Consider the following 56,878-nt stretch of genomic DNA (forward strand, 5'->3'; position numbering starts at 1 on the left):
CGAACGCGGTGTGCAGGCTCGCGATGATCCATGTCATCGCCGAGGGGATCGTCACGTGTACAGCGACCTGGAGCGGCGAGGCACCCAGCACGCGCACGTTCCCGACCAGGTTCTGATCCACCTCACGGACGCCCTGGAACGCGTTGAAGAAGACGACGAAGAAGACCAGGACCGCCGCGAGCAGCACCTTCGGGAAGGTTCCAAGGCCGAACGCGACGATGAAGATGGAGCCGAGCACGATTCGGGGGATTGAATTCACTATCCGGATGTACGGGCCGACGACGGCTGAGAGGTACTTGTTCGAGCCCAGCAGGATCCCGAGGACGACGCCGACCAGCGTGCCGAGCAGGAAGCCCATGAACGCCTCCTGGACCGTGATCCCGAGGTTCTCCCAGATGGTGCCGAAGGCCGTGCCCTGAGTGAAGAGATTGACCAGGCTGTTCCAGATTCCGGAGGGCTGGCCGAAGAAGAACTTGTCGACCCATCCCTCTTCCGTGAACCACTGCCAGCCGCCGATCACGACCACCGCGAGGGCGATACGGCCGATCCAGATCCATGTGGTGCGGCGGTTCATGGTACGCCGGGCGGAGCCGTGATTCTCGATCGCTTGTTTGTCTGAGACAGCACCGCGATGGGTTGCCGTTGTCGTCGTCATGCCGCTGCACCTGCCGATTGCTTGTAGGCCCGGGTGACCTCGTCTTTCAGGGATTCCCAGATCCGGCCCTGCAGCTCCAGAAAGCGCTCCTCGTGGCGGATCTGTTGGACATCACCGCGCGGCCTGGGCAGATCGATGTCGAAAACATCCTTGATTGTGCCGGGGCTGCTGGTCATGATGACTACCTTGTCGGCGAGGACCACTGCCTCGTCGAGGTCGTGCGTGATGAACAGGACAGAGGGGCGCAGTTCCTCCCAGAGCGTCAGCAGTTCGTTTTGCATGATGGCCTTGGTTTGCACGTCGAGTGCGCCGAACGGCTCGTCCATCAACAGGATCCGGGGGTTGTTGATCAGCGCCGCCGCCATGGCGACGCGCTTTCGCATGCCCCCGGACAACTGGTGCGGATAGCGGTCCTCGAAGCCGGCCAGACCCACGCGGCGCAGCCAGTCCCTGGCGAGCACGGTGGCTTCGCGTTTGGGCGTGCCGAGCAGGACCGGGCCGATCAACACGTTGCCGAGGACCGTCTTCCAAGGGAAGAGCGCGTCCGCCTGGAACATGTAGCTGACACCCTTGGTGATGCCGTCGACGATCTGATCGTGGACGCTCACCGAGCCGGCGCTTGGCCGTTCCAGGCCGGAGACCTGGGCCAGCGTCGTGGACTTGCCGCAGCCCGTCGGTCCGACGATCGCGCAGAACTGGCCGGGTTCGACCCTAAGCGTCACGTCAGTGATGGCAGTGAATGTCTCGCCCTTGGGCGTGAGGTAACGCTTGGTCAACCCGACGATGTCGATGCCTGCCGCGTCCTCTGCTCCCTCGGGGGCCGCGGGCGGCCGGTTGGGATGTTTAGCATCCATAACGCTAAGACCTCTCTGTCTTTCGATTCTTGTGACCGCTCGTTACGGGACACGCCGCCGTGGTGTGTCAGGTACGTCGGCTTCCAGTAGCCTGTGGGGGCCGTAATGCCAGTTCCGGTGGCGTGCGACTGCTTCTTTGGAGTTCTGACACCCTTGTCACCGTCGCCCTTTCTCGGGAATCCCTCACGTCCGTGATGTGGATCACGGGAACTATGGCAAGCTTAGGAAGTGCTTGTTCGTGCCAGAAGTCTTCAGTAAGTTGTGCGCTTTAGCCGCAAAAGTGCACGTTTTGTGCGTTTTCTGTAAGAGCGTAGATCCCCGGCCAGGGTGCGGATTCCCATGAGCCGCGCGTCAGTGGCACAGCGACTCCGGGCCGACGGCCATTCCTCGACCTTGACCGCCCAGATCCTCCGGTCATCCCTCCTGTTGCTGCTGCTCACCGTCGTCCTGGGCGGGGTTCTGTTCACGCTGATCAGCAATCAGACCCTGGACCGGCAGTACCAACTGCGTGCCCTGGGGATTGCGAGCACCACCGCGCAGATGCCCGAGATCCGCTCCGCCATGGCAGCCGGGGATCCCACGCACATCATCGACGGGCTCGCCCATGAGATCACCTCCGCCGCGCAGTCCGCCTACGTTGTAGTTACAGACCGCAACGGCACCCGGTTCTCACACCCGAACCCCGCACTGATCGGCCACAAACTGGAGGAACCCGTCGCCGTGCTGGACGGCAAAACACACTTGGGGTTCGACCCAGGCAGCCTGGGCATGTCGGCCAACGCCAAGGCCCCGATCTTCGGGGCGGACGGCTCGGTCATCGGCCAGGTGTCGGTAGGCATTGAGGAAGCCAAGGTCCTGGACAACCAGATCCAGAACATCTGGCTGATCACCGGGTTCTCGGCCCTGGTCCTGGCCCTGGGAATCGGCGGTTCGCTGTTGCTCTCCCGCAGGATCAAGCGTGTCACCTTCAACCTCGAACCAGCCGAGATCGCCTCCCTGTTGCAAGAGCGAGAGGCGCTGCTGCACGGGATCCGGGAGGCCGTAGTCGGGCTTGACGACGACGGGAGGGTGACGGTGATCAACGGGGAAGCCCGCCGGCTGCTCCAGATAGATGAGCCCGCGCTGGGAAAACCGGTTGCTGAGCTGATTCCGGACGGGCGGCTCCAGGACCTGCTCACCGGCAAGCTGTCCGGCGACGACCAGGTGGCGCTGACAAAGGACGCGCTGCTGGTGGTCAACCGCATGCCCGTCTCGACCTCTGGGCGGAGCATCGGTTCCGTCGTCACCCTGCGGGATCGCACCGAGATCGAGGCCCTGGTCCGGGACCTGCACTCCACCCAGGGTCTGATGGAGGCAATGCGCGCACTGGAGCACGAATACGCCAACCGGCTGCACGTCGTCGACGGCCTTCTGGAGATGGGGGAAGTGGAGCAGGCCAAAAGCTACGTCTCGCAACTATCCACCATGTCCAGGTCGCTCGGCGAAAGGCTGCGCGCACGAATTGCGCCGCCGGAACTGGCAGCACTGCTGCTGGCCAAGATCACCGTTGCCGCCGAACAGGACGTGCACATCGAGGTGACCGCCGAGTCCCGGCTGGAGCATCCCCAAGTTGACCAGTCGGAACTGCTGACCATCGTCGGCAACCTCCTGGACAACGCCGTGGACGCGCTGGCCAACACGCCCCGGCCGCGCACGGTGACGGTGGAGTTTGATGACGCCGACGGAGTTTTCATCGCCGTGCGTGACAACGGCCCCGGCGTCCCGGCAGATAAGATCGACAACGTGCTGGTGGACGGCTATTCCACCAAGGACCCGCGGCCCGGCATGCGGCGTGGAATCGGGCTGGCCCTGGTCAGGAGGATTGTGCACCGGGCCGGAGGAACCCTCGACGTGTTCCCGGGGCCAGGCGGCCATTTTGAGGTGTGGCTGCCGGCAGACCCGCTCATTGCGGAAAAGGACAGGAGGGCAGATGCTGATCAAGACATTAGTGGTTGACGACGATTTCAGGGTCGCCGGAATCCACGCTGCCGGCGTGGCCAAGGTTGACGGTTTCGAATGCGTGGGCCAGGTGTATAGTGCCGCAGCCGCGCGGGAAGCAATCGCCCGCCTGCACCCGGACCTGCTCCTGCTGGACGTGCACCTTCCGGATGAGGATGGGCTCTCTCTGCTGCGGTCCCTGCAGGTGGCCGGAACCCAGGTTGATTGCATCGTCATCACCGCCGCCCAGGACCTGGCCACCGTCAAGTCAGCCATGAGCAGCGGCGCAGTCTATTACCTCGTCAAGCCCTTCAGCTTTGACCGCCTCCGCACGCAGCTGGAGGCGTACCAGAAGTGGCGGCAAGAGCTGGAATCCGCATCAACCGCGAACCAGGCAACCATTGACAGCCTCTACAAGGCCCGCTCGGCCGGGGTCCGGCCCGCCGCCCCCGCCCCCCGCCTGCAGCCCACCATGCAAAAAGCGCTCGACGCCGTCCGCGCCGCCGGCGGTCCCATCAGCGCTGCCGAGATTTCCACCCAGCTCGGGATCAGCCGCCCGACGGCCCAGCGGTACCTCAGCGCACTGGAACGCAAGGGCCTCCTCACCCTGGACCTCACGTACGGGGGCACCGGCCGGCCGCTGAACACCTACACTGTGCCGTAGCCGAACGGTGCACCACCTCCACTGTTCTAGCCGACGTCAACCTGCGCTGCGGCACCACGGGGAGGCCCGAACACCGCTACAGCCTCCGGGCACCATAGCGCCTTGAGCGGGCAGGCTTCAGCGCCCCGGCGGCAGAGACAGCGGCGGAATCGACTCCTGCAGCGGGATCCGGATCCAGCGCTGGCCCGACTCCCGGAACTCCGCCCGGGTGGAGAAGCGGTACAGGTAGCTGCGGACCCGCACCCAGCGGGGCCGTTCGCCGTCGAACGGATCCATCCGCAGCAGGCGCAGCGTGGGGCGGTCGGCCTCCAGCAGCTTGGCCAGGAACGCGTAGAACCACCTCTCGTGCACGGTACGCAGCGGCAGGAACCACATCAGCCAGTCGAGGCGGAGGTGATAGGGCGCCCACTGGCGCGGGATCCGCCGGACATCCCCGGGCTTGCCGCGGAAGCCATACTCCCGCCACTCCGCAGTGTCGTCAGGCTCCGCGGCGAGGGTGCCTTCCACCGCGATTTCAATCCGCTGCTTCGTGACTGTGCCGAAGGCGCCGTAGGCGTTCACGAGCTGCCAGCGGTTGAAGGCGGCGTTCATCAGCTGGTAATGGGAGAGCAGGTTCTGGATCGGGCGGTAGCTGAGCACGAGCAGCAGGACGGTGCCAAAGAGCACCACCACCAGCCACGCGACCGGCGCCTGGCTGCCGGCGCCGGCGGGAGCGCCGGCTCCCCAGGCCTCCGAGTGCCAGTCGAGCGGAATCGCCGGGATCACGGCATGCGCCACCGGATCGCTGACCGCGGCGAAGGCGAGCAGGATCGCCATCCAGTTGAGCCAGGCGAAGTTCCCGCTCGCCACCAGCCAGAGCTGGGTGAAGACAATGATGCCCGCGGCCACGCTGGCCAGCGGCTGAGGGGCAAAGAGGAAGAACGGCACCACCAGCTGGGCGAAATGGTTGCCCAGGACCTCCAGCCGGTGCCACGCCTTGGGCAGCAGGTGCGCCTGCCGGCTGAGCGGGCCGGGCATCGGCTGGGTCTCGTGGTGGTAGTACAGGGCAGTCAGATCCCGCCACTCCCGCCCGCCCCGGATCTTGATCATGCCGGCACCGAACTCAAGACGGAACACCAGCCAGGCCAGCAGGATCAGGATGGTCCTGGGCGGGGGAGTCTGGTCGGAGCCGAGGAACGCCACGGTAAACCCGGCCTCGAGCAGCAGCATCTCCCAGCCGAAGCCATAGAACGTTTGCCCCACGTTGACTATCGACATGTACAACAGCCACAGCGCCAGGAACGCCAGCAGGGGAACCCAGGGCGGGCCAAGCTGCGGCAACCCGAAGACAAGCGTGGCGGCAATCGCCATCCCGCTCCAGCACACCGTGCGCAGCAACCGGTCCGAGTAACGCCAGCTAAACAGGGTGGGCCTGCGCAGCCGGCTGGAACCTGCCAGGAAATCGGGGACCGGCAACAGCCCGCGCTCGCCGAGGAGTGCCGGGAACTGGTTGAGTGAGGAAAGGAACGCCACGAAGTACAGGATGGCGACGCCGCGCTGCAATACCTGCCGGGCGAACTCGTACTCCGGCGCGTCCAGCCAGGCCGTCCACTCCACGATCCCCACGTTACGCCTGCGGTTCCCGGCGTCAACGTGCTGTCGCAGACAGAACCATGCGGCCGCAGGCAGAGCCAGGCGGGCGCCGGGTGCGCACTTCGCGGCAGCGCTGCGCGCCGGGACTGCCGTGACATGCCAACTAGATGCTGGCCGCGGCGCAACTCGAGCACGAGCGCGGTACGGGATACTTGAATCATGCAGCCGCGCAAGATCGTCATCCTCGGGTCCACCGGTTCCATCGGCACACAGGCGATTGACGTCGTCGACGGCGCCCCGCACCTTTTCGAGGTCGTCGCCCTCAGCGCCGGCGGCGGCAACCTCGAACTCTTGGCCCGGCAGGCCGTCCACACCCGCGCCCAGGCCATCGGCGTCGCCGCCGGAGACGCTTCCGCGCTCCGGGACATGATCCACGACGCCGCCCGCGCGGCAGGGCTCCTCGGGTACAGCCCCGAACTCATCACCGGACCCGATGCCTCCACCCGGATCGCGGAAATCACCGCCGACGTCGTCCTGAACGGCATCACCGGCTCCATTGGGCTCGCCCCCACCCTGGCCGCCCTCAGATCCGGTGCCACGCTGGCCCTGGCCAACAAGGAGTCCCTGATTGTCGGCGGCTCATTGGTCAAGGCAGCTGCCCGCGAGGGCCAGATCGTCCCGGTGGATTCGGAGCATTCGGCGATTGCCCAGTGCCTGCGCTCCGGCTCCGCAGCGGAAGTGGACCGGCTCATCCTGACGGCCTCGGGCGGGCCGTTCCGCGGCAGGACCCGGGAGCAGCTCCACGATGTCTCGCCGCAGGATGCCCTGGCCCACCCCACGTGGGACATGGGCCTCATGGTCACGACCAACTCGGCAAGCCTCGTGAACAAGGGCCTCGAAGTGATCGAGGCGCACCTGCTCTTCGACATCCCGCTGGAGCGGATCGACGTCGTGGTCCATCCGCAGTCCGTGGTGCACTCCATGGTCCAGTTCGTCGACGGCTCCACGATCGCCCAGGCCTCGCCGCCGGACATGCGCCTGCCCATTGCCCTCGGTCTCGGCTGGCCGGACCGCGTCCCCGGCTCTGCCCGGCCCTGCGACTGGACCCAGGCCACCAGCTGGACCTTTGAGCCGCTGGACGCCGCGGCGTTCCCTGCCGTCGGCCTCGCCAAAGACGCCGCGCGGCAGGGCAACACCTTCCCCGCCGTGTTCAATGCCTCCAACGAGGAAGCCGTGATGGCCTTCCATGCCGGGCAGATCCGGTTCACCGACATCGTCGATACCATCGAAGCCGTCCTCAGGGAACACACAGGATCCTCCGGGCTGACGGTGGAGTCGGTACTGGATGCTGAAAGATGGGCACGCGCCCGCACCCACGAACGTTTAGCCGTCAGAAGCGTCTAGGAAGCAGCAGATCACGCACATGAGCCCCGTCCTCCTCTTTATCCTCGGTGTCGTCTTCGTGGCGATCGGCATCGCCGTGTCCATCGCCCTGCACGAAGTCGGGCACCTGCTGCCGGCCAAGCTGTTCAAGGTCCGCGTGACCAAGTACATGATCGGGTTCGGACCCACCGTCTGGTCCAGGAAGCGCGGCGAAACCGAGTACGGCCTCAAGGCCATCCCGCTGGGCGGCTACGTGTCCATGATCGGGATGTACCCGCCGAACAAGGAAGACGGCACGGTCCGCACGTCAAGCACCGGCATGTTCCAGTCCCTGGCCTCCGATGCCCGCTCCCTCGCCCATGAGGAAATCGGCCCGGGCGACGAGAAGCGGGTCTTCTACCGTCTGCCGGTCTGGAAAAAGATCATCATCATGCTCGGCGGCCCTGCAATGAACCTGCTGATCGGCGTCGTGCTGACCGGGGTGCTGCTGATGGGATTCGGCGTCGCCAGCCAGACCACCACCATCGCTGACGTCTCCAAATGCCAGGTCAAGGCGGGCGAGACCGTGGACCCGAATTCCGCCGCCTGCAAGCTCACCCCCGCGGCGGCAGCCGGGCTCAAGCCGAACGACACCATTACCTCCTTCGACGGCAAGGCAGTCACCAGCTGGGATGAACTCACCGGCTGGATCCGCGCCTCGGCGGGCAAACAGGTCAGCATCACCGTGCAGCGCGGCGGCGCCACGGTCACCGCCACAGTCACGCCAGTGCTCTCCTCCCGTCCGGTGATCGGCGCCGACGGCCGGCAGGCCAAGGACGCTGGCGGAAAGCTCCAGTACCAGGACGTCGGGTTCCTCGGCATCGGCGCCCAGACGGCACTCGTCCAGCAGCCGGCGTCTGCCGTGCTGCCGATGGCGGGGGAGAACATCAAGCAGGTTGCCGGGGTGATCGTGAACCTGCCGGACCGCGTGGCCGGCGTGGCCAAGGCGGCCTTCAGCGAGGAACCCCGGGACCCCAACGGACCCATCAGTGTGGTGGGCGTGGGCCGCGTGGCCGGCGAGGTCGCCGCCATGGAAGATGTTCCGCTGCAGTCCCGCTTCGCCGCCCTGGTAGGTCTGCTGGCCGGACTCAACTTCGCCCTGGCCGTCTTCAACCTCATTCCCCTGTTGCCGCTGGACGGCGGCCACGTGGCCGGCGCGCTGTACGAGGGAGGCCGCCGCCAGGTCGCCAAGCTGTTCGGCCGTCCGGACCCCGGCGCCTTCGATATCGCCAAGATGCTCCCGGTGACCTACGTGGTGGCCGTCCTGTTGATGGGCATGGGAGCGCTGCTGATTTACGCGGACATCGTCAAACCGGTCAACCTCTTCGGGTGACGCGGCGGCCCTCGTGGCTGCGGAGATGTCCCGCGAGGTTCAACGGCTTTGTCCGCGTGCTCAGCCCTGCGGCGCGGGGGCACTTTGCCGCGGTCCGGCGGCGACATGGACGAGGGCGCCCGGCGTTTCGTGTCGAAGTGCCCCCGGATGGCGCGCGGTCAGTCCAGGCCTGTCAGCCCGGCCTCTCCTTCCCATCCCAATTCCGCTGATTTTCCTTCATTAGCTTATTTCGGCTGATTTTTAGTAATCAGTTGAAAGTGATTGATTATTGAGAATCACCTCTCTAGGCTGGGGCCATGTACGTCATGACAATCGACCAGCGCGGCAGTACGGGCGACGTCGACCGGGTCCCCGACCTCCTGAAGGAACTGGGTGCGCTCTCCACCGCGGGGCGCTTTGAGCGCTCGGTGGGCGATGAGGTCCAGGGCGTCGTGGAACAGCCCGACGAGGTAGTGGAGATTGCCCTGCACGCACTGCGCAGCGGTCGCTGGTACGTCGGGATCGGGGTGGGGGAGGTGGACCAGCCGCTGCCCGCCAGTCCGCGGGAAGGCTCCGGCCCTGCCTTCGTGGCAGCCCGGGCCGCAGTTGACCGGGCCAAGGCCGCGGCAGCCCACGTGCCGCTCGCCGTGGTCGCCGGCAGCGGCCGGCGGCCTGGCGCCTGCGCCAATGCGGAGGCGGTGCTGCGGCTGATCGGACGCCTGGTCCAGGACCGGACCGTGGCGCAGTGGAAGGTGGTGGATGCGCTGCGTTCGGTGCGGGACGGACAGTCCGGCAGCCACGGCACGCACGGCACCCAAAAAATCGCTGCGCAGAAACTCGGAATCACGGAGCAATCGGTGAGCCGCGCCGTCCTGCGCTCCGGCTGGCAGGAAGAATGGGCGGCGAGGCCGGCGGCCGCGATGCTGCTGTCCTTTGCCGACGACAGCACAGAAGGAGACCGGTGAACGCCCTCTGGATCACCCTGGCCCTGCTCACGGCCGGTTTCGTCGGCTGGCCGGTCACCGCCCTGGTCTTCCGGCTCGCGCGGACCATTGACGACCGGGCTGACGCCGCGGGGGTCGCCGGCACGGGTGCCGGCGACGCTGCAGTCGTGGATCCCGCCGCCGACTCAACCGCCGACGTCGAGAGCCCCCAGCCCGCAGCGGACGCCGCTGCGCAGGCTGCGCCGGCCGCGCAGGCCGTCCCGGAGCCTGCCGGGGACGCTGACACGGTCAGCAACGCGCGCATCCTGCGGGGCGGCGCCATTATCGGAGTACTGGAACGGTTCGCAGTGTGCCTGGCCATTCTCGCCGGCCAGCCCGTCGCCATTGCCTATGTCGTGGCCATCAAGGGCCTTGGCCGTTTCGCGGAGTTGAAGGCCACCCCGGTGGCCGCCGAGCGGTTCATCATCGGAACGCTGACGTCCCTGCTCTGGGCATCCGGTGTCGCCGCTCTGACCAAGGTCCTCTTCCTCGGCTGACCGGGCGCAGGGCGGCCCCGGATGGGAACCGGGCAAACTGGGCGATAGTGTATCCATATGACTGTTTTTGCTGTGGAGTACGTGTACGACGCCGAATCTTCCGAGGTCCGCGATGCCAGCCGCCCGGCGCACCGCGCATGGACTGCGGAACTTGCCCGCGAGGGCGACCTGCTCGCGAGCGGCCCCTACGGCGATGGTGCGGGTGCGCTGCTCATCTTCAAGGCTGCCGACGAAGCGGCCCTGAACGACCTCCTGCGGCAGGACCCGTTCGCCGCCGCCGGTGCCATCTCGGGCACCCGCACCACTGTGTGGGCGCCGCTGACCGGTCTCCTGGCCGAGCACGCCGCCTAGCCCGTTCCGCCTCCGCCTTCGATACCTCGATACCAAAAAGGGAGTCCACGTGACCTCGGTCAGCCTGGGAATGCCGTCAGCACCGCCCCCCGTCCTTGCCCCCCGCCGGAAGACGCGCCAGATCAAGGTCGGATCTGTGGGTGTCGGTTCCGACTCGCCCATCAGCGTCCAGTCCATGACCACGACGCCGACGACGGACATCAACGCCACCCTGCAGCAGATCGCTGAGCTCACCGCGTCCGGCTGCGACATCGTGCGCGTCGCCTGCCCGTCTGCCGACGACGCCGAGGCGCTGCCGATCATCGCCAAGAAGTCCCAGATTCCGGTGATCGCGGACATCCACTTCCAGCCGAAGTACGTCTTCGCCGCGATCGAGGCCGGTTGTGCCGCCGTGCGCGTGAACCCGGGCAACATCCGCAAGTTCGATGACCAGGTCAAGGAAATCGCCCGCGCCGCGAAGGACCACGGCACCTCCATCCGGATCGGAGTCAACGCCGGATCCCTGGAACCCGGCATCCTGAAGAAGTACGGCAAGGCCACTCCGGAAGCCCTCGTCGAATCCGCCGTCTGGGAAGCCTCGCTCTTTGAAGAGCACGGTTTCCACGACTTCAAGATCTCCGTCAAGCACAACGACCCCGTCATCATGGTGGCCGCCTACGAGATGCTGGCTGAAAAAGGCGACTGGCCGCTGCACCTCGGCGTCACCGAGGCCGGACCGGCATTCCAGGGCACCATCAAGTCGGCCACCGCGTTTGGCGCCTTGCTCTCCCGCGGGATTGGCGACACCATCCGCGTCTCCCTATCGGCCCCGCCGGTCGAGGAAATCAAGGTGGGCAACCAGATCCTGCAGTCGCTCAACCTGCGCCCCCGCAAACTGGAAATCGTCTCCTGCCCGTCCTGCGGCCGCGCCCAGGTGGACGTCTACACGCTCGCCGAACAGGTCACCGCAGGCCTGGAAGGCATGGAGATCCCGCTGCGCGTGGCTGTCATGGGTTGCGTCGTGAACGGTCCGGGCGAGGCCCGCGAGGCCGACCTCGGTGTCGCCTCGGGCAACGGCAAGGGCCAGATCTTCGTGAAGGGCGAGGTCATCAAGACTGTCCCCGAGGACCAGATTGTTGAGACACTGATCGAAGAAGCCATGCGTATCGCTGAAGAGATGGGGGACGCCGATGGCGAAGATGCTGTCAAGGGTAGCCCCGTGGTTAGCGTCTCGTAGGGACGGCGCCGCTCCCGGCGTCGTAGTCCGCGTCCTCGGTGGCGCGGACACCGGACAACTGCTGGCGCTGGCTCATCGGGACGCCGTCGCCAATGTCTTTATCCTGTCGCACCTGGAATCCGCGGGTACGGCATCCCCCACGGCAGGGGGCGCCAGTATCTTTGGCGTGTTCGACGGCGGCACGCTTCTTGGCGCCTGCTGGGCCGGCGCCAACCTGGTGCCGGTGCAGCTGGACCCGGACCTCGCCGGTGTCGTGGCCATGGCCGCGCACCGTTCCGGGCGCAGCTACGCTTCGATTTTTGGCCCCGCCGAGACCGTCCTGGCCCTCTATGCGGCCTTGGAGCAGCTCGGCCAGTCAGCCCACGAAGTACGCGATGACCAGCCCCTGCTGACCATCCAGGGCCCGCCCGCCGTCCGGCCCGAGCCCGCGCTGGGCTTTGGCCAGTTGGCCGACTTCGACAGGATCCTGCCCGCCTGCGCCGCGATGTTCGAGGAAGAAGTGGGCTACTCGCCCTACCTTGGCGGCAGGGAGTATTACAGCCGCCGCGTCAAGAGCCTCATCCGTCAGGGCCATTCGCTCGTGCACCTCAACGCCGACGGCGAGGTGATCTTCAAGGCCGAACTGGGCGCCGTCACACCGGAAGTCACCCAGGTTCAGGGTGTCTGGATGAATCCCGAGTTCCGCGGCCTGGGCCTGAGCGCGGGCTATATGGCCGCCGTCGTCGTCCTCGCGCAGACCCTGGCGCCGGTCACCAGCCTGTACGTCAACGAGTTCAACACCAAGGCGCGCGCCACCTACGACCGTGTGGGCTTCCGCCAGGTGGGCACGTTCGCTACGGTGCTCTTCTAGCGGGCACCTGCCGGCAATCGGCTGATGTTATTGGGGCCCGGAAAGAAATTATCCGGTTGCAGACTCTTGATTCCCGGCCCTCGGTCACATAGGTTCTACCTAGCCGTGTCGCATAGGCGCGCACATTCCCCGGCGCAAAGTCCGGGGAGGGCAACGCCTGGAGGCGACACCAAGTAGCTCACAGCCTGAGATCTGGGGGTGCTGGGGCCACGGAGCCACGCCATGACGGGATGACCAGCTGGAAACGGCCAGGGGCTTCCATCAGTCATGGCGTGGCTCTTCCACGTTCTTGCATCTCATGAGCGCTGCCGCCGCAGGGCGCTGCGGTAAGCGGGGGCCATCCGGACGGTAGATTAGTATCTAGATGCATTTCCGGTTTTCCCGGCTACGCCCGCACTTCCCCAGAAACGGATACCCCACCTGTGGTCCTTCGACTCTCCCAGCTGTTCCTGCGCACCCTGCGCGAAGATCCCGCCGACGCCGAGGTGGCCAGCCACCGGCTCCTGGTCCGGGCCGGATACATCCGGCGGGCCGCGCCGGGCATCTACACCTGGCTGCCGCTGGGGCTGAGCGTACTGCGCAAGGTGGAGCAGATCATCCGCGAGGAAATGTCCGCCATCGGCGCCCAGGAAGTCCACTTCCCGGCCCTGCTGCCCAAGGAGCCCTACGAGGCCACCAACCGCTGGACCGAATACGGCGAGGGCATCTTCCGGCTCAAGGACCGCAAGGGCAACGACTACCTGCTGGCCCCCACCCACGAGGAAATGTTCACCCTGCTGGTCAAGGACTTGTACTCCTCGTACAAGGACCTGCCGCTGAGCATCTACCAGATCCAGAACAAGTACCGCGATGAGGCGCGTCCGCGGGCGGGCCTGCTGCGCGGCCGCGAATTCATCATGAAGGACTCCTACTCCTTCGACGTCGACGACGCCGGCTTGGACGCCAGCTACGCGGCGCACCGCGGCGCGTACCTGAAGATCTTCGAGCGTCTCGGCCTTGAGGTCATCCCCGTCGCTGCCACCGCCGGCGCCATGGGCGGGTCCAAGAGCGAGGAATTCCTGCACCCCACCGAGATCGGCGAGGACACCTTCGTGCGTTCCGCCGGCGGCTACGCAGCCAACGTCGAGGCCGTCACCACCGTGGTCCCCGCGGAGATCGACTTCAGCAACGCCCCAGCCGCGGAAGTCCGGGACACCCCGGATACGCCCACCATCGACACCCTCGTGGATGCCGCCAACGTGCTGGTTCCGCGCAGCGAGGCCGACGGCGGCGCCTGGACGGCCGCGGATACGCTCAAGAACGTCGTGCTCGCCGTGACGCTGCCGACCGGCGAACGCCAGATCGTGGTCATCGGCGTGCCCGGTGACCGCGGCGTCGACCTCAAGCGCGTCGAAGCCAACATCGGTGCGTTCCTGCCCATCGCCGGTGAGATCACCCTTGAGGCCGCCGGCGAGGAAGACCTCAAGAAGCAGCCGCTCATCGTCAAGGGCTACCTTGGCCCCGGCCTGTCCCTCGAGGCCCCGCTGCTCGGCACCGAAGGTGCCGCCAAACTGCTCTACCTCGTGGATCCCCGCGTCGTCAGCGGCACGGCCTGGGTCACGGGCGCCAATGAGGCCGGCAAGCACGTCTTCGGCCTGGTCGCAGGCCGCGACTTCGGCTGGGACGGCGTCATCGAGTGCACCGAGGTGCGTGCCGGCGACGAGGCGCCCGACGGCTCCGGACCGCTCGAAACCGCCCGAGGCATCGAAATGGGCCACATCTTCCAGCTGGGCCGGAAGTACGCCGAGGCCCTGGACCTGAAGGTCCTGGACCAGAACGGCAAGCAGGTCGTGGTGACCATGGGCTCCTACGGCGTCGGCGTGACGCGTGCCGTGGCGGCCCTCGCCGAGTCCAACCACGACGACAAGGGCCTGGTCTGGCCTCGCTCCGTCGCCCCGGCCGATGTCCATGTGGTGGCCGTGGGCCGCGGCGAGGAAATCTTCGCGGCCGCGGAAAAGCTGGCCCTGGAGCTTGAAGCCGCCGGCCTCGACGTCATCTATGACGACCGTCCCAAGGTATCCCCGGGCGTGAAGTTCGGCGACGCCGAACTCGTCGGCGTGCCGACCATCCTCGCCGTCGGGCGGGGACTCGTGGACGGCGTCGTGGAGATCAAGGACCGCCGCAGCGGCAATGCCGAAAACGTGGCCGTTGACAAGGCTGTTGACTACGTGGTCAACGCCGTCCGCAACAGCTGACGCCGCGTAGGTAGTGGTCTCAGGACTTGAGTCGATCCAGCTCGGTACCGTCATCCTGATCGTCGTGGCGGGTCTGGCGGCGGGCTGGGTCGACGCCGTCGTGGGCGGCGGCGGTCTCATCCAGCTTCCGGCGATGCTGCTGGTGCCGGGCATCAGCCCGGTGCAGGCGCTGGCCACAAACAAGATGGGCTCCATCTTCGGCACCACCACGAGCGCGGTCACGTACTACCGCCGCGTCCGGCCCGACTTACGCACCGCCCTGCCCATGGCGTTGATCGCGATGGCGGGCAGCTACGGCGGTGCCGTGCTGGCCGCCAACCTGCCGGCAAGCGTGTTCAAACCCATCATCGTGGCGGCGCTGATCACCGTCGCGCTGTTCACCGCCTTTCGGCCCAACGTCGGTGAGCTGACCAGGCTGCGCCATTCGGGGCACCGGCACTATGTGGTGGCCTGCCTGATCGGCGGCGTGATCGGCTTCTATGACGGGCTGATCGGTCCGGGAACCGGGTCCTTCCTGATCATCGCGCTGGTCTCCGCCATGGGCTACGCCTTCCTGGAAGCCAGCGCCAAGGCCAAGATCGTGAACATGGCCACGAACGCCGGCGCCCTTCTGTTCTTCATACCGCACGGTGCCGTGCTGTGGGGCCTCGGGTTGCTCCTGGGCATGGCGAACATGGCCGGCGGCTACATCGGAGCCCGGACAGCCGTCAAACAGGGGAACAAGTTCATCCGGATCGTGTTCCTTGCCGTGGTCGGAGCGCTGATCGTCAAGCTCGGCTCGGATGTCTGGCAGGACAACTTCGCCTAGCACCCACGACCGCGCGCCCGCCTGCGCGCGGGCCCGCAGACGGGAGCCCCCTCCCGCGGGGGACTCCCGGTCCGGTGGCCCCGGGCGTAGCATGCAGCTATGTCAGCACGCGAGGAACGCTATCGGGATGCCCTCGAAGCCGCGGCCGGGCACGCACGCCAGTGGCTCGAGAGCCAGGGAACACGTCGAATCGGGCCGCAGGCCACCGCGGCCGAGCTCGCGGACGATTTCGGCGGCCCGCTGCCCGAACAGGGCATGCCGGCCGCGGAAGTGGTGGACTATCTCGCGGCCAAGGCCGAACCCGGGCTGATGGCCATGCCGTCCGGGCGGTTCTTCGGATGGGTCATCGGCGGCACTTTGCCGGCCGCGCTGGCGGCGGACTGGCTGGTCAGTGCCTGGGACCAGAACGCGGGGCTTCGCTTCGCCACCCCCGCCACCGCCGCCATTGAAGAAGCCGCCGGCAAATGGATCCTTGAGCTTCTGGGCCTTCCCGAAGAGTCCGACGTCGGCTTTGCCACCGGCGCCACCATGGCCAACTTCACCGGACTCGCCGCCGCCCGGTGGCGGCTCATGGCCGACGCCGGCTGGGACCTCGACGGCGACGGGCTCTCCGGTGCGCCCCGTATCCGCTGCTTCGTGGGGCAGGAACGGCACGACACCATCGACCTCGGCCTGCGCTACCTGGGCCTTGGTCATCCCACAGTGGTGCCGTCCGACCGCCAGGGACGCATCATCCCGGCCGAGCTGGACTGCGCCCTGGACCTTGCGCTCAGCGCGAGGGAGGGCCGTCCGGTCCCGGCCCTCGTGTGCCTGCAGGCCGGGAACCTGCATTCGGGCGCCTTCGACCCCTTCGCCGAGGCGATCGCCGTCGCAAAAGCGCATGGCGCCTGGGTGCACGTGGACGGCGCCTTCGGGCTCTGGGCGGCGGCCGTGCCGGAACTATCCGCCCTGACCGCCGGGCTCCGGCTGGCCGACTCGTGGGGGACGGATGCGCACAAGACCCTCAACGTGCCCTATGACTGCGGGATCGCGATCGTGCGCGACGCCCGGGCGCTGCGTTCGGCGATGGGACTGCACACGAGCTACCTGATCCAGGCCGCGGACGGTGCCGGGGACCCGTTCGAGAGCGTCCCTGAGCTGTCCCGCCGTGCGCGCGGCGTGCCGGTGTGGGCTGCGCTGAAATCGCTGGGCCGCGACGGCGTCGCCGGCCAGGTCCGCACGCTCGTGCTGCGGGCCGCGCAACTAGCGGAACAGCTTGCCGCGCTGGAAGGCGTCGAGGTGCTCAACGACGTCGACTACACCCAGGTTTCCCTGGCCTTCGGGGACGACGCCGTGACACGCGCAGTGACGGAGCGGATCATCAGCGACGGCCGCGTCTGGATGTCCGGTTCGCGCTGGCAGGACCGCGATATCCTGAGGATTTCGGTGAGCAACTGGAGCACGGACGACGCCGACGTCAGAGTCGCCGTCGACGCCGTCCGCGACGCACTGGCGGCCGTACGGGGCTAACCGGCCGCCGTTCCGGCTGCTTCTCCAGGCCCTGCCCCAAGCGCTTCTCCGGGGGCTGGGAGCTCCTGTGGAGCAGGGAGCCCGGGGAGGGGCCGGCCCGCCAGCGTGCTCGCAACCCACAGCGAACGCGCCAGATCGCCTTCATGATGTCGCCTAGAGGCATACCAGAGGGCGTTCTCGACCTCGCGCGCCAGGCTCCACTGCCGGGCGGCTTCGGCGTCGAGACCGGCTGCCTGGCTGAAATCCCGGCAGCGCGCGAGCAGCGCCCGTCCCGGGTCCTTCCGCGGTAACTCCCCGAGCCTGTTCCACAACACCGGGGCCACGGAAAACTCCGCCTCGCCGATCATGGGCTGCGGATCGATCGCGGCGTAACGCTCCACTAGCCCCGCCGGCCCCTCCTGCCCGATGCCGGCCTCCGGGACGCCGGGCCGGGCCAGAATGTTCAGGTAGTGCAGGTCCGCATGGACCAGCACGTCCGTGCCGGACCGCCTGCCCACCGCGCCGCGCGTCTGGCAGACCTCTAACGCTGCTTCGAGCAGCCAGCGGGGGAACGGCTGCGCCAAGTGCTCCCACGTCTCGGGGAATTCATCGCTCCACTGCTCGGCCCGCGCCGCCACGTGGTCGATTTCCTGCCACTCGGGCCGATCATCGGGGACGACGCTCAGTTCGCGGACCACCCCGCCCCACACCGGCGCGGCGGTTTCCAGCGGGACGTCCTGGAGGGAGCGGCCGGCCTCCAGCCGCTCCAAGAGCAAGGCACAGGATCCGGTGTCGGCGGCCAGCAACCGGACGGCGCCGCGGCCTCCCCACAAGGCGAGGGCGTGGCGTTCCCGGGTGGCTTCCTCATGCGGAAAAGCCACCTTGAGGACAGCATCATTGCCGGCATGGCCGGCGTTGCCACTGCCGGTGGACTCGTCCCCGTGCCGGCGCCGCACAGGGATGGCGACGCCGCCGTGACCGCTCCAGGGCAGGGCGCCCGGCGCCAGGTCCGGCACAAGCTCCCACTGGTCCAGACGTTGTGCTATCAGCCCGGGAAGGGATGCCAGCCAGTCGCGTCCGGCAGCCGTGCGGTTGTAACGGCGGGAAAGATCGGGCGGGATGGGGACGTCTGGGATCGGGCTCACGGGACCTATCGTAAATGCCCGGCGCGGGGCGCCCCGGACGTGGGGCCCGGGACTTAGACGATGCCGCTCGCGCCGAGCAGGTTGCCGATCACGAACGTGGCCACCAGCGCCGCGGCGCCACCAATCACCACGCGGACGGCGGCTTTGAGCTTCGAGCCGCCGCCGATCCACGCGCCCACAGCACCGGTGGCCGCCAGCGCAACAAGCACGGCCACGAAGGTCAGCGGGATCCTGATGTTTTCCGGCGGCAGCAGGATGGCCAGCATGGGCAGGATGGCACCGATGAAGAACGCGATGGCGGATGCGAAGGCCGCGTGCCAAGGACTCACGATGTCGGTCTCGTCGATGTGGAGTTCGGCTGAGAGGTGGGCACCGAGGGCATCGTGGGCTGTGAGCTCCTTGGCTACCGTGCGTGCCGTCTCCGGGCTGAGGCCCTTGCCCTGGTAGATCGCGGCAAGCTCCTCGAGCTCCTCCTCCGGCTGTTCTGCCAGTTCCCGCCGTTCCTTCTCGATCAAGGCGTGCTGGCTGTCCTTCTGGCTGCTGACTGACACATATTCACCGAGGGCCATCGAGATGGCACCGCCCACGACCGCTGCGGTGCCCGCAAGCAGGATCGCCCCGGTGTCCGTCGTGGCGCCGGCGACGCCCACGACGATCGCGGCGACGGAGACGATGCCGTCGTTGGCCCCCAGGACGCCCGCACGGAGCCAATTGAGGCGGTGCGCGATGTCATTGTGGTGGGGCTCGTTCTCATGAAGGGTTGCGGCGCCTGTCGTGTCCATGACTACAGCAAATCACCCGTGGGGCGGGCTGGCCAGTATCCCAAGGCTAAGCAAAATAAGCCGAGGCTTGGTTCCGCCGTTCAGCCGGCCGGCAATTTCGGCAGCGACACGGTGTCCAAGCCGGGCAAGGCGCCGGGATCCGCACCCCAGAGCACTGCGCGCTTCGCGGAGCCGAGCAGGGCTGCGACGGCCCACTGACGTGTCTCTCCGTCGCTCAGCGCAATAAGGTCCCCGTAGACCGGCAACGCGGCCGCTTCGACGTTGCCGAGGCCTGCGGCGGGAGAGGCCAGGAAGGACTGGTTCAGCGTGTAGCCCGCCTCGCGCGGCGGAACGGTGGAGCAGTGCAGCCGGACCTGGGTTTCGGCACCGCTGAGGAGCGCGTCGTGGCGCGTCAGTCCTTCGGCCGCAGATTTCGCGGCCTCCCCGTCCAGGCGGGGGAGGGCCACCTGATAGGCGTAGATGGCCCGCGCTTCGGTCCGGGCGACCGCCGCCAGGGCGGCTCCCACGGCGGCATCTGCCCCGGGCGTCCCGGCTGTGCCGCCGTCGGGCGTGGCAGGGGTATTAGGGGTGTCCGCAGCATCAGGAGACGCCTCCGGGGATTGCGCGCCCGAGGATTCGGACGGGCAGGTGCCGGACAGATGCGGGGCGGCGACGTCGGGTGGCGCCGGCGCCGCTGTACCGGTGCCGGCCGCGAGCTTGGACGCCTGCAACAGCTGCGCGGTCCCCACGGCGGCCAGCAGCCGCGCCATACCGCCGTCGGCGACGGCAGCATCCGCGAGGCGCTGGCGCCCGCTGTCCGCAAGAGCGGTCACGAGCTCGGCAGCGGTCGCCGGCTGAGCCCCCGTGGGCGTTCCAGCGGTGGGCGAGCCGGTGGACGAAGGCACCGGTGCGGCGGGGGAAGGCGTCGGACCGGGGGACGTTGTCGGGGCGGACTCTGTGGGCGAGGCGCCAGGCGCACCCGCGGGGCTTTCCCCCGGCAGGAGGAGGGCCTCAGCCTGGGTTGTCAGCAAGGTCACAGTCCGCTCGACGGCGGCATTTCCGGCACCCGCGGGGCGGTCTGCTGAACCGTCCGGGGACCCGGTCCCAAGCCGGTCGCTGGCCGCCAACAGCTGCAGGGTTTCACTCAACGCGGCGGCGCGCGCCTGTTCGGAAAAGGGCGTCTCCCTGGGTTCCGGCGGCCGGGCCGGCGTCAGAACCAACCCCAGGCTCATCACCACCAGGGCGAGGCAGGCCAGGAGCGCATAGCGGGGGAGCATCCGGGGAAAGTGGTCCTGCCATCGCTTTTCCCGGGTGTCGTCGTTCACAACAGACCATGTTGTCATGCCGGCCCGGAACTCCGTGCACCACACCGCCCGGAAAATCGCTAGGCTAGTACTCACAACATCATCTAGCGGGAGGCGGCCGGCATCATGACCAACGCAGAAGCCACGACTTCAACAGACCGGACCGGAACGGGGAAGGCTGAAGCCGCACCCGTTCACAATGTGGAGGCCGAGCGCCTGCATGCACTCCTGGAACCCGCAGTGCTGGCGAACAGATTGTATCTGGAGGACGTCTCCATCCATGTCGCCGGTGCCAACCGGGTGGTCCACGTGGTGGTAGACCTGCCGCAGGAAGAGATCGGCGGCGTCGGACTCGACGTCATCGCCGAGATCTCCAAGACCCTTTCGGACACCCTGGACAACGACCCCAGCATGGACGCGCGTCCCTACGAGCTGGAAGTTTCGTCGCCCGGCGTCGGACGTCCCCTTACCGAAGAACGCCACTGGCACCGCGCCCGCGGACGAATGGTCAACGTCAATGTGATCCAGGGTGACAACGTCACCGGCAGGATCCAGTCCGTGGATGATGAAGGCGTCACCCTCGTCCCCGAGATTGCCGTCAAGAAGGGCATGAAACCCAAGCAGGGCGAGCCCGTCAAGCTTCCTTTCGACAGGGTCCGCAGCGGAAAAGTCGAGATAGAGTTCAGCCACCTCGAAGAGGCCGGTCTGGAAAAAGAACACAATGGACCTTCTGAGGAGGCCTAATGGATATTGACATGAGCGCGCTGAGACTCCTGGAGCGTGAGCGTGAAATCCCGCTGGATCTCCTGATTCCGACGATCGAGCAGGCACTGCTGGTGGCCTACCACAAGACCCCCGGCGCTTTCGAGAAAGCCCGTGCCGAGCTCGACCGCAAGAGCGGCCACGTGACCATCTGGGCCACGGAGATCGACGACGACGGCGCCCCGATCGGCGAATTCGAGGACACCCCGGCGGGCTTCGGACGCATCGCGGCCAGCACGGCACGCCAGATCATCCTGCAGCGCCTCCGCGATGCTGAGGACGACAACGTGCTGGGCCAGTTCAAGGGCCGTGAAGGTGAGCTTGTAGCCGGCACCATCCAGCAGGGCAACAACCCGCACATGATTCAGGTGAACCTGGGCACGGTAGAGGCGCTGCTGCCCCCGCCCGAGCAGGTTCCCGGCGAGAAGTACATCCACGGCAACCGGCTGCGCGCCTTCGTGATCGACGTCCACCGCGGCACCAAGGGCCCGTCCATCACGCTGTCCCGCTCACACCCCGGGCTTGTCCGGAAGCTCTTCGAACTCGAAGTTCCCGAGATCGCGGACCGTTCCGTCGAGATCGTGGCGCTTGCCCGCGAAGCCGGCCACCGCACCAAGATCGCGGTCAAGGCAAACATCCCCGGCGTGAATGCCAAGGGTGCCTGCATCGGCGAAATGGGGTCTCGTGTCCGGGCCGTCATGACCGAGCTCAACGACGAAAAGATCGACATCGTCGACTACAGCGACGACCCAGCGACCTTTATCGCCAGCGCCCTCTCGCCGTCGCGCGTGAATTCGGTCACCATCACCGATGAGGCGACCCGTTCCGCGCGGGTGGTTGTTCCCGACTACCAGCTCTCCCTGGCCATCGGCAAAGAGGGCCAGAACGCCCGCCTTGCCGCCAAGCTCACGGGCTGGCGGATCGACATCGTCTCCGACGCCGCCGTCAATAGCAGCAAATAGCGTTCAGGCGCGCGCGCCCACGCACACGAAATATAGACAGCGGGCCGCCGTCGCGGCCCGCTGTTCGTGTGCTGCCTCACGGACTTACCCCTGGTTTCGTCACTGGCGGCACGCCAGGGTTCCGGACCCGGGCGCCGGAGGGGCTAGAATAGACATGACCGCGCCTAACGGCCGGTATCCGTGTGTCTTTGGCGCGTCCGGGTTTTTCCGGATTCCCGGGGGCGCAGATTTTCACCAAACAGATGTACTGGCAGGAAGATACTCGAACGTGGCACATGTGCAACACCTCGGGAATCAGCCGCAGCGCACCTGCATCGGATGCCGACAAAAGGGATCGCGGTCGGAGTTACTCCGGCTCGTCGCCGGCGCCGGCGGTTCGTCCGCCGTCGTGGTGGATGAACGACGCCGGATGGCTGGCCGGGGAGCATGGCTGCACCCCAGCGAGAAGTGCCTGGCACTGGCGGTGAAACGTCGAGCATTCGGCCGCGCCCTCCATGGCGCAGCCGGTACCGCCGACGTCGAACGCCGGATCACTGCCGGCACGCAAGCCGTGGGCACTACGGTGACCGCAGCAACAACCGTCCAACCTGAAAGCGGGTCAGAAAACTGATGGAAACCCGATGAGTTCCCAGCGATGAGTGCGCAACGATGACAACTTTGTTGCGCTCTGCAATGGGCCTTTCAGCTGCATTCGCGGCGGAGGCCCGCAGTAAGAAGTAGACGGTTCGTGCCTGGCTCGGTGCGGACCGAGACAGGAGAAATGTGGCCAAGGTCCGCGTACATGAGCTTGCTAAAGAGCTCGGTATTACTTCCAAAGATGCAGTAACCAAACTGCAGGAACTGGGCGAATTCGTTCGCTCCGCCTCGTCAACTATCGAGGCTCCCGTTGTGCGGAAACTGCGCAACGCTTACCCCGACGCCCCTGCAGCTTCGAAGTCCGAAGCTCCGGCGTCCGCCCCCCAGGCAACTGCCGCCCCGGCAGCGACCCGCCCGGCGCCTGCGCCCGGCCCCGCTGCGCCCAAGGCTGCAGAACCCAAGGCTGAAGCTCCGGCTCCGGCCGCTGCGGCACCTGCCGCCGCGCCCGCCGCTCCGGCTGCCCCCGCCGCCCAGGCTCCGGCAGCCCCGGCCGCCCAGGCCCCGGCTGCTCCCTCGACGGGCGTCAAGCCCGGTGCGCGTCCGGCCCCCAAGGCTGAAACCCCGGCTGCTCCGGCACGCCAGGGCGGTTCCGCACCCCGTCCGGGCGGTCCCCGTCCCGGCAACAACCCCTTTGCCACGTCCCAGGGCATGCCCCGAGGCCGCGGCGGCGATAACGAACGTCCCTCGCGTCCGGGCAACAACCCGTTCGCTCCTTCCCAGGGCATGCCGCGTCCGGGCGGAAGCCGCACCGAGGGCGAACGCCCCGGCGGCCCGCGCCCCGCAGCAGGCGCTGGCGGCCCCCGTCCGGGTGGTCCGCGTCCGGCAGCCGGCGCAGGCGGCCCCCGCCCCGGCGCCCCGCGTCCGGCGGGCGCTCCCGGCGCTGGTCGTCCGGCAGGAGCCGGCGGAAACCGCCCGACTCCGGGCATGATGCCTAACCGCACCGAACGTCCCGCACCCGCAGGTGCAGGCCGTCCCGGTGGCGGCGGCCGTGGTCCGGGCCGTCCGGGTGGCGCTCCGGGTACCGGTGCTCCCGGTGCCGGTGGCGGCGCTCCGGCCGGTGGTGGCTTTGGTAAGGGCGGTCGCGGTCGCGGCGGCACCCAGGGCGCCTTCGGTAAGGGCGGCGCGGGACGCGGCAAGCAGCGCAAGTCGAAGCGTGCCAAGCGTCAGGAACTGGAGCAGATGAGTGCTCCGTCGCTGGGCGGCGTAAGCGTGCCCCGCGGCGACGGCAACACCGTAGTCCGGCTTCGCCGGGGTTCGTCCATCACGGACTTTGCCGACAAGATCGAGGCGAACCCCGCAGCGCTGGTGACCGTTCTGTTCCACCTCGGCGAAATGGCCACGGCCACGCAGTCGCTGGATGAAGAGACGTTCGCCTTGCTGGGTGAGGAACTTGGCTACAAGCTGCAGGTTGTTTCGCCGGAGGACGAGGAGCGCGAGCTGCTCTCCACCTTCGACATCGACTTCGAAGCCGAGCTCGAAGCCGAAGGCGACGAAGACCTCGAGGCACGTCCTCCGGTCGTCACCGTCATGGGTCACGTTGACCACGGTAAGACCCGACTGCTCGATGCCATCCGCAAGTCCGACGTCATGGCGGGCGAGCACGGCGGCATCACGCAGCACATCGGTGCTTACCAGGTCACGCACAACCACGAAGGCCTCGATCGCAAGATCACCTTCATCGATACTCCGGGCCACGAGGCGTTCACCGCCATGCGTGCCCGTGGTGCGAAGGTCACCGACATCGCCATCCTGGTGGTCGCAGCGGACGACGGCGTGATGCCCCAGACCGTTGAAGCCCTCAACCACGCCCAGGCGGCCAACGTGCCGATCGTCGTGGCCGTGAACAAGATCGACAAGGAAGGCGCCAACCCGGACAAGGTCCGCGGCCAGCTGACCGAGTACGGCCTGGTTCCGGAAGAATACGGTGGCGACACCATGTTCGTGGAGGTCTCTGCCCGCCAGAACCTCAACATCGACGAGCTCCTCGGCGCCGTCCTGCTCACCGCAGACGCTGCCCTGGACATGCGCGCCAACCCGAACAAGGACGCCCGCGGTATCGCGATCGAAGCCAACCTGGACAAGGGCCGCGGTTCCGTGGCCACCGTCCTCGTTCAGTCCGGTACGCTGCACGTCGGCGACACCATCGTGGCAGGCACGGCCCACGGCCGCGTCCGTGCGATGTTCGACGACGACGGCAGCGCCCTGACCGAGGCCGGCCCGTCCCGCCCCGTGCAGGTGCTGGGTCTGTCCAACGTCCCGCGTGCCGGTGACACCTTCTTCGTGACCGCTGACGAGCGCACCGCCCGCCAGATCGCCGAGAAGCGTGAAGCCGCTGACCGCAACGCCGCCCTGGCCAAGCGCCGCAAGCGCATCAGCCTGGAAGACTTCGACCAGGCCGTCGCCGAAGGCAAGATCGACACCCTCAACCTCATCCTCAAGGGTGACGTGTCCGGTGCCGTGGAAGCCCTCGAAGACGCGCTGCTCAAGATCGACGTCGGCGAGGGTGTCCAGCTCCGCGTCATCCACCGCGGTGTCGGTGCGATCACGCAGAACGACGTCAACCTGGCAACGGTCGACAGCGCCGTCATCATCGGCTTCAACGTCAAACCCGCCGAGCGTGTTGCCGAACTGGCAGACCGCGAAGGCGTGGACATGCGCTTCTACTCCGTCATCTACGCAGCAATCGATGACATTGAGGCAGCCCTCAAGGGCATGCTCAAGCCGGAGTACGAAGAGGTCCAGCTTGGCACCGCCGAGGTTCGCGAAGTGTTCCGTTCTTCCAAGTTCGGCAACATTGCAGGCTCGATCGTCCGCTCCGGTGTTATCCGGCGCAACGCCAAGGCCCGTATCACCCGCGACGGCAAGATCATCGGCGACAACCTCACCGTTGAGACGCTCAAGCGCTTCAAGGACGACGCCACCGAGGTCCGCACGGACTTCGAGTGTGGTATCGGTCTTGGCTCGTACAACGACATCAACGAAGGTGACATCATCGAGACCTTCGAGATGCGCGAAAAGCCGCGCGTCTAAGGTGTTGCTTCGCGGGTGGGGCCGTCGGAATTTTTCCGGCGGCCCCGCCCCTACGCTGGGCGGCAATGGATCTGCGATCCATTGCCGCCCAGCTTCGGCAGCGGCGTCAGCCTTCCCAATGCTCGCAAGCTCGCATCGGGTCCCTCGGCTGCCGCCTTGGATGCCACCCAGGCCGCCGGAAAAATTCCCACGGGAGTCCGTCGTTGACTCACCGTAGTGCGTGGCAGAAAACTGAAACGAGCGACCCCGCCTAACATGCGTCGTCGTTCATCCAAATCTTTTAGGAGTGGAAATGGCTGATCCCGCACGGGCTGCCAAGTTGGCGCAGCGGATTAAGGTTGTCGTTGCTGAGGCCCTGGGCCGGCGGGTGAAGGATCCTCGGCTTGAGGGCGTCACCGTGACCGACTCGCGGGTGACCAACGACCTGCAGCACGCCACCGTCTACTACACGGTATTCGGTGACGAAGTGGCCCAGGCTGATGCTGCCAAGGGCCTCGAGAAGGCCAAGGGCGTGCTGCGTCAGGAAGTCGGCCGGAACATCACCGTGCGCCTGACTCCGACCCTCGAATTCGTGGCGGACCAGATTCCGGTCAACGCCTCGAACCTTGAGGAGTTGCTCCGGGCGGCGAAGAAGCGCGACGCCGAGGTGGCGGCGCTGGCCGAAGGCGCCAAGCATGCCGGGGACGCCGATCCTTACAAGTCCGACACCCCGGAGGACGTAGAGCTGGATGAGGACGACTTCGATGAAGAGGACCTGGATCTGATCGACAAAGACCAGATCGACGAGGACCGCAACAAGTAGTTCCGCTCTCAACAGCAGTGGCCGGACCCGCAAAGGGTCCGGCCACTGCTGTTTCCGGTGGCGTTCCGGTTTCCTGGTCCCGGCTCCGGGGGCCGGCCGCGGGACCTTTGACTCTACGCCCGTTCGGGGGCGGGGAGTCCCATGGAACCATGACTGCGGGTATGCGGGAAGGCGACGGCGCGTCGTGGAATCCAGCCTGATGAAGTGCCCGCACTGCGGGAAAACCAACCGGATTCCTGCTGCGGCCGCCGGGCATCCGCGCTGCGGCAACTGCCGCCGGGACCTGCCGTGGATTGTCGCGGCGGGCGACGCCGACTTCCCCCTGGTCGCGGAGAAGTCCTCCGTGCCGGCGCTCGTCGACTTCTGGGCAGCCTGGTGCGGGCCGTGCCGCATGGTCAGCCCGGTGCTGGACAAGCTGGCGCTGGAACGGGCCGGGGAGTTCAAGCTCGTGAAGGTCGACGTCGACACCTCTCCGGGGCTGTCCAGGCGGTTTGATATCCAGGCGATTCCAACGTTGCTTGTCATCAAGAACGGTGCGGTGGCAGCCCGCCAGGCGGGAGCGCCGCCGGCCGCGGCCCTCCGCAGCTGGCTCGACGCCGCACTGTCCGCAACCCCGAGGTGACCGTCCGGCCCGCATTACCGGCCTGTACTACCTGGCCGCGTTTTACCGCCCGCACAGCGCGTTGATATGGAGGAAGCAATGACCGAGATCCTGCGTTACGAAGTCGGGTCGGGGACAGTGCTGGTGGAGGTCGAGGACAACAGCTTCGGCGTGGAGCGGCCTTCCCGCAACGAGCAGGGGATCCTAGACGCCGGTCGGCGCCTCGAGGACGCACTCTCGGCAGTCCGGCCGGCGGCCAACGCTGCCGCCGAGGTGATGAAGGAACTTGGTCCGGAACACCTGGAACTCCAGTTCGGGGTGAAGCTCGCGGGCGAGGCCGGAGCCATCATCGCCAAGAACTCCGCCGAAGCGCACTTCGTTATCCGGATGTCCTTCACCAAGACTCCTGTGGCGGCTTTAACGCCGGAGGAAGAGATCATGCTCTGATTCCCCGTCCGTGGGCCGCGGGGTAGCCGGCCTAGCGCCGCCTGGAACGCCCCCGGGCTCCCAGGCCGCCGCCCAGCACGGGAGATCCCATGCCCAGGAGGTAACCGAAGTCATACCAGTTCCCCGCGCGCGCGGAGTTGTAGAAGGGGAACTCATTCCAAAACCCGAAGACATGGGCGATCAGGACGATCCATGCCGTCAGCCCGTTCCAGAAACCCCACAGCAGGTCTTGCCACCACACGATGTACTCCCTTGGCTGGAATCCAGAGCGCCCGGACGAACCAGGACAACCCGAAACAAAGTCGGCCGGGCCGGCTCGGGGCGCCGTGTGCTCAGGCTATGGCGCCGGCAGTTCCGGCGATAGGGTCTGTGGACCCGACAGCTCCGCCGGATGGGCCAGCTGCGGCCCCGCGTGCGGGGAGGCGCCCGAGGCCCTCCACGAGGTCGGCCTGGCTGCCGCAGAGCGCAATGCGGATCCAGCCCTCGCCGATCGAACCAAACGCCGTGCCGGGGGCGAAGGCCACGCCGTGGTCCGCCAGGAAGCGGCGCGTCCACGCCCGGACGTCCCCGCCGCTGACGTGGGAAACATCCGCCCACAGATAGAACGCGCCCTGCGCCGTGAGGTACGGGATGCCATGGGAGTGAAGCACCGCCGAGGCCGCATCGCGGTTGGCCCGGTAGTGGGCGCGCGCGTGGCTGACGTAGTCCTGGGGACCGGTCAGGGCCGCCAGCGCGGCGTACTGCGACGGCGACGCCACGCAGGACACGATCGCCTCCATGACATTGTTCATCTTCTGCTCGAGTCCCGGCGGGCAGATCAGCGCGCCGATGCGGAGCCCCGTCAGCCCATAGGTTTTGGACAGCGTGAGCGAGGCGAACACCCGGGCTTCGCCCGGGACCTCGCTGTCGAACCTGGCCGGGCTGACGTGCGGGACATCGTACGTGAAGGCCTCGTAGCATTCGTCCGAGATGATCCACAGATCGTGCCGCCTGGCCAGCTCCACGAGTCGGCGCGTCAGGTCCTCGCCCAGGACAGCGCCGAGCGGGTTGGACGGGGAATTCAGGATCAGCACTTTAGTCCGCGGCGTGATGAGGGCCTCGATGTCCTCGATCCGCGGCTGGAAGTCGTGCTCCGGGTAGAGCGGGTAGCGGACGGGGACGGCGTGCAGGAGGCTGCTGGTCATCGCGAAGGTCGGGTAGCCAGGGTTGGGAATGAGGATCTCGTCGCCGGGGGAGAGCAGCAGGCTCATGGCAAAGTGCAGGCCCTGCTGGGCGCCGTCGACCACGTAGACGCGGTCCGCGCCGACCGGCGTCGCGTTGTGTTCGCGGAACCGCGCGGCGAATGCCTCGCGCAGGGCCGGGATCCCGGCGTTTGGCGTGTAGTTGGTCTCGTCCCGCTCAAGGCATGCCATTCCGGCTTCGAGGACGTGGCGGGGGACGGCGAAACCTGGCTCGCCGATACTCAGGACGATCGCGCCGGGCGTTCCCCAGGCGGCTTCGGTGATCTCCCGGATCTGGTTGATCGGGACCTCGCGGACATGTGCGGCAAGCTCGGGCATGTCTGCCATCCTAACGGGCGGCGTTCGCGATGGGTGCTTAGGCCGGGCGCCGGTCCGCGGCCGGTCCGTGGGCCGTGGGGCACCGCTGGCCCGCATATACTGGGAGGCGTGCTTTCTGGACTGGTGATAGTGGACAAGCCGCAAGGCTGGACCAGCCACGATGTGGTTGGACGGATGCGGCGTATCGCCGGTACCCGGAAGGTCGGCCATGCCGGGACACTGGATCCGATGGCCACCGGCGTTCTTGTGGTCGGCATCAACAAGGCCACCCGGCTGCTGACTTACATCGTGGGCACGTCCAAGACCTACACCGCCACCATCAGGCTGGGCGAATCCACCGTGACGGACGACGCCGAAGGCGAAGTTACTGCCACCCGCACCACCACCGGGATCACCGAAGACGCCATCCACGCCGGCGTCGCCGCACTGACCGGAGAAATCCAACAGGTTCCCAGCAGCGTCAGCGCCATCAAGGTCAACGGCGAGCGCGCCTACGCGCGGGTCCGTTCCGGTGAAGAGGTCAAGCTGGCAGCCCGGCCCGTGACGATCCACCGCTTTGAGGTCCACGAGATCCGCCGCGTGCGCGCGGGGGAGGCGGCCGGTGAGGCGGTGGATGTGGATGTCACGGTGGAGTGCTCCTCCGGAACCTACATCCGCGCCCTGGCCCGCGATCTCGGCGAGGCTCTCGGCGTCGGGGGTCACCTGACGGCACTCCGGCGGACCCAAGTGGGCCCCTACACGCTTGACCAGGCGCACACCCTCGAAGAACTGGCGGAGACGCTGGACGTCCTGGAGATGTCGGACGCGGCCCGCGCGCTCATGCCGAACCGTGAACTCAGCGAGGCTGAAACCACCGAGATTTCCTTCGGACGCAGGATCGCCGCCGGAACCGCTGCCGGCACGCCGGACGCAGCGACCGCGGACAAACCGGCAGCGGCGTTCGCGCCCGACGGAACACTCGTGGCCCTCCTGGCCGACGCCGGAAGCTACGCGAAGCCGGTGCTGGTCTTTGCTCCGGACAATGAAAAGCACGGCAACGCGATACAGGGCAACGGCAAGCAGGCCGGCCAGTAGTGGACGCGTATTTTTACATCATCCTGGTGGTAGGCCTGCTGTCGACCGTCATCTGCGTGACCGCAGGCCTCCTGAAAAAGGCGCCGAACGACACCACGATCCTGTCGGTGGCCGCCGTCGAGCTTTCCCTCGTGGTCTATCTGGTCGGGTCGATTGTCCGGGTGGCCAGCGGGGAGCCGATCGCGGGGGAGCCGTGGGAGTTCTGGGGCTATATGGCGACGGCGCTGCTGCTCCCGATCGGTGCCGTGTACTGGGCCATTCTGGAGCGGACCCGCTGGAGCAACTTCGTGCTGGCCGCCGTCGGCGTCACCGCCGTGGTGATGGCGGCGCGCATGAACCAGATCTGGTACTGACATGGAAGAGGCAGAAAACGTGAGTGCAAAATCCCCGCAGGACGGAACCGGCACCCCGGAGGTGTCCTCCCGGATGACCGGGCAGGCGGACGCTGCACCGGCGTCGACCGATACCCGCAACACCGGACCCGGCCGCCTGCTGATTGCCGTCTACGCCGTCTTCGCGATATCTGCAACGGCCCGGGCCGGCTACCAGATTCTGACGAAGTTCTCCGAGGCGCCCCTGGCGTACCTGTTGTCCGCGTTCGCCGCGGTGGTCTACGTGGTGGCGACGGTGTCCCTCGCGAGGCCGGGCCGCACCGCCTTCAAAGTCTCCGTGGTCGCGGTTCTGGTGGAACTCGTCGGTGTCTTGGTAGTGGGGGCACTGAGCGTGTTCGACTCGGTGAACTTCCCGCACGAGACAGTCTGGTCCTTGTTCGGCCGCGGCTACGGGTTTATCCCGCTCCTGCTGCCGATCTTGGGGCTCATCTGGCTGTACCGGCGGCGGCCTGCTGCTCGGAAGGCTTAAAGCGGGCTGCGTCCCGGGCGGATTGGGCCGGCCGCCGTTTCCCGGCGTGGCACGTCACGCGTTGATGAGCGCGGACCGTACGTTACGCCCGGAGGGTGATGCGCGGATCCTCCGCGAGCCGGCTTCGCAGCCCGGGCCAGGCCGCCGCAAAGCCGGGGTGCAGCTCCTTGCCGGCGACGGCGTCAATCCCCACCCATTGCAGTTCGAGGCTTTCCGGATCACTGATCTTGGCCTCGAAGGGCTGCAGCGCTTCGGCAACGACCGTGGTGTAGGTCCAATAACCGACGTCGAACACCGACGTGAAGAGGACGCGGACGTTCTCCGGGGGCACGGCCGCTTCTTCCTGGGCTTCCCGCAAAGCCCCGTGGATGGCCTCTTCCCCTTGGTGCAGCGCGCCGCCGGGGAGCCCCCAGGTGCCGCCCTGATCGCTCCAAAGGGCGCGGTGCTGGAGCAGGACGCCCTTGGCGGGGTCGTGGACCAGGAGCCCGGCGGAACCGAACCGTCCCCAGAACCGGCCGCGGTCGCCCTCCACCCAGGCGTCACCCGGATCGCGGGGACCCAAGGGGCGGCGAGGCTCGCCAGATACGGGCCCTAAGAATGGTGAATCCCCGGGTTGGGGTACGACTGTGCTGTCCATCCCTCCAGCTTGCCACGTGCCGGTTCGTAGGAGCGTGGGAAGCGTACGCAGTATTACGGGCAGTTGGTGAGGGTGGCGCTGGGTTCCGCTGCTGGTTCGGGCGGCTGGATGCTGCTGGGTGAGTGCTGAGGGTGGGTGCTCGGCCCACGGCACAGGTGGGTGTTCACTGACACGGGCGTGGGGATCGTGGATGACAGCCCGCGGTTCTGCGCTTGTCCTGAGGATCTCGGACCGAAGGCGTTGGCGCGAAGATCCTCCAGCAATCCTTGCGGCACCCGCTGGCCAACTCTTTGCTGAACCCCTCGACCACGCTCCGTAGCCAAATCCCTTGCAGGGCGTCAGCAAGACGCGGCAGCAAATCAGTCAATACTGTCGGACCCCTCTGGGATCGTTGAGACATGAAAGCCGTCGGAGCGTTCATCCCGGAGCGGGCCCCGTGGGCCGGCCCGGTCGCGTCCCCGCGGCGTTCCTGCCTGGCAGGCGTTGGTAGCCCGGGTGGCAGCCGGATGTGGCGTCTCGTTGCGGCCGCACCGGTTCGGTCTTTTTTGTCGGACCCCTCTGGGATCGTTGAGACATGAAAGCCGTTGGAGCGTTCATCCCGGAGCGGGCCCCGTGGGCCGGCCCGGGCGCGTCCCCGCGGCGTTCCTGCGTGGCCGCTGCGGCCGGGGCGCTTGAAGCATCACACATCGGTGGCGCAGGCCATGCCGGGAACGGTGCTTTGGGTGGCGCCGCGAATGCTGCCGTGGACGGCGGCGTTGGCGGCGCGGTGGATTCGGCGTTGGCGTTACTGCGGTCCGCGGCCCCGGCCGCGGGTGCTGAGGCGGCCCGGTTCTCCCTGGTCGAAGCCGCGGACTTCGCCGGCCGTGTGGAGGAATTCTCCCGGACGGTCGAATACTTCCAGCTCATCGCCGCCGCCGCGGTGGACCGGACCCGCAAACAGACAGCCTGGACCCGGCCGGCGCCGGCGGGATGGGAAGCCGAAGCAGAGGCTCAGGCGGGCTGGCTCACGGGCTGGACACAAAACACCAGCACCGACACCGACACCGGATCTGAGGCCGGCGCCGGGGCCGGGTCCGACGGCGGCGGTGGGGCCGGATCTGAGGTTCGGGCCGAGGCCGGCGGCTGGACGGCATTTGGCAGGAGCGGCGGGCCGGCCGACGTGTGCGCCGCGGCCGACGACGGCTACAAGAACACCACCGAGTTCCTGCGGGCACGGCTGCGGATCAGCGCCCCCGAAGCCCGGCGCCGGCTGACCCAGGCCGCGGACCTGTTGCCCCGCCAGGGACTCACCGGAGCACCGGTGCCGGCCGTGCACGAGGAACTCGGCGCCGCCGTCGCCGCCGGGGAGATCGCGTCCCGGACCGCGACCATCATCACCACCGCCATGGACCGGGTCCGGCACCTGTGCCCGCCCGGGACCGCCGCCGCGATGGAACACGCCCTGACCCTGACCGCGATCGAGAACGACCCCGATTTCCTGACCCGGATCGCCCGGCGCTGGACCGACGCCCTGGACCAGGACGGCGCCGAACCCTCCGAGGAAGCCCTCCGCCGGCTCCAGGGCGCCTTCATCCGCAAACCCCGCCACGGCCTGCACCACCTGGAAATCTTCGCCACCACCGACCAGTTCGAACACCTCATCACCGCGATGAACACCGCCACCAACCCCCGCACCAGCGCAGGAACCGTTCCCGGCCCGGACCCAACAGCCGACCCCGGCACAGGCGACGGAGCTGCTACCGACACGGCTGCGGACGGCGCCGGACGAGCCGGCGGGGTTTGCGGGGAAACGGACGGCTCGGTCACTGACGCGGACGCGGTCGGGGGGATCCATGACGGCAGCGGACTCGCCGCCGGTACGGCCGCCTGGTCTAATGCGGCCGTAAGCGGTGCGGCCGGTGCGGCGGACGCGGCCGACGTCCTGGACCGCCGCTCGCGGCCGCAACGGCTGCTCGACGGCCTGGTCGGCGCCTGCGACGCCGCCCTCGCCGCAGGGGCCCTGCCCGCCGCCGGCGGGCTCCGGCCCCAGGTCATGGCCACCATCGACTACCGGGACCTCCTCGGCCGCCTCGAGCAGACCGGCACCCCCAACGACCCCGCCGGCACCCCCGGCCCGGGCACGGGATCACTGATGTTCACCGGACCCGTCACGGCCTCCACCATCCGCAAACTCGCCTGCGACGCCGACATCATCCCCGTCCTGCTCGGCACCGAAGGCCGGATCCTGGACATCGGACGCACCTCACGGATCTTCCCGCCCCACCTCCGCAAAGCCCTCACCGCCCGGGACCAGGGCTGCGCCTTCCCGCAGTGCACCATCCCAGCACCCTGGTGCGAAGCCCACCACATCACGTACTGGTCCCGCGGCGGGTCCACAAGCACGGACAACGGAACCCTGCTGTGCTCCCACCACCACCATCTGATCCACAAGGAACAGTGGACGATCCAGATGCGCAGCGGCATCCCCTGGTTCATCCCGCCACCCCACGTCGACCCCCGCCAAACACCCCGACGCAACAAACACTTCCGCCCCGATATGCCCCGGCAGTGAAGCCCCGGCAGTGAATGCGTCACCCGAGCGAGTCACCCTGCGCCGGGACGATTCAAAGCGGAGCGGGCGGGATCGGAGGCCAGTCGGGACTTGGAAGCCGGGCTGGAGACCGGACAGAAGTCCGCAGACCAAACGTCGGCCCGGGGGAGCTCGCCGCGCGTTGTCGTCTTCCGGCGGCCCAGGGAATTGGAAACGTGGCTGGCGGAAGAAGCCGCGGCCCGGGCCGAAAGCCTCTGAGTCACAACGGCCGATTCGTGCCTAGGGTGGAGGCATGGACCAACGCCGTCTGCTGCTGCGGGCAGTGAAGTCGTTCCACACCATCGCCTGGTTCAGCATCGAGGCCTGCATGGCCTACGTTCTCTATACCGGCATCAGGGGCCGCACCGACCGGAAGACGGGCGCTGCCGCCGCCGTGGTCGCCGGCGAGACGCTGATCTTCGCCGCGAACGGCTTCCACTGTCCGCTGACCGCCGTCGCGCGGGACCTCGGCGACGGCAAAGGCTCGGTCACGGATATCTACCTGCCGCATTGGTTCGCACGAAACCTGCCCGGGATCCACGTCCCGCTCATCCTCGCTGCCGCACTGCTGCACTGGCGGAACTGGCGCATCCACGCGGTCCGGGACAGCCAGCGCAGGCTCCTGCTGGGGCGATAGACCCCACCCGCACTGACGCCGTCGCCGCGCCGCCTTTGAATCGGATTCCCGCCGAACGGCTCACCGGTCGTGCCCGGGAGGCTGCCCCGGAAGCCGCGTGCGCCGTCCGGAGGCTGCCCGGATTGCGGGTAATCTTAGAGAGTTCCGGAGCCGGCACGGTCCCTCCGGAAGAGTTCATGGCAGGCAGCAAAAGGCGAGGTTGATGGTCCACATCTGGAACGATCTGTCCGAAGTCCCGTCGGACTTTGGTCCTTCGGTTGTCACGTTCGGCAATTTCGACGGCGTGCACCGCGGGCACCAGCAGGTGCTGTCGCAGCTCATCCGCACCGCCCGCTTGAACCACGCCCGCGCCGTCGCGATCACCTTCGATCCGCACCCCGCGCAGGTGCACCGTCCGGAATCGGCTCCCGAGCTGATCATGGGGCTGGAGGACAAGCTCGTGGCACTGGGTGAGCTCGGCCTCGATGCCGTGCTGGTGATGAAGTACTCGCTGGAGCTCGCCAGCCACACACCTGAAGAATTTGTCTCCACGGTCCTCGTGGACGCCCTGAAGGCCAGCCACGTGGTGATCGGCCACGATGCCCGGTTCGGCCGCGGCAATTCCGGCGACCTCTCCACCATGCAGGAACTGGGTAAGAAGTTTGGCTTCGAGGTGCTGGTCATCAGCGAGTTCGGCTCTGAAGGCTTCCCCATCCACGACGACGCCGGCACGGACCGCCGCTGTTCGTCCACGTGGGTGCGCGAGGCCCTCCGCGCCGGCGACGTTGCCACCGCCGCTGCGGTGCTGGGGAGACCGCACCGGATGCGCGGCGAGGTGGTGCACGGTGCCGCACGCGGCCGGGATCTTGGCTTCCCCACGGCGAACCTGGCGTCGACGGCGAGCGGGTACATTCCCGCGGACGGCATCTACGCCGGCTGGCTCGTGGACCAGGCCGGGACCCGTTGGCCTGCGGCCATCTCCGTGGGCTCCAACCCCACGTTCGACGGCGTGAGCCGTCAGGTAGAAGCCCACGTGATCGACCGCCCGGAGGAGTCCGTAGAAGACTTCGATCTGTACGACCAGACAGTTGTGGTGGAATTCGTCTCCAGGCTGCGCGGCATGGTGGCGTACCGTGGGCCTGAGGCATTGGTGGAGCAGATGCGTCTGGACGTCGTCCAGGCCCATGACATCCTGTTCGCCCGCTGACTGTTCGCCCGCTGACAAGGGGGCCGGGCCCGCGTCCAACCCCGCGCCGACGGCCTTCTGACTCACTGGAGCCGCGCGCTGAATCACAGCCAGGCGGCAAGGAAGGCAAGAGACGTGACCATCGAGAAGAACACGAGGGAGCTGGACAGGGACATCGTCCGCGACTTCAGCACGCGGATGAGCTACGCATCCTATCTGCAGTTGCCCACCCTGCTCAGCGCCCAGCAGCCGGTCAGCACCCCGGAACACCACGACGAGATGCTGTTCATCATCCAGCACCAGACCACGGAGCTGTGGCTGAAGCTGGTGCTGCACGAGCTTCGCAGCGCCGCCGCCTGGCTGCGTTCTGACGACCTCGGCTCCGCCCTCAAGGCGATCGCCCGCGTCAAGCACATCCAGAAGACCCTTACCGAGCAGTGGTCGGTGCTGGCCACCCTCACGCCCACCGAGTACTCGCAGTTCCGCGGATTCCTCGGCAACTCGTCCGGGTTCCAGTCCAGCCAGTACCGGGCGGTCGAGTTCCTCCTCGGCAACAAGAACGCCAAGATGCTTCCGGTCTTCGAATCGGACCCCGAGGCCCACGAAATGCTGCGCGAACTGCTCGACGCCCCCAGCATCTACGACGACTTCCTGGCGTATCTCAAACGCCAGGGCTTCGACGTCCCGGCCTCCGTGCTGGAACGCGACGTCACCAAGGCCCACGAGTTCTGCCCCGAATTGGTCCCGGTCTTCAAGTACATCTACGAGAACGCCGCCGACAACTGGGGCGCCTATGAGGCCTGCGAGGAACTCGTGGACCTCGAGGACAACTTCCAGCTCTGGCGCTTCCGCCACCTGCGCACCGTCCAGCGCACCATCGGCATGAAGGCCGGCACCGGCGGATCCAGCGGGGCCGCGTTCCTGCAGAAGGCCCTGGAACTGACCTTCTTCCCGGAGCTCTTCGCAGTGCGGACGGAGATCGGCCAGTGAACGCGATCAATGCGGAGCCCGCAGGCAACAGCACCGATGCCCTGTGGCAGCGCGCCCGCAACCTCGACGCCGCGGATCCGCTCGCAAACTACCGGGAACACTTCGTCGGCACGGACACCGACCTGTCCTACCTTGACGGGAACTCGCTCGGACGGCCGCTCAAACGGACCATCACCGACATCAGCAGCTTCATCCAGGACAGCTGGGGCGGCCGCCTGATCCGGGGCTGGGATGAGGAGTGGCTCGAACTGCCCCAGGCCATCGGCGACCAGCTCGGCCGCGCGGTGCTTGGTGCGGCGCCCGGACAGACGATCATTGCCGACTCCACCACCGTGGTGCTGTACAAATTGATCCGCGCCGCCCTGGCCGCCGTCACAGATCCGGCCCGGACCGAAATCGTCCTGGACACGGACAATTTCCCCACCGACCGCTATCTGGTGGAGGGAATCGCCCGCGAACAAGGCCTGACCCTGCGCTGGATCGATGCCGATCCCGCCTCCGGCGTCACCGTCGAGCAGGTGCGGGCCGCGACGGGCCCGGCCACCGGCGTCGTGGTCCTGAGTCAGATCGCCTACCGTTCCGGTTTCCTCGCCGACCTTCCGGCCGTCACCGCCGCAATCCACGACGCCGGCGCCCTGGTGGTGTGGGACCTTTGCCACTCCGCCGGATCGGTGGAGATCGCATTGGACGACGCCGACGTCGACTTCGCGGCAGGCTGCACCTACAAGTACCTGAACGGGGGACCGGGTTCGCCCGCGTTCGCCTACGTCAACGACCGGCACCTGGCCGGGCTTCAGCAACCGATCTGGGGCTGGATGGGACGCAAAGACGCGTTCGAAATGGGTCCCGGCTACGAGGCCGCTCCCGGCATCCGCGGCTTCCTCAGCGGCACGCCGGCCATCTTCGGGATGCTCGCCATGCGCGGCACGCTGGACCTGATCGAGGAAGTGGGCATGGCCGCGCTCCGCGAGAAGTCACGGGTGCTGACGGCCTTCGCCCTCGAACTCTACGACGCCTGGCTGGCACCGGCCGGCGTGCAGTTGTCCACCCCGCGGGACCCCGAACTGCGCGGCAGCCACGTGACGATCGACCACCCTGCCTTCCGTGAAATGACGGCCGCCTTATGGGATCAGGATGTGATTCCCGATTTCCGTGCCCCGCAGGGCATCAGGATCGGTCTGTCTCCGCTCAGCACCTCCTTTGAGGAGCTGTACCGCGGCGTCGCTGCCATCCGGGAGCTGCTTTCGGGCTCGGAGAACTGAGCCCCTTCGCCGGCTGGCGCGGTAGGCGGTTTCGACAAGATCGCGGACGTGCCACTAAACTGAACGTTGGATCCGGCTGCAGTCCGTGGCGGCTGGTTCCTGTTGTGTACGGGATACCTGGCTTCGGCAGGGTGTTCCGGGACGGCACCCCCGGCAGTGAAGTACTGTTTTCGGGCCTCACGGCACATCTCTAGGAGTTAACGTGGCACTTGAAGCCGCTGTAAAGCAGTCCATCATCAAGGAATTCGCAACGTCCGAGGGCGACACCGGTTCGCCGGAGGTCCAGGTTGCAGTCCTGACTCAGCGGATCAAGGATCTCACTGAGCACATGAAGGTGCACAAGCACGACTACCACACCCAGCGCGGTCTGCTGGCCATGGTTGGTCGTCGCAAGCGCATGCTCACCTACCTCAAGAACACTGACATCACCCGCTACCGTCAGCTCATCGAGCGCCTCGGCCTGCGTCGCTAGTCAGCTTTAAGGGGCGGCCCCTTCCGGACCGGAAAGGGCCGCCTTCTTCAGGACAAAATTAAACAGGAGGATCAACCGCATCACGCATTCGCGGTCCTCGGTAGTGATTCCCGGGAACGGCTTCAAGGATTGAAGCCCGGCCCGTGGGTCTCGATCGATGACCGGGTGCAGTGCAGGCCAGTAGACAGATGCTGGGCTGGGTTGATGCGGCTGGGCTCCGTGAACCATGAAACGGAGGTGACTCTCTTGGAGGGTCCCGAAATCCAGTTCTCAGAAGCAGTCATTGACAATGGCCGCTTCGGCAAGCGTGTAATCCGCTTCGAAACCGGCCGTCTTGCCAAGCAGGCCGCCGGCGCAGCGATGGTCTACATCGACGAAGAGACCGCACTGCTGTCCGCCACCACCGCCGGCAAGCACCCGCGTGAAGGCTTCGACTTCTTCCCGCTGACGGTCGACGTCGAAGAGCGCATGTACGCTGCCGGCCGTATCCCGGGCTCGTTCTTCCGCCGCGAAGGCCGCCCTTCCACGGAAGCCATCCTGGCCTGCCGCCTCATGGACCGCCCGCTGCGCCCCGCATTCGTCAAGGGCCTGCGGAACGAGGTCCAGATCGTCGTCACCGTGCTGTCCATCAACCCGGACGAGCTCTACGACGTCGTAGCCATCAACGCTTCCTCGATGTCCACCCAGCTTTCCGGCCTGCCCTTCTCCGGCCCGATCGGCGGCGTCCGCGTTGCCCTCGTCGCCGACGAGCACGGCTCGCAGTGGGTTGCGTTCCCGAAGCACTCCCAGCTCGAGAACGCCGTCTTCAACATGGTCGTTGCCGGCCGCATTGCTGGCGATGACGTCGCCATCATGATGGTTGAAGCCGAAGCCACCGACAACTCCTGGAACCTCATCAAGGAACAGGGCGCCACCGCCCCGACCGAAGAGGTTGTCTCCGAGGGCCTCGAGGCCGCCAAGCCGTTCATCAAGGCCCTCTGCGAAGCACAGTCCGACCTGGCAGCCCGCGCCGCCAAGCCGACCGTCGAGTTCCCGGTCTTCCTGGACTACCAGGACGACGTCTACGCCGCCGTCGAGTCCGCTGCCGCCGAGAAGCTGGCCGCCGTCTTCCAGATCGCCGACAAGCAGGAACGCGACACCGCCTCTGACGAGCTCAAGGACGAGGTCACCTCTTCCCTGGCCGGCCAGTTCGAAGGCCGTGAGAAGGAGCTGTCCGCAGCCTTCCGCTCCGTCACCAAGCAGGTTGTGCGCCAGCGCATCCTCAAGGACCAGATCCGCATCGACGGCCGCGGCCTGACGGACATCCGCCAGCTCACCGCCGAGGTTGAGGTCCTGCCCCGCGTTCACGGCTCGGCCATCTTCGAGCGCGGCGAGACCCAGATCCTGGGTGTCACCACGCTGAACATGCTCAAGATGGAACAGCAGATCGACTCGCTGTCTCCCGTGACGCGCAAGCGCTACATGCACAACTACAACTTCCCGCCGTACTCCACCGGCGAGACCGGCCGCGTCGGTTCCCCGAAGCGCCGGGAAATCGGTCACGGAGCCCTCGCAGAACGCGCCATCATGCCGGTGCTGCCTTCCCGCGAGGAATTCCCCTACGCCATCCGCCAGGTGTCTGAGGCCCTCAGCTCCAACGGTTCGACGTCGATGGGTTCCGTCTGCGCGTCCACGCTGTCCCTGCTCAACGCAGGTGTGCCGCTGAAGGCCGCTGTTGCCGGTATCGCCATGGGCCTGGTCTCCGACCAGGTTGACGGTCAGACCCGCTACGCCGCCCTGACCGATATCCTCGGCGCCGAAGATGCCTTCGGCGACATGGACTTCAAGGTTGCCGGTACCTCCGAGTTCGTCACGGCCATCCAGCTGGACACGAAGCTCGACGGCATCCCGGCCTCCGTCCTGGCAGCCGCCCTGAAGCAGGCCCGCGAAGCCCGCCTGCACATCCTGGACGTCCTGAACTCCGCGATCGACACCCCGGACGAGCTCTCCGAGTTCGCGCCGCGCGTCATCGCGGTCAAGATCCCGGTAGACAAGATCGGCGAGGTCATCGGCCCGAAGGGCAAGATGATCAACCAGATCCAGGAAGACACCGGAGCCGACATCTCGATCGAGGACGACGGAACTGTCTACATCGGCGCCACGAACGGCCCGTCTGCCGACGCAGCACGGTCCGCGATCAACGCCATCGCCAACCCGCAGATCCCGGAAATCGGTGAGCGCTACCTGGGTACGGTCGTCAAGACCACCACCTTCGGTGCCTTCGTTTCCCTGACCCCGGGCAAGGACGGTCTGCTGCACATCTCCGAGCTGCGCAAGATCGCCGGCGGCAAGCGCGTGGACAACGTCGAGGACGTCGTCTCCGTCGGCCAGAAGATCCAGGTGGAAATCACCAAGATCGACGACCGCGGCAAGCTCTCCCTGTCGCCCGTTGTGGCCGACGAGGCAGGCTCCGAGGACGCAGAGAGCGCTGAGGTCTCCGCGGACGCCGCAGCAGAGTAGTCTCTCCTGACCAAACGGCGGGGCCGGTGGATCATCCACCGGCCCCGCCGTTTGTTAAAGCCCTCGTAGAAGCCCTCGTAGGTGTCCCTGCAGATGTTCCTGCTTATGTCCAGGGGGCAGCCGCCGGGGGAGTGGCCCGCTGGTACGATGGCAGGCAGATTTGACGCATTATTTTGATGGTTTATGGAAAGGCCTTGATGACAGTCGTCCCCCTGCCGCTTGAGCAGAATCAGCACGCAGACACCCTGATCCACGGAGCCGACGGCGGTTCCGAGGTTCGCCGCTCGGTCCTTCCCGGCGGCGTCCGCGTGCTGACCGAAGCCATGCCCGGCCAGCGGTCGGCAACCATCGGTTTTTGGGTCGGTGTGGGCTCACGCGACGAGGCGCCCGGGCAGCACGGCTCCACCCACTTCCTGGAACACCTGCTGTTCAAAGGCACCAAGCGCCGGACCGCACTGGAAATCGCCTCGGCCTTCGACGAGGTCGGCGGGGAATCGAACGCCGCCACCGCGAAGGAAAGCACCTGCTACTTCGCCCGCGTCCTGGACACCGACCTCCCCATGGCGATCGATGTCATCGCCGACATGATCACCGGGGCCGTCCTGGACCCGCAGGAGATGGAGCAGGAACGCGACGTCATCCTTGAGGAGATCGCAATGGACAGCGACGACCCCACGGACGTCGCGCATGAGCACTTTGTCGCCGCCGTCCTCGGATCCCACCCTCTCGGCCGCCCGATCGGCGGCACCCCGGCTGCCATCCGCGCCGTGGCCCGCGACTCGGTGTGGGACCACTACCGCCGTTACTACCGTCCCGACGAGCTCGTGGTCACCGCCGCCGGCGGCCTGGACCACGACGTCGTCTGCGGGCTTGTGGTGGATGCCCTGCACTCCGCCGGCTGGAGCCTTGAGCCCGCTGCCGCTCCCGTGCAGCGCCGCTCCACCGAGCGTGCGGACATCACCGGCACCGCCGGCCTGCACGTCGTCAAGCGTCCCGTGGAACAGGCCAACATCATCATGGGCTGCCCGTCGCTGGTCGCCACAGACGACCGCCGCTTCGTCATGAGCGTGCTCAACGCTGTCCTTGGCGGCGGCATGTCGTCCCGGCTCTTCCAGGAGGTCCGCGAGAAGCGCGGACTCGTCTACTCCACCTACTCTTTCGCCTCCTCGTACGCCGACGCCGGCTATTTCGGCATGTATGCCGGCTGCACGCCGTCGAAGGTCCGGCAGGTTGTCGAGCTGCTCGGCGCCGAACTGGACAAGCTGGCCGCGGACGGCATCTCCGACGAGGAACTCCGCAAGGCAGTGGGACAGCTGTGCGGCGGCATCGTGCTGGCACTGGAGGACACCGGTTCCCGGATGTCCCGGCTGGGCCGCGCGGAGCTGGTGTCCGGCGAGTACCAGGACATCGACGAGACCCTGCGCCAGATCAAGGCCGTCACCGCGGCGGAAGTCCAGGAGCTCGCCCGTCAGCTCGCGGCCGCCCCGCGGACCGTCACGGTGGTGGGTCCGTTTGAGGAAACCGAGACCTTCGGGCTCTAGCTTTGGAATCGCCGGTCTTTACACCGGCGCAGGCACGGCGTGATGATGGTGGCGGGGTCACTCGGGAGGAACTCCACTCGGGCGGAACTCCACTTGGGAGGAACTGTGGACCGGCCACTGCCAGGCAGTGCATGCGCGGCGCTAGAGCCTTTCCTGGGCCGGTGGACGGGGACCACACACTGGGAGGCCACCGCGTGGGGACCGGCGCGCAGCGCGGAATCCGAGATCGTCTTCTCTCCGGCGGCCGCCGGGCTGGCTGTGACACAGAGCTACCGCCACACGGATGAAGACGGATCCCGCTCCGAAGGCCATGGTGTCTTCACAATGGACCCGGATCGCCCTGACACCTTCTGGTACCACGTCAACAGCATGGGGCTGCCGCCCGAGGCGCCCGCCCGCGCGAGCTGGGAAGCCGGCACCCTGACCGTGGAACGGCGCAGCGACCGCGGCACCGCCCGGCACACCTTCCGGGTGGACGACGGCGTCCTGACGCACGCCGCCGGGCTCCGCCTGGGCAAGGCGAGCGAGTTCACCCCCTTCATGACCACCGTCTGCCGTCGCGTCCCCGAAGGCGCCTCCATCCCGGCCTGAGGTTTGCCGATACGCCGGGCCGTGCTGCGCCTTAGCCGCCGGCGAACGGCGGCAGCACATCCACGACGTCGGCCTGCTTGAGCGTCTTTGCATGGTCACGCACGGCCACCTCGTTGAGCAGGAAGCTGGAACGGGATAGGATGCGTGCCAGCGGCGGCGTACCGGCCGGCGGCTCGGGGCGGTCGACGGCGAGGATCGCCTCAAGCAGCGAGGCGAGGGTGTCGCCGTCGGCGAGGTCGAAGCGTTCTTCATCCACGCCGGCGGCAGCGCGCGCGGCAGCGAAGTAGCGTACGTTCACGAGAAAGTCAGCCTCCGATGGCGCTCATGCTGCGGTCCGGCTGGACAAAGTCGGGGGCGTCCAGCCCCACATGGTCCATGCCGTGGGCCTTGGGCTTGATCCACATGGCATCCTGCCAGCGTTCGGCCAGTTGTTCGTCGCTTGCCCCCTCGCGCAGCAGCCCCAGCAGGTCCACTTCCTTGCGCGAGAACAGGCAGCTCATGATCTTGCCTTCGGCAGTGATGCGCGTGCGGCGGCAGTCCGAGCAGAATGGCTCCGTAACGGAGGCGATGATGCCCACGGTACCAAGCACGGGGCCGGTGGCCTCGCCGGTGCCGGGAACGCGTGCGCGAACTTCGAACCGTTCCGCCGGGGCGCCGTCGCGGTCCCGCGGGTCGGAACTGAGCACGTAGTCGGTGGAGAGCAGCCCGCGGATCTCCGCAGCGGTGATCATGTTCCGGCGGGTCCAGCCGTGGTCCGCATCCAGCGGCATCTGCTCGATGAAGCGCAACTCATAGCCGCGGTCCAGCGCCCAGGCCAGCAACGCCGGCGACTCGGCGTCGTTGATGCCGCGCATGAGCACGGCGTTGAGCTTAACCGGACCCAAGCCCGCAGCCCAGGCGGCGTCCACGCCGGCGAGGACCTTGTCCAGGAAGGGGCGGCGGGTCAGCTTGGCGAAGGTTTCCTCGTGCAGGGAATCGAGGGAGACGTTGATCCGGGAGAGTCCCGCGGCCTTGAGCCCGGCGGCCTTCTTGTCCAGGCCGACGGCGTTGGTCGTCATGGAGATCGGCAGCTCGGGGTGGGCCCGGCGGAGCGCGGAGATGATGTCCAACAGATCCGCGCGCACCAGCGGCTCGCCGCCGGTCAGCCGGAGTTCGCGCACGCCCAGCATGTCGACGCCGATCCGCACAATCCGCACGATCTCCTCGGCGGACATCACCGCCTGCTTGGACAGCCACTCCAGGCCCTCGGCCGGCATGCAGTACGTGCAGCGCAGGTTGCACTTGTCCGTCAGCGATAAGCGCATGTCCGTGGCGCGGCGGCCGTAACGATCGACGAGCCCGGCAGGCAGGCCGTGCGGGCGCCCGGACATCGCGGCTGCGGCAGGCGCGCCTGTTCCGGGACTGCCTGCCTCGCGGGGCTGGGGCATACCCAGTTGAACTGTCATAGAGTCAGGCTACGCCACCCCGCGGCAGACGTCACAGCCGCGTGACCGCAGGGATATTACGTCTTCGGGAACGATGTCCGGCAGGGCTTCGGATGCCTGCCCGCGGCGCGGCCGCGAACCTATGCTGGAAGCGTGAACACGACCCAGCCGGCCCCGGACGCAACGGAGTACCGGCGCATCCTCCTCGTCGAAGACGAGCCGACCATCGCCGGGGTGGTCCGCGACTATCTCGTCCAGGCGGGATTCCAGGTGGTCCTCGCCGCCGACGGGTTCACGGCCCTCCGCCTGGCCGCCGAACGCCGGCCGGACCTTGTCCTGCTGGACCGGATGCTGCCGGGCCTGGACGGCGTGGAAGTCTGCCGCCGGCTGCGGGCAGCACATAGTGTCCCGGTCATCATGCTCACGGCCCTGGGCACCGAGGACGACCGGATCCTGGGCCTGGAAGCAGGCGCGGACGACTACGTCACCAAACCGTTCTCGCCCCGCGAACTGGTCCTGCGCGTCCGCTCGGTCCTGCGCCGGAGCATTCCCGAATTCAGCCCCGAGCCCTCCATCGAAGTGGGCGGCTTCGACCTCAGCCCGGCCGCGCGCACGGTCACCCGCCACGGCCGGCCCCTGGCGCTGACCGCGCGGGAATTCGACCTGCTGGCCTTCATGCTGCGCCGTCCCCGCCAGGTCTTCAGCCGCGAAGAGCTCATGAAGGCCGTCTGGGGCTGGGATTACGGCGACCTCTCTACGGTGACAGTCCACGTCCGCAGGCTGCGCGAGAAGATCGAGGACGACCCCACCCGCCCCGCCATCCTGAAAACGGTCTGGGGCGTCGGCTACCGGCTGGACCCCAGCGACGAGGAAGAAACCGCCGGTGCAGACCTCTGAACTTCTGACCATCATCGGCTGGGCCGTGGCATGGGGCGCCGTGATCGGGGCCGCATCCCTGCTTGTGTTGAAACCGCTGCGCAAGGCCTCCTTCGCGGTGCAGATCTGTGTGGTGGTCCTCGCCGCCGTGGCGGTCCTGGTAGCCGGAATGGTCAGCGCCTTCAACGCCATGTTCATCTCGGCCCGGGACCTCGAGGTCATGTGGTACGTCCTGGCCGTGGCCTCTGCGGTGGCCGTTGTCATTGCCCTGGTGCTGGGATCGCGGGTGTCGCGGAACGCCAGGGAACTGGTCGAAGCCGCCCGGAGCATCGGCCGCGGCGAAAGCCCGGGGATCCAGTCCCCGGTGATGAGCCACGAACTGGCCGCCCTCGCCGCGGAGCTCGACTCCAGCAGCCGGAAGCTGGAGGCGTCCCGGCAGCGGGAGGCGGCCGTCGAGAACGCCCGCCGCGAACTCGTCAGCTGGATCTCCCACGACCTCCGGACGCCGCTGGCGAGCATGCGGGCCATGACCGAGGCGCTGGAAGACGGCATGGCGTCGGATGTCTCCGGCTATTACCGCAAAATCATCGCGCAGACCGACCTCATGGCGGGCATGGTCAACGACCTTCTGGAACTGTCGAAGATTCATGCCGGGACCATGCGGCTCAAAGCTGAGCCGCTGGACCTGTACGACCTCGCCAGCGACGCCATCGCCGACCTCGCCGCGCTGGCGCAGCAGCATGGCGTCACGCTCGACGGCGGCGGGCGGCGCGAGTGCCTGGCTCTCGCCGACGGCCCCTCGATGGGACGCGCCATCCGGAACGTCGTGCTCAACGCCATCGTCCACAGCCCGCCGGGCTCCCACGTCACCGTCGAAGTCGGGCGGGAAGGGGACCGGGCCGTCGTCGCCGTTACCGACGGCTGCGGCGGGATCCCCGAAGAGGACCTGCCGCATGTCTTCGAGACCGGCTGGCAAAAGGATCCCGCCCGGCGCCCGGCAGGCCGCCTGCCCGCTCCTGACGACGCGGGGGTGCCAGGGGCGGACGAGCCGGCAGGCACCTTGCGCTACAGCGGGGCCGGGCTGGGCCTGAGCATCGTCGCCGGAATCGTCAAGGCCCATGAGGGGATCGTCACCGTGGAGAACGTCGACGGCGGATGCCGCTTCTCGCTGCTGCTTCCCGGCCAGGAGGTCCCGGGCAGGGAGGTCCCTGCCAGGGAGGCCTCCGGCCACGAGACGGCCGGCCACGAGACGGCCGGCCACGCGACGGCGGTGCTGGCATCGCCGGCGGACGTTCCGTCCGCTGGCGGCCTCGCTCCTCCCGGCGCGTCCTCGGCGGGCGGGGAACACGACAGGCGTCCGCCGGACTCGGCAGACGAGACGCTCCGCACCGGACGCGCGCAGTGAACCGCGGCGCGGGCCCGGGCGTACAGGGGGCCGAAATGGACAAGGACATGCACAAGCGGATGGACCAGGACACGGCCCAGGCAACGGATGAGGACACGGGTAAGACCATGGATATGGAAATCGGCGGTCAGGACCAGCAACGCGCTGGAACGCAGGTGCAGCTTTCCAAGCAACCACAGTCCAAGCAAGGCCGGCCCGGGCAAGACCGTTTCAAGCAGCGGCGGACGCGGGACCTGTGGGCCGCCGCGGCCGGACTGGTGGCCATCGGGACCGCAGTGGTGCTCGGCGAACTCACGGCAAGCCTGGTGAGCCCTACAGTTTCTCCCGTGACGGCCGTGGGCGGGGCAGTGATCGATGCCGTCCCGCCGGGCGTCAAAGAATGGGTCATCTCCGTCTTTGGTACCGCGGACAAACTGGCACTCCTCGGTGGCATGGTACTCGTCATCGCCGCGCTCGCCGCCTTGTCCGGGGTCCTGGAAGTGCGGCGCCGATTCGCCGGGGTGGCCGTCATCGCGGTCTTCGGCGCCGTGGGCCTCGTGGCCGTCCTGAGCCGGGCCGACCTGACCGCGAACGCCATCCCTGTCCCGGTGCTCGTGGCACTTGTGGGGATCGCCCTATTGCGCTGGCTCATCCGCAAACTCGAGATGTGGCTGCCCGTCCCGGACGGAGCCAGGGACGGAGCCACGGACGGGGCGCCGGCCGCGGCGACGGCCCCGCCGGCGACCGACCCGGCAGAAACCCGGGCCGCGGCGCAGCCTGTCCCGGTGGTGGCCCCGGCTGCGGAGACTTCCCCGCCGGAAACCCCGGCTGCGGAGACCTCCCCGCCGGAAACCCCGGCCGCCGCGCAGCCCGCCGAGCCTCCGGCCGGCGAGGCCGGACCTGCCCGGCGCCGCTTCCTGCTGGCCCTCGGCGGAACCGCCGCGGTTGCCGCCGTCGCGGGTGTGCTCGCGTCCACTCTTAGGGGAGCCGCCGCCGTCGTCAGTGACGTGCGCAGCAAGCTGGCCCTCCCGGCGGCCGCCTCACCGGCGCCGCCCATCCCCGCGGGCGCCGAGATCCGGCTTGACGGCCTCGGACCGCTCGTGACCCCCAACAAGGACTTCTACCGGATCGACACCGCCCTGCGCGTGCCGCTGGTGGACCCGGCGCAATGGACGCTGAAGGTCACCGGCCTGGTGGAACGCGAGATCGAACTCGACTTCGCCACCCTCCTGGCCAAACCCCTGACAGAACGCCACGTGACCATCGCCTGCGTCTCCAACGAAGTGGGCGGAGACCTGATCGGCAACGCCAAATGGCTCGGCTGGCCGGTCCGCGAACTGCTCGCCATGGCCGGACCCAAGCCAGGAGCGGACATGGTGCTCTCCCGCAGCACGGACGGCTGGACGGCCGGGACGCCGCTGGAGGCCCTCACAGACAGCCGCGACGCGCTGCTGGTCGTGGGAATGAACGGCGAACCGCTCCCGCTGGAGCACGGCTTCCCGGTCCGGATGATCGTGCCCGGGCTGTACGGCTACGTCTCGGCCACCAAGTGGGTCACCGAACTGAAAGTGACCCGCTACGCGGACGACGTCGCCTACTGGACGCCCCGCGGCTGGAGCGAGCGCGGGCCCATCAAGACCTCGTCCCGCATCGACGTGCCGCAGGACGGGCGGAGCGTGACGGCCGGGACCGTGGTGTTCGGCGGGGTCGCGTGGGACCAGCACACGGGCATCGGCAAGGTGGAGCTGCGGGTCAACCGCGGCGAATGGAAACAGGCCGAGCTCGCCCCGGGCATTTCGAAGGACACGTGGTACCAGTGGAAGCTGGCGCTTCCGCTGACTCCGGGCCGGTACGAGGTCCAGGTCCGGGCCACGGACCTCGACGGCGTCCCGCAGGTGGAGGAGCCGGCCCCCGTCGCGCCGAGCGGGGCCACCGGCTTTCACACGGTTAGAGTTGACGTGAAATCGTAGTGAGCTGAGCAAACGTCAGGACACGCATGCACCGCACCGAGGCAAGGCACGTCAGCGTGGAAGCGCACCGGGACAAGGTCCGCGCCCTGCTCGCGCCGCTCCGCACCGATGACCGGGTGGAACGGCTCACGCTGCTCGAAGCCTTGGGCCGGGGACTCGCCGTCGACATCGTCGCACCGCTGAATCTTCCCCCCTTTGCCAACTCGCAGATGGACGGCTTCGCGATCCGCAGCGGCGACGTACCCGACGGCGGGACGGAACTGCGCGTCGTCGCGCCCGTTCCGGCCGGCGCCGCACCGGTGGAACTGACCGCCGGCACCGCCGCGCCGATCATGACCGGAGCCATGATGCCCGCCGGAGCCGACGCCGTCGTGCCCATTGAACAGGCGGTCCCCGATTCGTTCCCCGCGCCCGGCGAGGCCGCCACGGTCCGCCTGCCGGCCACGGCTGTCGGAACGTTTGTGCGCGACGTCGGCAGTGACATCCGCACCGGCGAGCCCGCCCTCGGCGCCGGGACATTCCTTGGCCCCGGCCAGCTGGGACTCCTCGCGGCCATGGGCTTCACGGAGGTGCCTGTCCGTCCCTCGCTGCGTGTCCTGCTGGTCACCACCGGCGACGAAGTCGTGGAACCGGGCAACCCGCTGGGACCTGGCAAGATCTTCGACTCCAACGGCACGCTGCTCGAAGCCTCGATGCGCCAGGCCGGCCTCGAGATCACCCGGACGGGCATCTCCACGGACCGGCCGGATGAGCTCGCACTGCTGCTGCGCCGGCACGCCCCGGACGTGGACCTGATCGTCACCACCGGTGGTGTCAGCAAGGGCGCCTACGAAGTGGTCCGCCAGGCCATGTCCGGACACGACGTCGAGTTCACCGCAGTGGCCATGCAGCCCGGCGGACCGCAGGGGATCGGCAGCTTCGACGGCGTCCCCGTGCTGGGGTTCCCCGGTAACCCGGTGAGCTGCCTCGTGTCATTTGAAATGTTCCTGCGTCCCGTCCTCACCGAACTCTTCGGCGCTCCCGCGCCGCGGCCCGCCGTCCGGGCCCGGCTGGCCGAGGCGCTGACCTCGCCGCCGGGCAAGCACCAGGTCCGGCGCGGCACGCTGGGACCGGACGGCACGGTCCGGCTGGAGGGTGGTGCCGGCTCACACCTGGTGCACGCACTGGCCCGTTCCAACGCCCTGGTCCACGTTCCCGAGGGCACAGCGGCTCTCGCTGCGGGCGATGAAGTGGAAGTATGGATTCTGTGAATGAAGCAGAGAGCGCGATAGCGAAAAATTCCGGACCGGACCAAGGCGAAACACCTCCCGCGCCAGCGGAAAACAGCCCTGCGGAAAACAGTGCAGTGGACAACACCCGCCTGACCCACCTCCGCCACGACGGCACGGCCCAGATGGTGGATGTGTCCAACAAGGCAGAGTCCACCCGGGAGGCCACGGCCACCGCGACCGTCCGGAGCACGGCGGAGGTGCTCGCGCTCCTCGGCGGCGGCGAGCTCCCGAAGGGGGACGCCCTGGCCGTTGCCCGCGTCGCCGGGATCATGGCGGCGAAAAAGACACCGGATCTCATCCCGCTCTGCCACCCTCTGCCGATCGCCAAGGTCACCATCGACTTCGAGCTCGACACCGACACCGTCACGGTGTTTGCCACCGTCAAGACCCGCGGCGTCACCGGGGTCGAGATGGAGGCCCTGACCGCGGCGTCGGTTGCGGCACTGAGCGTCTACGACATGATCAAGGCCGTGGACAAGCACGCGGTCCTGACCGATATCAAAGTGCTGGCCAAAAGCGGCGGCAAGAGCGGGGACTGGACCCTATGAACATGCCCGAACCGCACCGCCATGGCGAAGCCACCGGCCGGAAGGCCGGCGTCGTGATCGCCTCGACCCGCGCGGCCGCAGGAGTCTACGAGGACCTCACCGGTCCCGTCATCGTCGATTGGCTCACCGAACACGGCTTTGAGCCGTTCCCGGCCTTGGTGGTTCCGGACGGTGCACCGGTGGGAGCCGCGCTGCGTGCCCTGCTGAGCCAGCAGCCGGCCGTCATCATCACCAGCGGCGGCACGGGCCTCAGCCCCACCGACGCGACCCCCGAGGAGACCCTGCCCCTGCTGGACCGGGAAATCCCGGGCATCATGGAAGGCATCCGCAGCGCCGGGACAGCCAAGACGCCCATGGCCATGCTCAGCCGGGGCCACGCGGGCGCGGCCGGCCGGACCTTCATCGTGAACCTGCCCGGATCACCGAAGGGCGTCATGGATGGCCTGAGCGTTCTCGATCCCATCCTTGGACATCTTTGCGACCAGCTGGAAGGTAGTCATGGGCACTGAAACAGGATTTGAAGTCGTGCGCGCCGTCCTGAGCGCCGAACCTATCTCGGTGGACCAGGCCATTGCGGCCGTCGAATCGGACACCGCCGGCGCGGTGGTCAGCTTCAGCGGCGTCGTCCGCAACCACGACGGCGGCAAGCAGGTTTCGCGGCTCAGCTACAGCGCCCACCCGACGGCGCACCAGGTGATGGCCGACGTCGTCGCCCGGCTCGTGGCGGAACACGCGGTCCCGGCCGGCGGCCCGTCATCCGACGGATCTCCGGATGACGGCGGCGCCGGCGGCGCCGCTGAACAGCGTCAACAGCCGGTGCGGATCTGGGCCGCGCACAGGATCGGCATGCTCGAGATCGGCGACCCTGCCCTGGTCTGTGCCGTTTCCGCAGCCCATCGCGGCCAGGCGTTCGAGGTGTGCGCCGAACTCGTGGACCGGATCAAGGCCCAGGTGCCAATCTGGAAAGAGCAGTTTTTCGCCGACGGCACCGTCGAATGGGTCGGGGCCGGCGAATAGGCGTACGGCCGGCGAATAGGCGCACGGCCCGTGTAACCCAAGGCCGCCGGTTCCAGAGGGCAACGGCCCCGGCGGTAGGGTTGATGGCATGACCGAACAACTCTCCGTCGCCGTGCTGGGCGCCAACGGGCGCATGGGCGCCGAGGCCGTGAAGGCCATCGACGCCGCCGCGGACCTGACGCTCGTCGCGGCCCTTGGCCGCAACGATTCCCTCGAATCGCTCGTCAGCTCAGGCGCGCAGATCGTGGTGGACCTGACCGTCCCCGAAAGCACCGAAGCGAACGTCCGCTTCGCCGTCGAACACGGCATGCACGCCGTCGTCGGCACTACGGGCTGGGATGCCGGCCGGCTCGCCCGCCTGGAAGAGCTCCTCGCCGACCGGCCCGGAGTCGGCGTCCTCATCGCCCCCAACTTCGCCCTCGGTTCGGTCCTGGCTTCGGCCTTCGCCGCCAAGGCGTCCAAGTACTTCGAGTCCGTCGAAATCATTGAACTGCACCACCCTGACAAGGTGGATGCCCCCTCCGGCACGGCTGTGCGCACGGCCCAGCTGATCTCGGCCGAGCGCACCGCCGCCGGCGTGCCTTCCAGCCCGGACGCCACCACCACGGAACTCGAGGGCGCCCGCGGCAGCGACGTGGAGGGTGTCCGGGTCCACAGCGTCCGGCTCAGCGGCCTCGTCGCGCATCAAGAGGTCCTGCTGGGCGGCCCGGGGGAGCAGCTGACCATCCGCCACGACTCCTTCGACCGCGCCTCCTTCATGCCCGGCGTGCTGCTGGGGATCCGCAACGTCGCCGCGCACCCCGGCCTCACGGTGGGGCTCGACGGCTACCTGGACCTGGGGCTCTGAGCCCGGTGGCCGCAGCCCTGAGCGCCCTGAAAGCGAACCGCACCAAGATCTGGGTGGGGGCGGTCACCCTGCTGCTCGTCTTCTACCTGGTGGTGTCATTCGAGCGCTCCCTGCTCCTGATGTCGGACCAAAACCTCGTGGCGAAGGCGATCGGTGTGGCCTACCTTGTGCTGCCGGTCATCGGAGCGTGGGCCCTGGTCCGGGAATTGCTGTTCGGTGCCCGCACCGAGCGTTTGGCGAAGATCCTCGAAGCCGAAGGCGGGCTGCCGGAGGACACACTGCCGCGCACGCCTGCAGGCCGGATAATCCGCGAAGCCGCCGACCTCGAATTTGAGAAATACCGCGCCGAGGCCGAAGCTGCGCCCGACGACTGGCGGTCCTGGTTCCGGCTCAGCTGTGCCTACGATGCCGCCGGCGACCGCAAGCGCGCCCGCGCCTCGATGCGCGACGCCGTACGGATGTTCCGTGCCGGGGCACAAAAGCCCTAGCTGGCGCCAGGCGTTCCTCCCAAATCGAGGAGGAACTGGATAGGATCGGGCGCTATGGCGCTGCGGCTTGTTCAGGTGAATTTCAAGGCTCGGGATGACTCCGCGCTCGGCCGTTTTTGGGCCAAGGCGCTCGGCTGGGGTGTTTCCAGCGAGGGCCCCGGTGTGACCAATGTTGAACCCGTGGGCTTCGTCTGGCCGGACCCCGTCGCCATCTGCGTCGATGTCGTCACCGTCCCGGACCCCGAGACGGTAAAGTACCGCGCGCACCTCGAACTCACCTCCACCTCCGCGGCCCATCAGGCGGAGCTGGTCGCGCACCTGTTGGAACTCGGCGCGACGCCCGCCGACGTGGGCCAGGGTGATGTGCCGTGGACGGTTCTGGCAGACCCGGAGGGCAACCTGTTCCGCGTGCTGGAGCCTCGCTCGATCTACCGGGACACCGGGCCGATCGCCGCGGTGGTGGTCCGCTGTGCGGATCCGCGGGCCATGGCCCGGTTCTGGAGCGAGGCGATGGACTGGACCCTGCACGAGGTGACCGACGCTCATGCGAGGCTGCGTTCGGCCACTGGTGTCGGGCCGTATCTGGAGTTCCTTCGCACGCCCGCAGTGAAGACCGTATGGGGCCGCGTCCATCTCGACCTGATGCCCTACCCCGGTGACGATCAAGCGGCAGAAGTGTCCCGGCTGCGGGCTCTGGGCGCCACTGACGCCGACGTCGGCCAGGGCGATGTTCCGTGGGTGTGCCTCGCCGACTCAGAGGGCAACGAGTTCTGCGTCCTCACCCCGGGCTGACGCAGGGCCTCAGCCCTGCACGCGCGTTACAGGCGATGCAGACGCGGAGAACCCACGTGGCCGTCATCCGGCGCGGTCCACCGCCCTTATGGGGCAGACGTCCTAGCGGAAACGGGCAGGCTGACGGATGCGGGCGGGCTGGTAGCGGCCCACCTGGTTGGCGGCATGGGACACCCATTCCAGCGGCCCGCGCCAGATTAGGGCCGCGAAGACTCCGCCGATCACCAACATGCCGATGGCCTGCGCCCAGTACACGCCCTCCACGGTCCAGCCGGGCGCCAGCGGCTGATCGTGCAGGGCCGCCATGATGCACAAATGCGCCGTGTAGAGGGTCAAAGTCATGGCCCCGATTCCGCGGAGCGGTAGCAGCAGGTCCAGCTCCACCCATTCGCCCAGCCGGCCCAGCAGCAGGCACACGCCAATCACGGCGGCGGCGACTCCCGAGGTGTGAAGCAGGTCCAGCGTGGTGCCCGCATGCGGTGCACTGGTGGCCAGCCACCACACTGAGCCTGACTGGTCGACGCCCGCCAGGTTGACCTGCAGCAGACTCCCCAGCGGGTAGGCGGGATCGCCGATCTGCGCCTCCAATGCCTGCCGGCCGCCCCAGTCAGCCATCAGGACTGTCCCGAGCCACTTGGCAAAGACCGCCACCGCCGTTCCGGCAGCCAGCAGCAGGAACGGTGTGGCTGCCTTCGACAGCGCCATCCGGCCGATCGCCAGCCCCACCAGGAGATAGGCGATCCACTGCAGGACGGGATAGTAGCCCGTGAGGAAGAGGTCGCCGAGGAACCTTGCGGGTGTGGCCAGATCCTCCCAGCCGGGGTTATGGCCCAGCCGTAAGGGCGGATCTGCTGACAGCAGCCAGGGCCGCAGCAGGTAGGCCAGCGCAGGAGCGGCAAGAATCCATGCGGTCGCGAGGATAAGCAGGCGGTTGACCCCGAGACCGACGAACGGCAGCACGCACAGGAACAGGAGCGCATAGTGGACCAGAATGACGGCGATGTTGACGTCCAGGCCACCCAGCGAGAGTCCGACGGCGCCTACCACCAGCGCCCTTAGTGCGATGCCGCGGCGGGCGGCCCAGAGCGAGGAACCCTCCACCGGCTGCTGTTTCCCGGTGGACAGCGCCAAGCCGACGCCGGCCAGCACGGCGAACAGTGCCGAAGCCCGCCCGGAAAACGCGAGCCCGATCCATGTGGGCGTGAGCTGCGCGTTCGACTCGAAGGTCGCCAGCACGTGCGTGGCCATCATGGCCAGTAACGCGAGCCCGCGGGCGGCGTCAATGCCGGCCAGCCGGAGGCCGGCGGAGGTGGCCTTGGCGGTCCGGGAAGCAGTGGTCATTCCGCGCGGGGTCATCGTTTGATCGTCTCATGGTAGGCCTGCCCGCAGCGTCACGCAGGCCCCGACGAAGCCTTGTATTCGAATATATGTTCGAATAGGATGAGCGCATGAACAACGCCTCAGAGCCCGCCTTCCTGACTCCGGATTCACCAGGCCGGAAACCTTCGGGCCGGGAATCCGGCAACACCCCGCCCGGCGGCCGTGGGGACGGCTGTGAGGCGGGGGCTGGCGTTCTCAAGGCCATGAGCCCGGGTGTCGTGGACTTCCTCTTCCGGCGGCTGGTCGACGGAGAGCCGGCGGAGGATGTCCAGTGGGATCAGGAGGGCACGGCGTTGGCAGTGCAGCCGCCGGGGGCGGAGCTGGCGCGGCGGCTGGCGGAGACGGATCTCGACGCCCTCACTCCGACCGAGTTGTTCCACTACGTGCGGGCGGCCCAGCGGCTCGCGGCCTGGGCGGAGTCTTTGCGCGAATCCGCCGTCGGGCGTTACTGCTCGGCGCCCGCGGGAGGGAGGGAGATGCCTAGGATGGCAGAGTGACCACTGGCTCCATAACTGCTCTGACGCTGTCCGCGATCCAATACGAGGCCCTTGACGGCGGCGTTGCCGCCAATGTGTCCGAACACATCCGCCTGATCGAAGACGCCGAGTCCCACGGAGCCCGGCTGGTCATCTTTCCCGAACTCTCGCTGACGGGGTACCGGCTGGACCTGCTGGAGGGGCCCGAAGAGTGGCTGGGCGCGGCAGACCGGCGGCTGGACGGCATCCGGGAAATCTGCCGCCGGACTGGAATTACCGCCGTGGTCGGGGCCGCTTTCACGCAGGACGACGGCACGCCGCGGCTGGCCTCTTTGGCCATTCACCCATCAGGCGCCATCGAGCCCAGCTTCAAGACCTGGCTGCACGGTCCGGAGCAGGGGCTCTTTGTTGCCGGCAGTCATCCCGCGGTCTTGGAGATCGACGGCTGGAAGATCGCTTTGGCGATCTGCTTCGACGCCGCCCGCCCCGGTCACGCGGAGTGGGCGGCGGGGGCAGGGGCGGACGTCTATGCCGTCTCGGCCGTCTACACGGCGGGGGAGGACCATCGGCTAGGGCTGCATCTTGGCGCCCGCGCCATGGACAACCGGATGTTCTCCGTCCTGGCGAACCTGGCAGGCGCCACGCCACTCGGTCCCTCGTGCGGGCTGAGCGGATTCTGGGGTCCTGACGGGCTCCCTTTCCGGCAGGCGGCCGGTACCGGGACCGAAGTGCTGACGGCGAGCCTTCAGCACGGTGTCCTGGCCCGGTTTCGGCGGCCCTGAGCCCGGCCGGAAGACCGAAACGTGACGCGCGGCCGGGCAAGTTTGACGCTCCTCACACCGCCGCCATTGTCCTAACATGCCGCAGACAAGGTAACGTTTTTCATATGGCTGACTCTGATATTCGCTCTTACACGTTCGGGACCCTCGTGACTGCCATGGTTACGCCTTTCACGACGGACGGTGAGGTCGACTACAAGCTGTCGGCGGAACTGGCGAGCAAGCTCGTCGACGACGGCAATGATGCCCTCGTCATCTCCGGCACCACCGGGGAGACCTCCACGCTCGAGGACGACGAAAAAGAGAAGCTCTTCCGCGTCATTGTCGAGGCCGTCGGCGACCGCGCCAAGGTCATCGCCGGAACCGGGACCAACCACACTTCGCACTCGATCGAGATGGCCAAGCGCGCCGCCAAGGCGGGAGCCCACGGCCAGCT

The 56,878-nt window shown here is 67.7% G+C and carries 56 protein-coding genes (2 of these 56 cut by a window edge); 44 read left to right on the forward strand and 12 right to left on the reverse strand.

The features are described from left to right. Together BLR03_RS03940 and BLR03_RS03945 are read right to left on the reverse strand one after the other, a co-directional pair. Positions 1-655 carry the 5' portion of an ABC transporter permease gene (locus BLR03_RS03940; RefSeq protein ID WP_091249692.1) on the reverse strand. The gene continues 224 nt to the left of window position 1, outside the view, so only the first 655 of its 879 coding nucleotides appear in the window; the start codon lies at positions 653-655; its stop codon lies off the left edge, out of view. Further along, a complete protein-coding gene (locus BLR03_RS03945; protein ID WP_091249694.1) occupies positions 652-1,509 on the reverse strand; it encodes an ABC transporter ATP-binding protein in 858 nt (285 codons plus the stop codon). Before BLR03_RS03945 ends, BLR03_RS03940 begins: the two co-directional genes overlap by 4 nt. A gap of 339 nt (positions 1,510-1,848) precedes the next feature. Between BLR03_RS03945 and BLR03_RS03950 the strand changes: the two genes are divergently transcribed. After that, entirely contained in the window at positions 1,849-3,504 is a 1,656-nt protein-coding gene (locus BLR03_RS03950) for an ATP-binding protein (protein WP_091249697.1), read from the forward strand. Beyond that, positions 3,479-4,150, forward strand: a complete 672-nt coding sequence (locus BLR03_RS03955; RefSeq protein WP_217639736.1) for a response regulator — start codon at positions 3,479-3,481, stop codon at positions 4,148-4,150. Before BLR03_RS03950 ends, BLR03_RS03955 begins: the two co-directional genes overlap by 26 nt. A gap of 117 nt (positions 4,151-4,267) precedes the next feature. Here BLR03_RS03955 and BLR03_RS03960 read toward each other — a convergent pair whose 3' ends face one another. Next, complete coding sequence (locus BLR03_RS03960; RefSeq protein ID WP_091250022.1) at positions 4,268-5,746, reverse strand: lipase maturation factor family protein; 1,479 nt, start codon at positions 5,744-5,746, stop codon at positions 4,268-4,270. A 195-nt stretch (positions 5,747-5,941) separates the two neighbouring features. Here BLR03_RS03960 and dxr point away from each other — a divergent pair, with 195 nt between their 5' ends. From dxr to BLR03_RS04010, 10 genes are all read left to right on the forward strand, one after another. Then, positions 5,942-7,126, forward strand: coding sequence for a 1-deoxy-D-xylulose-5-phosphate reductoisomerase (gene dxr / locus BLR03_RS03965; protein WP_091249700.1), 1,185 nt, complete (start codon positions 5,942-5,944; stop codon positions 7,124-7,126). 19 nt (positions 7,127-7,145) lie between these two features. Next, positions 7,146-8,477, forward strand: coding sequence for a M50 family metallopeptidase (locus BLR03_RS03970; protein ID WP_091249703.1), 1,332 nt, complete (start codon positions 7,146-7,148; stop codon positions 8,475-8,477). 296 nt (positions 8,478-8,773) lie between these two features. Further along, positions 8,774-9,421 carry a MarR family transcriptional regulator gene (locus tag BLR03_RS03975; protein WP_091249706.1) on the forward strand — a complete coding sequence of 216 codons (648 nt, stop codon included), beginning with the start codon at positions 8,774-8,776 and terminating at the stop codon, positions 9,419-9,421. Further along, positions 9,418-9,936 (forward strand): hypothetical protein, encoded by a 519-nt coding sequence (locus BLR03_RS03980; protein WP_091249709.1) that lies wholly within the window; start codon positions 9,418-9,420, stop codon positions 9,934-9,936. The genes BLR03_RS03975 and BLR03_RS03980 overlap by 4 nt, the downstream gene beginning before the upstream one ends. A gap of 57 nt (positions 9,937-9,993) precedes the next feature. Further along, a complete protein-coding gene (locus tag BLR03_RS03985) occupies positions 9,994-10,287 on the forward strand; it encodes a YciI family protein (RefSeq protein ID WP_091249712.1) in 294 nt (97 codons plus the stop codon). Between the two features lie 49 nt (positions 10,288-10,336). Next, positions 10,337-11,503, forward strand: a complete 1,167-nt coding sequence (gene ispG / locus BLR03_RS03990) for a flavodoxin-dependent (E)-4-hydroxy-3-methylbut-2-enyl-diphosphate synthase (protein ID WP_091249715.1) — start codon at positions 10,337-10,339, stop codon at positions 11,501-11,503. Next, positions 11,466-12,353, forward strand: a complete 888-nt coding sequence (locus BLR03_RS03995) for a GNAT family N-acetyltransferase (protein WP_091250025.1) — start codon at positions 11,466-11,468, stop codon at positions 12,351-12,353. Before ispG ends, BLR03_RS03995 begins: the two co-directional genes overlap by 38 nt. Before the next feature lie 422 nt (positions 12,354-12,775). Next, complete coding sequence (locus tag BLR03_RS04000) at positions 12,776-14,587, forward strand: proline--tRNA ligase (protein WP_091249718.1); 1,812 nt, start codon at positions 12,776-12,778, stop codon at positions 14,585-14,587. A 13-nt stretch (positions 14,588-14,600) separates the two neighbouring features. After that, entirely contained in the window at positions 14,601-15,395 is a 795-nt protein-coding gene (locus tag BLR03_RS04005; RefSeq protein ID WP_091249722.1) for a sulfite exporter TauE/SafE family protein, read from the forward strand. A gap of 99 nt (positions 15,396-15,494) precedes the next feature. Continuing rightward, the gene (locus tag BLR03_RS04010) at positions 15,495-16,904 is read left to right on the forward strand and encodes a pyridoxal phosphate-dependent decarboxylase family protein (RefSeq protein WP_091249726.1); all 1,410 of its coding nucleotides are present in this window, start codon (positions 15,495-15,497) and stop codon (positions 16,902-16,904) included. On the opposite strand, the gene BLR03_RS04015 is transcribed toward BLR03_RS04010, so the two are convergent. The 3 genes from BLR03_RS04015 to BLR03_RS04025 all read right to left on the reverse strand — a co-directional run bounded on the left by BLR03_RS04015 (position 16,901) and on the right by BLR03_RS04025 (position 20,132). Next, complete coding sequence (locus BLR03_RS04015; protein ID WP_091249729.1) at positions 16,901-18,028, reverse strand: aminoglycoside phosphotransferase family protein; 1,128 nt, start codon at positions 18,026-18,028, stop codon at positions 16,901-16,903. The genes BLR03_RS04010 and BLR03_RS04015 overlap by 4 nt on opposite strands. A 53-nt stretch (positions 18,029-18,081) precedes the next feature. Next, positions 18,082-18,810: a VIT1/CCC1 transporter family protein gene (locus BLR03_RS04020; RefSeq protein ID WP_091249733.1), complete on the reverse strand. Its 729-nt coding sequence runs from the start codon at positions 18,808-18,810 to the stop codon at positions 18,082-18,084. 80 nt (positions 18,811-18,890) lie between these two features. Then, on the reverse strand, positions 18,891-20,132 hold the full coding sequence (locus tag BLR03_RS04025; protein WP_091249736.1) for a ferritin-like domain-containing protein: 1,242 nt from the start codon (positions 20,130-20,132) through the stop codon (positions 18,891-18,893). 87 nt (positions 20,133-20,219) lie between these two features. On the opposite strand from BLR03_RS04025, the gene rimP reads away from it, so the two are divergent. The 7 genes from rimP to BLR03_RS04060 all read left to right on the forward strand — a co-directional run bounded on the left by rimP (position 20,220) and on the right by BLR03_RS04060 (position 27,333). Beyond that, positions 20,220-20,837: a ribosome maturation factor RimP gene (gene rimP / locus BLR03_RS04030; protein WP_091249739.1), complete on the forward strand. Its 618-nt coding sequence runs from the start codon at positions 20,220-20,222 to the stop codon at positions 20,835-20,837. Then, on the forward strand, positions 20,837-21,817 hold the full coding sequence (gene nusA / locus BLR03_RS04035) for a transcription termination factor NusA (RefSeq protein WP_091249742.1): 981 nt from the start codon (positions 20,837-20,839) through the stop codon (positions 21,815-21,817). Before rimP ends, nusA begins: the two co-directional genes overlap by 1 nt. Positions 21,818-21,971: 154 nt before the next feature. Then, on the forward strand, positions 21,972-22,427 hold the full coding sequence (locus BLR03_RS04040; protein WP_091249745.1) for a YlxR family protein: 456 nt from the start codon (positions 21,972-21,974) through the stop codon (positions 22,425-22,427). 152 nt (positions 22,428-22,579) lie between these two features. Continuing rightward, positions 22,580-25,483, forward strand: a complete 2,904-nt coding sequence (gene infB / locus BLR03_RS04045) for a translation initiation factor IF-2 (RefSeq protein WP_091249749.1) — start codon at positions 22,580-22,582, stop codon at positions 25,481-25,483. 292 nt (positions 25,484-25,775) lie between these two features. After that, entirely contained in the window at positions 25,776-26,285 is a 510-nt protein-coding gene (gene rbfA / locus BLR03_RS04050) for a 30S ribosome-binding factor RbfA (RefSeq protein WP_091249753.1), read from the forward strand. Positions 26,286-26,469: 184 nt separating this feature from the next. Next, positions 26,470-26,907 (forward strand): thioredoxin, encoded by a 438-nt coding sequence (gene trxA, locus BLR03_RS04055; protein WP_091249755.1) that lies wholly within the window; start codon positions 26,470-26,472, stop codon positions 26,905-26,907. 78 nt (positions 26,908-26,985) lie between these two features. After that, complete coding sequence (locus BLR03_RS04060; RefSeq protein ID WP_091249759.1) at positions 26,986-27,333, forward strand: CU044_2847 family protein; 348 nt, start codon at positions 26,986-26,988, stop codon at positions 27,331-27,333. 31 nt (positions 27,334-27,364) lie between these two features. Here the strand turns inward: BLR03_RS04060 and BLR03_RS04065 are convergent, their stop codons facing one another. Next, a complete protein-coding gene (locus BLR03_RS04065) occupies positions 27,365-27,574 on the reverse strand; it encodes a hypothetical protein (protein WP_091249763.1) in 210 nt (69 codons plus the stop codon). 91 nt (positions 27,575-27,665) lie between these two features. Beyond that, positions 27,666-28,892: a pyridoxal phosphate-dependent aminotransferase gene (locus BLR03_RS04070; RefSeq protein WP_091249765.1), complete on the reverse strand. Its 1,227-nt coding sequence runs from the start codon at positions 28,890-28,892 to the stop codon at positions 27,666-27,668. Between the two features lie 108 nt (positions 28,893-29,000). Between BLR03_RS04070 and truB the strand changes: the two genes are divergently transcribed. From truB to BLR03_RS04085, 3 genes are all read left to right on the forward strand, one after another. After that, positions 29,001-29,966 (forward strand): tRNA pseudouridine(55) synthase TruB, encoded by a 966-nt coding sequence (gene truB, locus BLR03_RS04075; protein WP_091249768.1) that lies wholly within the window; start codon positions 29,001-29,003, stop codon positions 29,964-29,966. Next, positions 29,966-30,319, forward strand: a complete 354-nt coding sequence (locus BLR03_RS04080) for a hypothetical protein (protein WP_091249769.1) — start codon at positions 29,966-29,968, stop codon at positions 30,317-30,319. Before truB ends, BLR03_RS04080 begins: the two co-directional genes overlap by 1 nt. 73 nt (positions 30,320-30,392) lie before the next feature. Continuing rightward, positions 30,393-30,827, forward strand: coding sequence for a hypothetical protein (locus tag BLR03_RS04085; protein WP_116768809.1), 435 nt, complete (start codon positions 30,393-30,395; stop codon positions 30,825-30,827). Between the two features lie 82 nt (positions 30,828-30,909). On the opposite strand, the gene BLR03_RS04090 is transcribed toward BLR03_RS04085, so the two are convergent. Next, on the reverse strand, positions 30,910-31,464 hold the full coding sequence (locus BLR03_RS04090; RefSeq protein WP_091249775.1) for an NUDIX domain-containing protein: 555 nt from the start codon (positions 31,462-31,464) through the stop codon (positions 30,910-30,912). Between the two features lie 574 nt (positions 31,465-32,038). Here BLR03_RS04090 and BLR03_RS24845 point away from each other — a divergent pair. The 9 genes from BLR03_RS24845 to BLR03_RS24850 all read left to right on the forward strand — a co-directional run bounded on the left by BLR03_RS24845 (position 32,039) and on the right by BLR03_RS24850 (position 43,190). Continuing rightward, complete coding sequence (locus BLR03_RS24845; protein ID WP_254788146.1) at positions 32,039-34,015, forward strand: HNH endonuclease signature motif containing protein; 1,977 nt, start codon at positions 32,039-32,041, stop codon at positions 34,013-34,015. 271 nt (positions 34,016-34,286) lie between these two features. Next, the gene (locus BLR03_RS04100) at positions 34,287-34,670 is read left to right on the forward strand and encodes a hypothetical protein (RefSeq protein WP_091249778.1); all 384 of its coding nucleotides are present in this window, start codon (positions 34,287-34,289) and stop codon (positions 34,668-34,670) included. Positions 34,671-34,872: 202 nt separating this feature from the next. Beyond that, entirely contained in the window at positions 34,873-35,856 is a 984-nt protein-coding gene (locus BLR03_RS04105; protein WP_091249781.1) for a bifunctional riboflavin kinase/FAD synthetase, read from the forward strand. Positions 35,857-35,970: 114 nt separating this feature from the next. Further along, on the forward strand, positions 35,971-36,825 hold the full coding sequence (gene kynA / locus BLR03_RS04110; RefSeq protein ID WP_091249783.1) for a tryptophan 2,3-dioxygenase: 855 nt from the start codon (positions 35,971-35,973) through the stop codon (positions 36,823-36,825). Further along, a complete protein-coding gene (kynU, locus tag BLR03_RS04115) occupies positions 36,822-38,087 on the forward strand; it encodes a kynureninase (RefSeq protein ID WP_091249785.1) in 1,266 nt (421 codons plus the stop codon). Before kynA ends, kynU begins: the two co-directional genes overlap by 4 nt. A 202-nt stretch (positions 38,088-38,289) precedes the next feature. Beyond that, positions 38,290-38,559, forward strand: coding sequence for a 30S ribosomal protein S15 (gene rpsO, locus BLR03_RS04120; RefSeq protein WP_091249788.1), 270 nt, complete (start codon positions 38,290-38,292; stop codon positions 38,557-38,559). Between the two features lie 246 nt (positions 38,560-38,805). Further along, complete coding sequence (locus BLR03_RS04125; RefSeq protein ID WP_091250028.1) at positions 38,806-41,058, forward strand: polyribonucleotide nucleotidyltransferase; 2,253 nt, start codon at positions 38,806-38,808, stop codon at positions 41,056-41,058. A gap of 197 nt (positions 41,059-41,255) precedes the next feature. Continuing rightward, the gene (locus BLR03_RS04130; protein WP_091249791.1) at positions 41,256-42,599 is read left to right on the forward strand and encodes a M16 family metallopeptidase; all 1,344 of its coding nucleotides are present in this window, start codon (positions 41,256-41,258) and stop codon (positions 42,597-42,599) included. A gap of 324 nt (positions 42,600-42,923) precedes the next feature. Continuing rightward, positions 42,924-43,190, forward strand: a complete 267-nt coding sequence (locus BLR03_RS24850) for a hypothetical protein (RefSeq protein ID WP_254788147.1) — start codon at positions 42,924-42,926, stop codon at positions 43,188-43,190. Positions 43,191-43,221: 31 nt separating this feature from the next. On the opposite strand, the gene BLR03_RS04140 is transcribed toward BLR03_RS24850, so the two are convergent. Further along, complete coding sequence (locus BLR03_RS04140; protein WP_091249794.1) at positions 43,222-43,488, reverse strand: MoaD/ThiS family protein; 267 nt, start codon at positions 43,486-43,488, stop codon at positions 43,222-43,224. A 7-nt stretch (positions 43,489-43,495) separates the two neighbouring features. Beyond that, positions 43,496-44,635, reverse strand: coding sequence for a GTP 3',8-cyclase MoaA (gene moaA / locus BLR03_RS04145; protein WP_175460405.1), 1,140 nt, complete (start codon positions 44,633-44,635; stop codon positions 43,496-43,498). A gap of 132 nt (positions 44,636-44,767) precedes the next feature. Here moaA and BLR03_RS04150 point away from each other — a divergent pair, with 132 nt between their 5' ends. The 10 genes from BLR03_RS04150 (at position 44,768) to BLR03_RS04195 (ending at position 53,807) form a co-directional block, all read left to right on the forward strand. Next, entirely contained in the window at positions 44,768-45,511 is a 744-nt protein-coding gene (locus tag BLR03_RS04150) for a response regulator transcription factor (protein ID WP_091249798.1), read from the forward strand. Beyond that, a complete protein-coding gene (locus BLR03_RS04155; protein WP_091249801.1) occupies positions 45,498-46,895 on the forward strand; it encodes a sensor histidine kinase in 1,398 nt (465 codons plus the stop codon). The genes BLR03_RS04150 and BLR03_RS04155 overlap by 14 nt, the downstream gene beginning before the upstream one ends. A gap of 35 nt (positions 46,896-46,930) precedes the next feature. Continuing rightward, positions 46,931-48,844: a molybdopterin-dependent oxidoreductase gene (locus tag BLR03_RS04160; RefSeq protein ID WP_254788148.1), complete on the forward strand. Its 1,914-nt coding sequence runs from the start codon at positions 46,931-46,933 to the stop codon at positions 48,842-48,844. A gap of 26 nt (positions 48,845-48,870) precedes the next feature. Further along, positions 48,871-50,094: a molybdopterin molybdotransferase MoeA gene (glp, locus tag BLR03_RS04165; protein WP_091249803.1), complete on the forward strand. Its 1,224-nt coding sequence runs from the start codon at positions 48,871-48,873 to the stop codon at positions 50,092-50,094. A gap of 143 nt (positions 50,095-50,237) precedes the next feature. Then, on the forward strand, positions 50,238-50,663 hold the full coding sequence (gene moaC, locus BLR03_RS04170) for a cyclic pyranopterin monophosphate synthase MoaC (RefSeq protein ID WP_217639741.1): 426 nt from the start codon (positions 50,238-50,240) through the stop codon (positions 50,661-50,663). Beyond that, positions 50,660-51,172 (forward strand): MogA/MoaB family molybdenum cofactor biosynthesis protein, encoded by a 513-nt coding sequence (locus BLR03_RS04175; RefSeq protein WP_091249810.1) that lies wholly within the window; start codon positions 50,660-50,662, stop codon positions 51,170-51,172. The genes moaC and BLR03_RS04175 overlap by 4 nt, the downstream gene beginning before the upstream one ends. After that, on the forward strand, positions 51,162-51,680 hold the full coding sequence (locus BLR03_RS04180) for a molybdenum cofactor biosynthesis protein MoaE (protein WP_091249812.1): 519 nt from the start codon (positions 51,162-51,164) through the stop codon (positions 51,678-51,680). The genes BLR03_RS04175 and BLR03_RS04180 overlap by 11 nt, the downstream gene beginning before the upstream one ends. An 88-nt stretch (positions 51,681-51,768) precedes the next feature. Beyond that, entirely contained in the window at positions 51,769-52,527 is a 759-nt protein-coding gene (dapB, locus tag BLR03_RS04185) for a 4-hydroxy-tetrahydrodipicolinate reductase (protein ID WP_091249815.1), read from the forward strand. A 5-nt stretch (positions 52,528-52,532) separates the two neighbouring features. Beyond that, the gene (locus BLR03_RS04190) at positions 52,533-53,015 is read left to right on the forward strand and encodes a hypothetical protein (protein WP_091249818.1); all 483 of its coding nucleotides are present in this window, start codon (positions 52,533-52,535) and stop codon (positions 53,013-53,015) included. A gap of 54 nt (positions 53,016-53,069) precedes the next feature. Continuing rightward, positions 53,070-53,807, forward strand: a complete 738-nt coding sequence (locus BLR03_RS04195) for a VOC family protein (protein ID WP_091249821.1) — start codon at positions 53,070-53,072, stop codon at positions 53,805-53,807. Between the two features lie 102 nt (positions 53,808-53,909). Here BLR03_RS04195 and BLR03_RS04200 read toward each other — a convergent pair whose 3' ends face one another. Then, positions 53,910-55,163, reverse strand: coding sequence for a heparan-alpha-glucosaminide N-acetyltransferase domain-containing protein (locus BLR03_RS04200; RefSeq protein WP_091249823.1), 1,254 nt, complete (start codon positions 55,161-55,163; stop codon positions 53,910-53,912). A 92-nt stretch (positions 55,164-55,255) separates the two neighbouring features. Here BLR03_RS04200 and BLR03_RS04205 point away from each other — a divergent pair, with 92 nt between their 5' ends. From BLR03_RS04205 to dapA, 3 genes are all read left to right on the forward strand, one after another. Beyond that, positions 55,256-55,684, forward strand: coding sequence for a hypothetical protein (locus tag BLR03_RS04205; protein ID WP_254788149.1), 429 nt, complete (start codon positions 55,256-55,258; stop codon positions 55,682-55,684). Beyond that, positions 55,681-56,445, forward strand: a complete 765-nt coding sequence (locus BLR03_RS04210) for a carbon-nitrogen hydrolase family protein (protein WP_091249826.1) — start codon at positions 55,681-55,683, stop codon at positions 56,443-56,445. Before BLR03_RS04205 ends, BLR03_RS04210 begins: the two co-directional genes overlap by 4 nt. 104 nt (positions 56,446-56,549) lie before the next feature. Continuing rightward, a protein-coding gene (gene dapA / locus BLR03_RS04215) for a 4-hydroxy-tetrahydrodipicolinate synthase (RefSeq protein ID WP_091249830.1) crosses the window boundary here: on the forward strand, positions 56,550-56,878 show its start. The gene runs 580 nt beyond the window's last position; 329 of the gene's 909 nt are visible here — the first part of the coding sequence; the start codon lies at positions 56,550-56,552; the stop codon falls past the right edge of the window.

This window comes from Arthrobacter sp. ok909 (assembly GCF_900104405.1).
Classification (GTDB): Bacteria; Actinomycetota; Actinomycetes; order Actinomycetales; family Micrococcaceae; genus Arthrobacter; species Arthrobacter humicola.

Excerpts from the sequence above, each read along its gene's own strand:
- BLR03_RS04060 (WP_091249759.1), top strand. The coding sequence starts at position 26,986 with ATGACCGAGATCCTGCGTTACGAAGTCGGGTCGGGGACAGTGCTGGTG.
- glp (WP_091249803.1), top strand. The coding sequence starts at position 48,871 with ATGCACCGCACCGAGGCAAGGCACGTCAGCGTGGAAGCGCACCGGGAC.
- BLR03_RS04010 (WP_091249726.1), top strand. The coding sequence starts at position 15,495 with ATGTCAGCACGCGAGGAACGCTATCGGGATGCCCTCGAAGCCGCGGCC.
- BLR03_RS04205 (WP_254788149.1), top strand. The coding sequence starts at position 55,256 with ATGAACAACGCCTCAGAGCCCGCCTTCCTGACTCCGGATTCACCAGGC.
- BLR03_RS04160 (WP_254788148.1), top strand. The coding sequence starts at position 46,931 with ATGGACAAGGACATGCACAAGCGGATGGACCAGGACACGGCCCAGGCA.
- BLR03_RS04200 (WP_091249823.1), bottom strand. The coding sequence starts at position 55,163 with ATGACCCCGCGCGGAATGACCACTGCTTCCCGGACCGCCAAGGCCACC.
- BLR03_RS04025 (WP_091249736.1), bottom strand. The coding sequence starts at position 20,132 with ATGACAACATGGTCTGTTGTGAACGACGACACCCGGGAAAAGCGATGG.
- BLR03_RS24845 (WP_254788146.1), top strand. The coding sequence starts at position 32,039 with ATGAAAGCCGTTGGAGCGTTCATCCCGGAGCGGGCCCCGTGGGCCGGC.
- rbfA (WP_091249753.1), top strand. The coding sequence starts at position 25,776 with ATGGCTGATCCCGCACGGGCTGCCAAGTTGGCGCAGCGGATTAAGGTT.
- BLR03_RS04175 (WP_091249810.1), top strand. The coding sequence starts at position 50,660 with ATGAACATGCCCGAACCGCACCGCCATGGCGAAGCCACCGGCCGGAAG.
- BLR03_RS03970 (WP_091249703.1), top strand. The coding sequence starts at position 7,146 with ATGAGCCCCGTCCTCCTCTTTATCCTCGGTGTCGTCTTCGTGGCGATC.
- BLR03_RS03945 (WP_091249694.1), bottom strand. The coding sequence starts at position 1,509 with ATGGATGCTAAACATCCCAACCGGCCGCCCGCGGCCCCCGAGGGAGCA.
- BLR03_RS04105 (WP_091249781.1), top strand. The coding sequence starts at position 34,873 with ATGGTCCACATCTGGAACGATCTGTCCGAAGTCCCGTCGGACTTTGGT.
- moaC (WP_217639741.1), top strand. The coding sequence starts at position 50,238 with ATGGTGGATGTGTCCAACAAGGCAGAGTCCACCCGGGAGGCCACGGCC.
- BLR03_RS03995 (WP_091250025.1), top strand. The coding sequence starts at position 11,466 with ATGCTGTCAAGGGTAGCCCCGTGGTTAGCGTCTCGTAGGGACGGCGCC.
- BLR03_RS04100 (WP_091249778.1), top strand. The coding sequence starts at position 34,287 with ATGGACCAACGCCGTCTGCTGCTGCGGGCAGTGAAGTCGTTCCACACC.
- dapB (WP_091249815.1), top strand. The coding sequence starts at position 51,769 with ATGACCGAACAACTCTCCGTCGCCGTGCTGGGCGCCAACGGGCGCATG.
- dxr (WP_091249700.1), top strand. The coding sequence starts at position 5,942 with ATGCAGCCGCGCAAGATCGTCATCCTCGGGTCCACCGGTTCCATCGGC.
- BLR03_RS24850 (WP_254788147.1), top strand. The coding sequence starts at position 42,924 with ATGGACCCGGATCGCCCTGACACCTTCTGGTACCACGTCAACAGCATG.
- BLR03_RS04085 (WP_116768809.1), top strand. The coding sequence starts at position 30,393 with ATGACCGGGCAGGCGGACGCTGCACCGGCGTCGACCGATACCCGCAAC.
- BLR03_RS03985 (WP_091249712.1), top strand. The coding sequence starts at position 9,994 with ATGACTGTTTTTGCTGTGGAGTACGTGTACGACGCCGAATCTTCCGAG.
- moaA (WP_175460405.1), bottom strand. The coding sequence starts at position 44,635 with ATGACAGTTCAACTGGGTATGCCCCAGCCCCGCGAGGCAGGCAGTCCC.
- BLR03_RS04130 (WP_091249791.1), top strand. The coding sequence starts at position 41,256 with ATGACAGTCGTCCCCCTGCCGCTTGAGCAGAATCAGCACGCAGACACC.
- BLR03_RS04070 (WP_091249765.1), bottom strand. The coding sequence starts at position 28,892 with ATGCCCGAGCTTGCCGCACATGTCCGCGAGGTCCCGATCAACCAGATC.
- rimP (WP_091249739.1), top strand. The coding sequence starts at position 20,220 with ATGACCAACGCAGAAGCCACGACTTCAACAGACCGGACCGGAACGGGG.
- BLR03_RS04020 (WP_091249733.1), bottom strand. The coding sequence starts at position 18,810 with ATGGACACGACAGGCGCCGCAACCCTTCATGAGAACGAGCCCCACCAC.
- BLR03_RS03950 (WP_091249697.1), top strand. The coding sequence starts at position 1,849 with ATGAGCCGCGCGTCAGTGGCACAGCGACTCCGGGCCGACGGCCATTCC.
- BLR03_RS04180 (WP_091249812.1), top strand. The coding sequence starts at position 51,162 with ATGGGCACTGAAACAGGATTTGAAGTCGTGCGCGCCGTCCTGAGCGCC.
- BLR03_RS03975 (WP_091249706.1), top strand. The coding sequence starts at position 8,774 with ATGTACGTCATGACAATCGACCAGCGCGGCAGTACGGGCGACGTCGAC.
- BLR03_RS04040 (WP_091249745.1), top strand. The coding sequence starts at position 21,972 with ATGACCGCGCCTAACGGCCGGTATCCGTGTGTCTTTGGCGCGTCCGGG.
- BLR03_RS04195 (WP_091249821.1), top strand. The coding sequence starts at position 53,070 with ATGGCGCTGCGGCTTGTTCAGGTGAATTTCAAGGCTCGGGATGACTCC.
- BLR03_RS04090 (WP_091249775.1), bottom strand. The coding sequence starts at position 31,464 with ATGGACAGCACAGTCGTACCCCAACCCGGGGATTCACCATTCTTAGGG.
- BLR03_RS03955 (WP_217639736.1), top strand. The coding sequence starts at position 3,479 with ATGCTGATCAAGACATTAGTGGTTGACGACGATTTCAGGGTCGCCGGA.
- nusA (WP_091249742.1), top strand. The coding sequence starts at position 20,837 with ATGGATATTGACATGAGCGCGCTGAGACTCCTGGAGCGTGAGCGTGAA.